The 57,671-nt window shown below is 66.0% G+C and carries 40 protein-coding genes and 2 tRNA genes (2 of these 42 cut by a window edge); 19 read left to right on the plus strand and 23 right to left on the minus strand.

Annotated features, from left to right (window positions below; translation table 11 throughout):
* Both H8S61_RS10690 and H8S61_RS10695 read right to left on the minus strand, forming a co-directional pair.
* On the minus strand, positions 1–796 hold the 5' portion of the coding sequence (locus H8S61_RS10690) for a DMT family transporter (RefSeq protein WP_186938974.1). The gene continues 161 nt to the left of window position 1, outside the view; 796 of the gene's 957 nt are visible here — the first part of the coding sequence; its start codon is at positions 794–796; its stop codon lies beyond the left edge, outside the window.
* 50 nt (positions 797–846) lie between these two features.
* Positions 847–2,304 (minus strand): helix-turn-helix transcriptional regulator, encoded by a 1,458-nt coding sequence (locus H8S61_RS10695; RefSeq protein WP_186938975.1) that lies wholly within the window; start codon positions 2,302–2,304, stop codon positions 847–849.
* Between the two features lie 191 nt (positions 2,305–2,495).
* Between H8S61_RS10695 and H8S61_RS10700 the strand changes: the two genes are divergently transcribed.
* Both H8S61_RS10700 and H8S61_RS10705 read left to right on the plus strand, forming a co-directional pair.
* Entirely contained in the window at positions 2,496–4,151 is a 1,656-nt protein-coding gene (locus H8S61_RS10700) for an FAD-dependent oxidoreductase (RefSeq protein WP_255466566.1), read from the plus strand.
* Positions 4,152–4,637: 486 nt separating this feature from the next.
* The gene (locus H8S61_RS10705; RefSeq protein WP_186938976.1) at positions 4,638–6,365 is read left to right on the plus strand and encodes an ABC1 kinase family protein; all 1,728 of its coding nucleotides are present in this window, start codon (positions 4,638–4,640) and stop codon (positions 6,363–6,365) included.
* Between the two features lie 80 nt (positions 6,366–6,445).
* Here the strand turns inward: H8S61_RS10705 and H8S61_RS10710 are convergent, their stop codons facing one another.
* The 7 genes from H8S61_RS10710 to H8S61_RS10740 form a co-directional block, all read right to left on the minus strand.
* Positions 6,446–7,258 (minus strand): family 1 encapsulin nanocompartment shell protein, encoded by an 813-nt coding sequence (locus H8S61_RS10710; RefSeq protein WP_154332525.1) that lies wholly within the window; start codon positions 7,256–7,258, stop codon positions 6,446–6,448.
* An 85-nt stretch (positions 7,259–7,343) separates the two neighbouring features.
* A complete protein-coding gene (locus tag H8S61_RS10715) occupies positions 7,344–7,736 on the minus strand; it encodes a demethoxyubiquinone hydroxylase family protein (protein ID WP_244977613.1) in 393 nt (130 codons plus the stop codon).
* A gap of 138 nt (positions 7,737–7,874) precedes the next feature.
* Entirely contained in the window at positions 7,875–9,137 is a 1,263-nt protein-coding gene (uvsE, locus tag H8S61_RS10720; protein WP_186938977.1) for a UV DNA damage repair endonuclease UvsE, read from the minus strand.
* Between the two features lie 100 nt (positions 9,138–9,237).
* Positions 9,238–10,038 carry a TVP38/TMEM64 family protein gene (locus tag H8S61_RS10725; RefSeq protein ID WP_186938978.1) on the minus strand — a complete coding sequence of 267 codons (801 nt, stop codon included), beginning with the start codon at positions 10,036–10,038 and terminating at the stop codon, positions 9,238–9,240.
* A 71-nt stretch (positions 10,039–10,109) separates the two neighbouring features.
* A complete protein-coding gene (locus tag H8S61_RS10730) occupies positions 10,110–11,735 on the minus strand; it encodes a sensor histidine kinase (RefSeq protein ID WP_186938979.1) in 1,626 nt (541 codons plus the stop codon).
* Positions 11,723–12,436, minus strand: coding sequence for a response regulator transcription factor (locus H8S61_RS10735; protein ID WP_436231606.1), 714 nt, complete (start codon positions 12,434–12,436; stop codon positions 11,723–11,725). The genes H8S61_RS10730 and H8S61_RS10735 overlap by 13 nt, the downstream gene beginning before the upstream one ends.
* A gap of 145 nt (positions 12,437–12,581) precedes the next feature.
* On the minus strand, positions 12,582–13,067 hold the full coding sequence (locus H8S61_RS10740; RefSeq protein WP_154332522.1) for a universal stress protein: 486 nt from the start codon (positions 13,065–13,067) through the stop codon (positions 12,582–12,584).
* A gap of 298 nt (positions 13,068–13,365) precedes the next feature.
* On the opposite strand from H8S61_RS10740, the gene H8S61_RS10745 reads away from it, so the two are divergent.
* Both H8S61_RS10745 and H8S61_RS10750 read left to right on the plus strand, forming a co-directional pair.
* On the plus strand, positions 13,366–14,727 hold the full coding sequence (locus tag H8S61_RS10745; protein ID WP_186938981.1) for a GGDEF domain-containing protein: 1,362 nt from the start codon (positions 13,366–13,368) through the stop codon (positions 14,725–14,727).
* The gene (locus H8S61_RS10750) at positions 14,724–16,568 is read left to right on the plus strand and encodes a putative bifunctional diguanylate cyclase/phosphodiesterase (RefSeq protein WP_186938982.1); all 1,845 of its coding nucleotides are present in this window, start codon (positions 14,724–14,726) and stop codon (positions 16,566–16,568) included. The genes H8S61_RS10745 and H8S61_RS10750 overlap by 4 nt, the downstream gene beginning before the upstream one ends.
* Here H8S61_RS10750 and H8S61_RS10755 read toward each other — a convergent pair.
* The 4 genes from H8S61_RS10755 to H8S61_RS10770 all read right to left on the minus strand — a co-directional run bounded on the left by H8S61_RS10755 (position 16,538) and on the right by H8S61_RS10770 (position 20,484).
* The gene (locus H8S61_RS10755; protein WP_186938983.1) at positions 16,538–17,380 is read right to left on the minus strand and encodes a stress response protein nst1; all 843 of its coding nucleotides are present in this window, start codon (positions 17,378–17,380) and stop codon (positions 16,538–16,540) included. The two genes, H8S61_RS10750 and H8S61_RS10755, sit on opposite strands and share 31 nt — an antisense overlap.
* A gap of 136 nt (positions 17,381–17,516) precedes the next feature.
* Positions 17,517–17,592: transfer RNA gene (locus H8S61_RS10760), tRNA-Thr, on the minus strand.
* A gap of 81 nt (positions 17,593–17,673) precedes the next feature.
* Positions 17,674–18,948: an ArsB/NhaD family transporter gene (locus H8S61_RS10765; protein ID WP_160940908.1), complete on the minus strand. Its 1,275-nt coding sequence runs from the start codon at positions 18,946–18,948 to the stop codon at positions 17,674–17,676.
* Between the two features lie 186 nt (positions 18,949–19,134).
* The gene (locus tag H8S61_RS10770; protein ID WP_255466567.1) at positions 19,135–20,484 is read right to left on the minus strand and encodes a polysaccharide deacetylase family protein; all 1,350 of its coding nucleotides are present in this window, start codon (positions 20,482–20,484) and stop codon (positions 19,135–19,137) included.
* Positions 20,485–20,776: 292 nt separating this feature from the next.
* Between H8S61_RS10770 and H8S61_RS10775 the strand changes: the two genes are divergently transcribed.
* A complete protein-coding gene (locus H8S61_RS10775) occupies positions 20,777–22,972 on the plus strand; it encodes a MurT ligase domain-containing protein (RefSeq protein WP_186938984.1) in 2,196 nt (731 codons plus the stop codon).
* 538 nt (positions 22,973–23,510) lie between these two features.
* Complete coding sequence (locus tag H8S61_RS10780) at positions 23,511–24,860, plus strand: LCP family protein (protein WP_186938985.1); 1,350 nt, start codon at positions 23,511–23,513, stop codon at positions 24,858–24,860.
* Here the strand turns inward: H8S61_RS10780 and H8S61_RS10785 are convergent, their stop codons facing one another.
* Complete coding sequence (locus tag H8S61_RS10785) at positions 24,861–25,613, minus strand: TraX family protein (RefSeq protein ID WP_186938986.1); 753 nt, start codon at positions 25,611–25,613, stop codon at positions 24,861–24,863.
* Positions 25,614–25,671: 58 nt separating this feature from the next.
* On the opposite strand from H8S61_RS10785, the gene H8S61_RS10790 reads away from it, so the two are divergent.
* Complete coding sequence (locus tag H8S61_RS10790; protein ID WP_186938987.1) at positions 25,672–26,493, plus strand: CPBP family intramembrane glutamic endopeptidase; 822 nt, start codon at positions 25,672–25,674, stop codon at positions 26,491–26,493.
* Here H8S61_RS10790 and H8S61_RS10795 read toward each other — a convergent pair.
* Positions 26,480–27,928, minus strand: a complete 1,449-nt coding sequence (locus H8S61_RS10795; protein ID WP_186938988.1) for a radical SAM/SPASM domain-containing protein — start codon at positions 27,926–27,928, stop codon at positions 26,480–26,482. The genes H8S61_RS10790 and H8S61_RS10795 overlap by 14 nt on opposite strands.
* Before the next feature lie 433 nt (positions 27,929–28,361).
* Here H8S61_RS10795 and H8S61_RS10800 point away from each other — a divergent pair, with 433 nt between their 5' ends.
* On the plus strand, positions 28,362–34,610 hold the full coding sequence (locus tag H8S61_RS10800; RefSeq protein WP_186938989.1) for a YDG domain-containing protein: 6,249 nt from the start codon (positions 28,362–28,364) through the stop codon (positions 34,608–34,610).
* 89 nt (positions 34,611–34,699) lie between these two features.
* Here the strand turns inward: H8S61_RS10800 and H8S61_RS10805 are convergent, their stop codons facing one another.
* The 4 genes from H8S61_RS10805 to H8S61_RS10820 form a co-directional block, all read right to left on the minus strand.
* Positions 34,700–35,578: a sensor histidine kinase gene (locus tag H8S61_RS10805; protein WP_186938990.1), complete on the minus strand. Its 879-nt coding sequence runs from the start codon at positions 35,576–35,578 to the stop codon at positions 34,700–34,702.
* A gap of 3 nt (positions 35,579–35,581) precedes the next feature.
* A complete protein-coding gene (locus H8S61_RS10810) occupies positions 35,582–36,469 on the minus strand; it encodes an ABC transporter permease (protein ID WP_186938991.1) in 888 nt (295 codons plus the stop codon).
* Complete coding sequence (locus tag H8S61_RS10815; RefSeq protein ID WP_366458266.1) at positions 36,462–37,376, minus strand: ATP-binding cassette domain-containing protein; 915 nt, start codon at positions 37,374–37,376, stop codon at positions 36,462–36,464. The genes H8S61_RS10810 and H8S61_RS10815 overlap by 8 nt, the downstream gene beginning before the upstream one ends.
* Positions 37,377–37,516: 140 nt before the next feature.
* Positions 37,517–38,221, minus strand: a complete 705-nt coding sequence (locus tag H8S61_RS10820; RefSeq protein WP_186938992.1) for a response regulator transcription factor — start codon at positions 38,219–38,221, stop codon at positions 37,517–37,519.
* Between the two features lie 182 nt (positions 38,222–38,403).
* On the opposite strand from H8S61_RS10820, the gene H8S61_RS10825 reads away from it, so the two are divergent.
* Positions 38,404–38,490: transfer RNA gene (locus H8S61_RS10825), tRNA-Leu, on the plus strand.
* 123 nt (positions 38,491–38,613) lie between these two features.
* Here the strand turns inward: H8S61_RS10825 and H8S61_RS10830 are convergent.
* Complete coding sequence (locus H8S61_RS10830; RefSeq protein WP_186938993.1) at positions 38,614–41,088, minus strand: diguanylate cyclase; 2,475 nt, start codon at positions 41,086–41,088, stop codon at positions 38,614–38,616.
* A gap of 389 nt (positions 41,089–41,477) precedes the next feature.
* Between H8S61_RS10830 and H8S61_RS17725 the strand changes: the two genes are divergently transcribed.
* The 5 genes from H8S61_RS17725 (at position 41,478) to H8S61_RS10855 (ending at position 48,059) form a co-directional block, all read left to right on the plus strand.
* On the plus strand, positions 41,478–42,983 hold the full coding sequence (locus H8S61_RS17725) for a response regulator transcription factor (protein ID WP_186938994.1): 1,506 nt from the start codon (positions 41,478–41,480) through the stop codon (positions 42,981–42,983).
* A gap of 196 nt (positions 42,984–43,179) precedes the next feature.
* Positions 43,180–43,653, plus strand: coding sequence for a hypothetical protein (locus H8S61_RS10840; protein ID WP_186938995.1), 474 nt, complete (start codon positions 43,180–43,182; stop codon positions 43,651–43,653).
* Positions 43,654–43,735: 82 nt separating this feature from the next.
* Positions 43,736–45,313: an FAD-dependent oxidoreductase gene (locus tag H8S61_RS10845; protein ID WP_186938996.1), complete on the plus strand. Its 1,578-nt coding sequence runs from the start codon at positions 43,736–43,738 to the stop codon at positions 45,311–45,313.
* A 105-nt stretch (positions 45,314–45,418) separates the two neighbouring features.
* Entirely contained in the window at positions 45,419–46,054 is a 636-nt protein-coding gene (locus tag H8S61_RS10850) for an IMPACT family protein (protein ID WP_186938997.1), read from the plus strand.
* Positions 46,055–46,121: 67 nt separating this feature from the next.
* On the plus strand, positions 46,122–48,059 hold the full coding sequence (locus H8S61_RS10855) for a serine/threonine-protein kinase (RefSeq protein ID WP_255466568.1): 1,938 nt from the start codon (positions 46,122–46,124) through the stop codon (positions 48,057–48,059).
* Between the two features lie 366 nt (positions 48,060–48,425).
* Here H8S61_RS10855 and H8S61_RS10860 read toward each other — a convergent pair whose 3' ends face one another.
* Positions 48,426–50,297 carry an FAD-binding protein gene (locus tag H8S61_RS10860; RefSeq protein ID WP_186938999.1) on the minus strand — a complete coding sequence of 624 codons (1,872 nt, stop codon included), beginning with the start codon at positions 50,295–50,297 and terminating at the stop codon, positions 48,426–48,428.
* A 222-nt stretch (positions 50,298–50,519) separates the two neighbouring features.
* Here H8S61_RS10860 and H8S61_RS17730 point away from each other — a divergent pair, with 222 nt between their 5' ends.
* From H8S61_RS17730 to H8S61_RS10880, 4 genes are all read left to right on the plus strand, one after another.
* Positions 50,520–52,031 (plus strand): LuxR C-terminal-related transcriptional regulator, encoded by a 1,512-nt coding sequence (locus H8S61_RS17730; protein ID WP_366458270.1) that lies wholly within the window; start codon positions 50,520–50,522, stop codon positions 52,029–52,031.
* 164 nt (positions 52,032–52,195) lie between these two features.
* Positions 52,196–53,092 carry an acetamidase/formamidase family protein gene (locus H8S61_RS10870; RefSeq protein WP_186939000.1) on the plus strand — a complete coding sequence of 299 codons (897 nt, stop codon included), beginning with the start codon at positions 52,196–52,198 and terminating at the stop codon, positions 53,090–53,092.
* Between the two features lie 156 nt (positions 53,093–53,248).
* A complete protein-coding gene (locus tag H8S61_RS10875; RefSeq protein ID WP_255466569.1) occupies positions 53,249–54,274 on the plus strand; it encodes an NADPH:quinone reductase in 1,026 nt (341 codons plus the stop codon).
* Entirely contained in the window at positions 54,271–54,960 is a 690-nt protein-coding gene (locus H8S61_RS10880; RefSeq protein WP_160940925.1) for a metallophosphoesterase, read from the plus strand. Before H8S61_RS10875 ends, H8S61_RS10880 begins: the two co-directional genes overlap by 4 nt.
* Positions 54,961–55,030: 70 nt before the next feature.
* Here the strand turns inward: H8S61_RS10880 and H8S61_RS10885 are convergent, their stop codons facing one another.
* Both H8S61_RS10885 and H8S61_RS10890 read right to left on the minus strand, forming a co-directional pair.
* Positions 55,031–55,912, minus strand: coding sequence for a PfkB family carbohydrate kinase (locus tag H8S61_RS10885; protein WP_186939001.1), 882 nt, complete (start codon positions 55,910–55,912; stop codon positions 55,031–55,033).
* 210 nt (positions 55,913–56,122) lie between these two features.
* The gene (locus tag H8S61_RS10890) at positions 56,123–56,314 is read right to left on the minus strand and encodes a DUF6724 family protein (RefSeq protein WP_154332498.1); all 192 of its coding nucleotides are present in this window, start codon (positions 56,312–56,314) and stop codon (positions 56,123–56,125) included.
* Between the two features lie 233 nt (positions 56,315–56,547).
* Between H8S61_RS10890 and H8S61_RS10895 the strand changes: the two genes are divergently transcribed.
* Positions 56,548–57,671, plus strand: the 5' portion of a protein-coding gene (locus H8S61_RS10895; RefSeq protein WP_366458274.1) for a PAS domain-containing hybrid sensor histidine kinase/response regulator. The gene runs 1,522 nt beyond the window's last position; 1,124 of the gene's 2,646 nt are visible here — the first part of the coding sequence; it begins with the start codon at positions 56,548–56,550; its stop codon lies beyond the right edge, outside the window.

Raw genomic sequence — 57,671 nt, forward strand, 5'->3', positions numbered from 1 at the left:
CGGAGAACGTCACGCCGAACACCGACTCGGTGGCCAGGAACAGCGACGCGGGCGCGGGGTCGACATGGGCCACCGCGAAGTTCTGCAGCAGCAGCGCGATGCACGAGGCGAACACGGCCAGGTATCCCAGGCTCATCCAGGTGTCCAGTCCCAAGCTGGCGAACGCGGGCATCGGCTCGAACGCGAGTCCGGCCGCGAAGCCCAGCACGCCGGCCACCAGGAACTGCACGACGGTGAGCAGCGTCATGTCGCGGCCGCGCGCGTACTTCGCCGTGTACAGCACGTGCAGGCTGAGGAAGAACGCCGACAGCAGCGTGATCAGGTCGCCGAAGCGCAGCGAGAATCCCGACAGCCCCGCGAACGACACGCAGCCCACGCCGGCCACGCACACGAGCGCGGCGGCGATGTTGAAGCGCGTCGGGCGCGGCCCGCGCAGCGCCCATCCCAAGAACGGGATGATCACGCAGTACAGCGACGTGAGAAACGAGCTGTTCGAGGCGGTGGTGTCGGTGAGCCCCGTCGAGTTCGCCCAGTACGACAGGAACAGGAACACGCCCAGGATGGCGCCTTTTTTCAGGTGGTCGACGTCGAGCGCGCGCCTGAACCGCGGCAGCATGACGACGCCCAGGATGATCCCGGCCGCCGTGAAGCGCACGCCCACGAGCCATGCGGGCGGGAACTCGTCCACCGTCGATTTGATCACGACGGTGCCCAGCCCCCAAATGGCAGCTGCCACCAGGAGGAACGCCTTGTACGTCCAAAGCGAGCGAGGGGTATGTTTCACGATGCGAGCCATAGCGCAGCATCATAGCACGCGCACAGCCGCCCCGCCCCTGCGATGTGCGCTTACTCCTCGAACAGCGCGATGACGTCGGTTTTGGAATGCGCGCCCAGCTTCGCGTACAGGTGCCGCACGTGCGTCTTCACCGTGTTCTGCGACAGGAACAGCTCCTGCTCGATCTCGGCGCGGCTCTTTCGCTGCGCGATCAACCCCATGATCTCGGCTTCGCGCGCGGTCAGCTCGTGGCGGGCGGCCAGGTCGTCACAGCGCGTCATGAACCGCTCGCGCGGTCCCGGCACGTGCAGCCGGTCGGCCAGCGACAACCCCGACGCGCCCCAGTCGCCATTCACGGACTTCTCGCTCATCCAGATGACCACGCACACCAGCACCAACACGATGCCCGCCAGCGCGAATCCCACGAGCGACATCGGGTCGGCCAGCAGGTCGGTCTGCCACAGGGCGCGGCGCGCCATGATGCCCGCGAACAGCGCGGCCTCGCTCGACGCGCGCGCGATGGCGAACAGTCGCAGGCTGGGAACTTCGAAACGGTAGCATATGTTCGCCAGCATGAGCAGCACGAAGAACGTGAACCACACGTAGGCGAACCGCATGAGCACCGACACGACGTAGCCCTGCATGGGGGCGACGAAGGGGATGATGGCGAACGCGACGATGGAAACCGGCAGTCCCACCTTCGCCAGGAAGCGCGCGTCGAAGCGGTCGCGCTTCGCGACCGCCATCACGAGGATGACGACGCCCACGATGCCGGTGGCCGCAACGCGATGGATGGCCCCGACGTACTCCGTTGCCGAGAGGAACGCGCCCGAGAAGCTGGATAGCAGGCCGGCGATGGCCATGATGACGATGAGCTTCCAGGGGATGGGGTAGCGCACACCTTTCGCCACGGCGCGCTCGGCTGGCAGCAGGCGAAAGCTCAGGTGCGCGCACGCGAGCGACGCGAGGGGCAGGAGCGCGGTTGCGATCACGCCGAACGGCGTCTCCATCGTGGAGATGACGAACGACACCGCGGCCGCCGCGATGCAGGACAACGCGCCGTATATGAGCGTGCGCGTGGCTCCCATCTGGCTGTACGCCTCGGCCCACAGGCAGAACAGCACCGCGCCGCCCACGGCGGCAACGATGCTGACGGGGACGATGAGCGCTTCGCTCGCCTCGCCGGGGATGAGCACGAGGCCCACGGCCGCCGTGCCGATCGCCGTGAGCGCAACCGCCGTCCACGAAAACGCCTTGTGCCGGCTCAGCCGACCGATGCGTGGCGCGAGCAGCGCGAACACGAGGAACGTGCCGATGTCGCCGATGCGCATGCCCGTGTCGAATGCCGTGCGCAGCGCGGGGACGAACGCGTCTCCCGGGAAGATGGTCGCGACGTGCGTGCAGCACAGCCAGGCGATGAGCAAGCCCATCCCCAGGAACCGCAGCGGATACATCAGCGCGGCCAACGGCTCGTCGTCGCCGGCTTGATCCGAGGGCGCCAGCGCACGCACCACATCGCTTGATTTCATCGAAACCTCCTGTTCGTCGTGCCATTGTACCAGGGGTGAATGCAGGGGTGAATGCGGATTCACCCCTGCTCGCGGCAGTTCACCCGCGACAAACCGCCTGATGCGGGGCATGCTTGCCTCAGCGCCTCGGGAGGGCGCCTCGCCGGTTCGAAGCGAACGGGCGCAGAAGATTTCTCTAGGAGGGAACGCACATGAGCATGTTGAAGAGCGCGAACAACGGATTGTCCCGTCGCAGCTTTCTGACCCTGGGCGGCATCGCGGCGTTGGGCGGCGCGGCAGCCCTCGCCGGCTGCGCCCCGCAGGCGGCGAACAGCGCGAACGCCGACGCGAAGAGCGACGATGCGGCAGCTTCCACGATGCAGACCGCCGACCAGACGAAGGAATGTGACATCGCCATCGTAGGCGCGGGCGGCGCGGGCCTGTGGGCCGCGGTCGAGGCCGTGCGCGCGGGCAAGAGCGTCGTCGTCATCGAGAAGGGCGGCAACGTAGGCGTGGCGAACGGCTCGCTGGCGGGCGGCCCCTTCATGGTGGGTTCGAAGCTGCAGCAGGAAGCCGGCGTCGAGTTCACGGTGGAAGAGGCGTTCAACCATATCATGGAGTACGCCCACTGGTCCACGAACGCTGCGGCTGTCAAAGCTGCCGTCGCCATCTCGGGCGAGACGGTCGACCAGTTCACCGACGACTTCGGCGTGCCCACGGGCATGCGCCCCGACAACTACGGCGCGGGCCACGCCTCCGTGCGTGCGAATTTCCAGGGCGACACCGACGCGCAGGTGCGCGGCGAGGAGCGCATGAAACCGCTGCAGGAGTTCGTGGAAAGCAAGGGCGGCGAGTTCCTGTTCAACACGGCGGGCAAGCGTCTCATCATGGAGGACGGCACGTGCACGGGCGTGCAGTGCGAGGGCGACGGCGTGACCGACGTGAAGGCGAAGGCGGTCATCGTTGCCACAGGCGGCTTCCTGGGCAACGTCGACATGATGCGCGAGAAGTTCGGCACCTTCGTGAACCCGCTGGGCAACGTGCTGTCCGTGGGCGAGGGCATCGACATGGTGCAGGCCGCGGGCGGCCAGCTGTCCACGCAGTGGGGCATCGCGGGCAACGAGTTCACCGGATCCAACCAGAAGGCCGACGGTCTGTACGACCGCAAGAGTGCTGCGTTTACCATCGGCATCTACGGCACGCTGCTCGTGAACAACCAGGGCCGCCGCTTCTCGAACGAGGGCAAGTTCGCGAACCTGCCGCTGGCGCTGGGCGGAGCGATCTCGCTTGTGGGCGGCACGTATTACGCGGTGGTCGACCAGGCGTACGTCGACGGCCTGAACGCGGGCACCGACGCGTGGACGTTGTGCGGCGCCGACGAGGTGAACTGGCGCACGGGCATGATGACGCTCAAGGACAAGCCGCTGGAGAACGTGCAGGGCAGCATCGACGAGGCCGTGGACGCGGGCTGGGCCTTCAAGGCCGACAGCATCGAGGCATTGGCCGAGGCCATCGACGCGCCCGAGCTGGTGGAGACGCTCGAGGAGTACAACGGCTACTGCGCCGACGGCAAGGACGAGCAGTTCTACAAGCCGGCCTGCTTCCTGCAGCCGGTGACCACCGGGCCGTTCTACGCCTTCCAGTACGAGCCCAGCGCGTGGGTCACCATCGGCGGCATCCGCACGAACGACCGCTTGCAGGCCATCGACGGCGAGGGCGCGGCCATCCCCGGCCTGTACGTGGCCGGCGCCGACAACGGCACGCTCATGAGCGCCCCGTACTGCGACTACGAAGGATACTCGCTCATGTGCGCCTACTGCGGCGGCCGCCTGGCCGGCCAGTACGCCGTCGAGACGATCGACGCGTAAGGCGCGCTTGCGGCACCGCGCTCCGTGCGGGCGCGGCGCCGATCGATCAGCCAACTCGCTGGGACGCGAGCGCTTCCCCTCCCTCCGCTGCGCGTCCCCTTCATTTCGCCGCCCCGGCTTGCGCAAGCCGGGGCGGCCGCTATTCGCGACGCAGGTTGGCCCGAGGTGCGAAACTTGGCAAAAATTTCGAGGTAGGTAAATCAATTGCGCTGGAAAACGATTATCACGCTAGAGCGTATTCGCATAATGCCTGGTCAAATTTTTCGCAGGGCTCTTTTCTTGGAGTAAACCTCGACTAATATTTACCTACCTCAATATTTTTGCCACAATTGGCGCCTCGGAGCGACCGGTTGTCGCGTGCTCAGCCCCTGTTCCCTCGGCGTGTCGATTCGCCATCTGCTCGGTGACCGCTCGGCGACTGTGGCGCGCATGCGGCGACAGCGTGGTACGCTGGGCCGTCGAAGACGGTGATCGAGGAGGTGCGGCATGCCCACGCTCAAAGAGGTGGCGCAGGTGGCCGTGGAAGCGCGGCGCGACAAGGGTTCGGGCTCGGGAAAGCGGCTGCGCGAGATCGAGCGCATCCTGCGGCACCATCGCGTGCTGTCGGGCCTCACGCCGCAGGAGGCCACCAGCTTGCTGGAGGACCTCGGCCCCACGTTCGTGAAGATGGGGCAGATCGCGGCGAATCGCAGCGACGTCATTCCTCCCGCGTACGCCGACGCGTTCAAGCGCCTGCGCGCCGACGTGCCGCCCATGCCGTTCTCCACGGTCGTCTCCACCATCGAAGCGTCGCTCGGGCATCCGTGGCAGGAGACGTTCTCGTGCATCGAGGAGCAGCCGCTGGGATCGGCCTCCATCGCGCAGGTGCACAAGGCGTGCATCGCGCCGCACGCGGTGGGCGATGCGGAGGCGGGTTCCGGCACCTCGGCTGCGCCGCTGCCGCCCGACGCCCCGTCCCCGGGGTCGTACGTGGCCATCAAGGTGCGCCGTCCGAACGTGGTCGAGCAGATGACGCAAGACCTGGCGCTCATCCGCCAGGCCGTCGCGCTCGTGGGCCTGACGCGCGCGACCGACGGCATCAAGCTCTCCCTCGACGACCTGGTCGCCGAGCTCGAGCGCACCACGCACCAGGAACTCGATTTCTGCATCGAGCAGCACAACCTCGTGCGGTTCCGCCAGTTCCTCAGCGACCAGCCCGGCGTGGAAAGCCCGCGACCGTACCCGCACATGAGCTCGGACGACGTGCTGGTCATGGACTTCGTCGAAGGCCCCATGATCAACGACGTTCGCGCCCTGCGGCAGCGGGGGATCGATCCGGCGAAGCTGGGCCAGCGCCTCGCCGAAAGCTACGTGACGCAGATCGTGGACAACGGCTTCTTCCACGCCGACCCACATCCCGGCAACATCCTCGTGCGCGGCGACGACATCGTGTGGATCGACCTCGGCATGGTGGGCGAGCTGTCGGCGCTCGAGCGCGCGCTCATCGGGCGCATGTTTCGCGCGGTGGCCGAGAACGACGCCTACGCGCTCATGGAAGCGCTGCTGGGCGCCGCGCGCGCGGAAGGGTCCGTCGACCACGGGCGCCTGCTCAGCCAGCTGGGCAACCTGCTGGTGTCGTACACCACGGTGAACCTGGCCGACATCAACGTGGGATCGGCGCTCATGGACGTGTTCGGCGTGCTGCGGTCGCAGAACCTGGCCCTGCCGCCGTCGTTCACGCTGCTGGCGCGCGGCATGGTCACCATCGAAGGCGTGCTCGTGGACATCGCACCCGACACGAGCGTCATCGACATAATCAGCGACCACGTGAAAAAACGTGCGCGCACGTGGGCGTCGTTCGAGACGAAGGCGCGCGAACTTGCCTCGAGCGCCCTATCGTCGGCCGAAGCCGCGGTGCACCTGCCCACTCAAACGTCTCACACCCTCGACATGGTGAATCGCGGTCAGATCCGCGTCGGGGCCGACCTCGGCATCCCCAACGACGCCATCGCCGCGCTCTACTCCGTCAGCGGCACCGTGGCCATGGCGCTCATCTCCGCCGGCCTCTTCATCGGCTCAAGCCTGCTGGCCACCACGAACATGCATCCCCAGCTGCTGGGCGTCCCCTTGCTCGGCGTGCTGGGCTACCTGGGCGCCTTCGTCCTGGGAGCCTACGTGGTCTGGCGCAACCTCCTCATCCGCCACCGCCAAAAGAACGAGGAGAAGGTGGGCTAGGGCGATCCCTTCTCTATATAATCGTGGAGCCGGCGCGATGCCGGCTCCTGGGGTGCTTGGTGCTTGGAACGCTGGGGCGCTTACGCGAACACCACGATGGAGGCGGGGTCCTTGATGCGCAGGGCGGCCGTTTCCATGATGCGGAACGTGTGGTTAAAGTTCGCGAGCTCCAGGTAGCCCACCGACAGGTCCAGGCCGATGGCGAGGTCGAGGTACTCGGGCTCGGCGCACACGAGCACGGCCTTGCCGGGGCCCATGACGCTGGTCATGTAGACGTTGTCGCCGATGAGCTTCTTGATGCGGTCGATTTCCAGCAGGCCGGTGTTCGGCTGCAGGCGCTGCAGGTCGAGGAACAGGTCGGGCGACACCACGAGCGCGTAGCGGCCGAGGTAGCCGGTCTTGGCCAGCTGCGCCACGCCGGAGGTGACGTCGGCGAAGCTGTTCTCGCCTTGGGACCAGTCGCCCTTCTTGATCTTGGTCGAGCCCTTCACGGTGAGCAGGCCGTCGGCGCCGAGGGTCTTGCTGCCGTTGAGGATGAGGTCGTCTTCGCGGCGCGACGCCTTCTTCGCGGCGGCGATGGCCACGGACAGGTCGAGCGGGTAGCCGGTCTGGGCGGCGTACTCCATGTCGCGGCTGAGCAGGGTGAAGTCCTCGTAGAACAGCGGCAGCTCAAGCTGCGTGCGGCCGACGATGCGGCCGATGCCGTCCTCGAGCACCTCTTCCTTGTTCACGCCGTCGACGGCCACGGTGGTCACGCCGGCGCCCAGCGGGCCGAACACCTTGAGGAAGCGGCGGCAAGTCAGCTGATTGCGGGCCGTGCCCACCACGGTGCTGTCAATGCGGTTCCACAGCTCGACCGAAAGGTCGGCTGATTCGCGAGCGAGGTAGTCCATGCGGGACTCCTTTCTGAGGAAGATGGCACATGCGATGCGTACGAATGTTTCACGTGAAACATTCGTACGTCATCAGCGGAAACGGTTAGGACAGGTCGCCCACGGTGGGGGCGGGGGCGGGCTCGGACGGTGCAGGGGCGATCTCGCCGTCGGTCTTGATGCCGAGCTCGGCCAGCTTCTCCTGCACTTCGCCTTCGCCCTCGAGGAAGAATTCCGTCTCCGTGGGGTCGAGGTGGCGCATCAGCGTGATGAGCTCGCCCATGTGGGCCTTCTCCTCGTCGCGGATGTCGGCGAGCACGGCCTTGGCGGCCGGGTCGTCGGTGGCCTGGTAGTGGGCGTCGTACAGGAAGATGGCTTCAAGCTCGCCGGCGATGTCGATGCGAAGCGCCTGCATGAGCTCGGCGTTCGTCATCTTGCGATCGACGTTGCCTGCAAAGGGGTTGGGGAAACTGGGCATGGGGTCCCTCTCTTTCATCATGATGGTCGATGCTCTTCTCCTGCCCGATATGATACTCCGTTTATCAGGTTTGCGGTGTAACGATAGGGTTATTATTGATAATAGTTCTCAATAACTACACGTTAGGGAAGGGGCCGAACAGGGCGCGCGAGCCGGGGTTCACCGCGTGAAATAGTAAGATTCCAGCAGGTATTCCCGATCGTATTTCTCGGCGAGGACGCGGAGTTTGCGCTTCGCGGCCCGCCGATCGTCGCGTTCCAGCAGGCGCTCGAACGACGCCCGCTCGCGCGGGGTGGCGTGGTCGGACACGTAGCCCCACACGTGCTGCGCGGCGTTGCGGAACGACCCGGGGTCCACGGGCGTGGCGAGCGCGCGTTCGACGGTTTCGTAGAACGGGATGGCCGGCCACGTGCGCTTGTCCTTGAGCAGCGCGCGCAAGGCCAGGTAAGCGGCCTGGTCGTGCTCGAGCACGGCGTACTTGTAGCGCGCCCACTCGCGCTCGAGTTCGGCGAAGCGGCCGCGTTCGCTCGTGCACAGGATGCACTTGAGGGCCGAGAGGTTCTTGTCCTTCACCTCCAGCATGATGTCGGGCATGCCGATGCCTGCGGCGCCGCGATGTTCCGCCAGCTCCCGGTAGAATGCGAGGAAGGGTTCGAGCGCGATCGTGTCGGTGTGGCTTCCCAGCCTGCGGCCGGGAGCTTGCTGCGCGTAGTGCATCTTCTGCACGCCGTCCTCGGGGCCCCAGGTGGCGGCCGCCTCGTCCAGCAGCGTACGCCAATCCGGCGCACCGGGCTCGTGATTCAGCTCGTGGTGGAGGATGTCGAACACCACGGGCGCCCCGGTGGCGCGGCTGAGCGCGAGCGCGTCCTGGGCGGTGAACAGCCGATCGTCGTTCTCGATGACGAGCCGTCGGCGCACCGCGGAGGGAAGCGTGCCGTACGCGTTGGCGAACCGTTCGAGCGCGCGCGGCTTGTCGCCGTACGCGCCGCCCACGTGCAGGACGATCTTGGCGGTCGCGTCCAGCTCAAGCGCGTCGAGGAACGCCGCGTGATACGCCAGGTCGAGCTTCGCGCGCTCAACCACGTCGGCATCGGGCGAGTTCAGCACCGTGTACTGCCCGGGATGCATGCTCAGCCGGATGCGATGGCGCCGCGCCTTGCGCCCGAGCGCCGCCAGCTGCGGCTCGAAATCGTGCACCCAGTCGAGCGCGTTCACGGGGCTCGATCCGAAAGGGATCACGTCCGAGCTGATGCGGAACAGGCGGATGCCGTTCTTCGCCTGGTAGTCCAGCGCGGCGTCGAGCGCGTGCAGGTTGCCGTCGATGACCTGGGCCAGGCGCTCGGGCGTGGCGAGCCGCTGCACCACCGACTGCATGCGCGCCGCAGGCACCGCCAGCGTCTTCGATGCGTAGCCGATGCTCACGATGCCTCCTTTCCCGTCCGATCCGTCCGTTCCATCATACGCGAGCGTCGGAAGAGGCGGGATGCGCGCAGGCCACCGTCGAAGCACGATCCCGTGACGGCTACGCCGCCTCGCCCGAGCCGGCCGCCTCGTCCGCGTCTTCGGCGCTGCGCTTCGCCAGCTTCCGATACGCCACCACGCCCACCGCGGCCAGCACCGCGGTCAGCACGGCCACGAGCGCCGCGCCCAGGTAGTTGCCGTCGCCGAACGCGTCGGCCGCCAGCGTGGACGAGACGATGGAGGGGATGCGCCCCACCGTGGTCAGCGCGACGATGCGTCCGATGGAGCTCGAACCCAGGCCCGCCACGTAGGTGAGCAGGTCTTTTGGCGTGCCAGGAATGAGGAAGCACAGGAACAGCAACAGCTCGAAGCGGCGCGAGTCGCGCAGCCAGCGCATCGAGGTGATCTTCTCGGGCGAGAAGAACAGGCCGACGATGCGCGCACCGAACGAGCGCACGAGCACCATGACCACCGCCGTTCCCAGCGCGCTGGCAACGAGGCACCACAGCGTGCCTTCGAGCGCGCCGAACGCGTAGCCCGCGCCCAGCTCGAGCGGCTCGCCGGGCAGGAACGCGAACACCACCTGCGCCATGTTGGCTAGCACGAAGACGACGCGGCTCAGCCACCCCGTCTCGTCCACCCACGCGCGGAAGCGCGGCGCGTCGGCGACGAACGCCAGCAGCTCGGGGCCGTAGGCGATGCAGAGCGCGCCCAGCCCCGCCGTCAGCGCCAGCAGCCCGACGATCACGGCGACGCGCTTCTTGACGAGCGATCGCCGCTCCCCGTCGGCGGGGGCGTGGCGCTGCTCGGCGGCCTCGCCGAGGGGTGCGTGTTGGCCGCGCAGGGAGGCGACGTCTTCCATGGGATGCTCCGTTTCTCGGGTGCGTTTTCTCGGGTGCGTTCGGTACGCTTCCGATGGTACGGAGCAAATGTCTATCGGCTGTCTACGCTCTCGCACAAACCCAAGGAGAACCGCGCGACCACCCGCGCGCCGCCCTTCTCGCGGTTCTGCAACGCAAGGTCGCCGCCGTGCTTCTCGCACATGAGCGACGCGATGTTCAGCCCCAACCCGAAATGCTCGGCCGAGGGAACCTCGCTGAAGAAGGGCGCGCATCCGCGCTCGAGCGCCGTGGGCGTGAAGCCCGGCCCGTCGTCCTCCACGATGAGCACGAGCGCGCCGTCCCGCACGTCGATACGGGCGTCCACCTGCGACGATGCGTAGCGCATGGCGTTGTTCAACAGGTTTTCGGCCACTTCCCCGACGATGCTCTGATCCACGCACAGCGCGGGCCGCTCGCAGTCGCAGCGCACGCTGACCGACAGCGCGAACGCGCGGTCGGCGCACGCGGCAAGTCCTGCGCCCGCATCGTCGATCATGCCGGCCACCTCGTCGAACGCAGCCGGGCGCGCGACGACGGCGCGATCCTCCAGCTTCTGCAGCCCGCTCATGGCCTGGACGTAGCGCTCGAGGCGCTCCACCTGCGCGGCCAGCGAGGCGACGGAGGCCGCCAGGCGCTCGGCGGGCGCGTCGCCGGCCTGCACGTGCGCCTCGAGCAGCTCGATCTTGCCCTTGAGGATGGTGAGCGGCGTGCGCAGGTCGTGGGCGAACGCCGCGTTCAAGCGCTTGCGCTCTTCGGCCGTGCGCCATAGCGCGCGCTGCGACTCGGCCAGTGACGCCCGCATGGCCTCGAACGACGTGGCAAGGTGCCCCAGCTCGTCGTCGCGGTCGTACGATACCGAGAACTCGAGGTTCTGCTCGGCGATGTTCTTCGCCGCCCGGTCGAGCACGGCGAATCCGGGTTCGAGGCGCTTGCCGAAGAAGCGCCGCGCCGCCGCGAAGATGCACAGGCCGAACCACAGGGGGAACATGAGGAACGTCAGCAGCCCGAACAGGGTGGACAGCGCTTGCGCCCCCTCGGAAGGGGGCGTGTTCAAGTAGTAGCCCACCGCGGACGTGAGCAGCCCGACGGTGTCGCCGTCCTGGCCGTCGCCGCCGAAGAACGACGCGTAGGGGCTGTCGGGGTTGGCGACCAGCCAGGCGTCGAAGCGCTCGCGCGCCAGCGCGTCGTAGGCGGGCAGCTCGGCGGGCGTGAGCTCGGCGTCTTCGGGCAGCTCGGGCAATCCCGACGTTTCGGGCGTCTCGATGCTGAGGGCGCCGTCCTCGTCGCTGGCCGAGCCGTAGAGGTACGTGCCCGCCGTGTACTGGTAGTCGCTCGCATCGGTGATCTCGACGAGCGACGACAGGTCCACGAGCGGCATCTCGCTCACGTCGCCGCGCACGGTTTGGACGAACACGCTGCTGCCGTTCTCGTCGATGTCCACGGCGCGTGCGGGAACGAGCACCTCGTTCTGCGCGTCGTAGAGGTACAGCCCCGACACCTCGTACGCGTCCTCGGTCGCGCTGTGCTGCAACGCGCTGAACATGCCGGCCGTCACGGTCGACATCACCAGCGCCAGCAGCAGGAACCCCAGCATGTACACCATGAACGAGGTTTTGAGCGACACGTTGTGCCACCGTGCGCGCAGCGCGTCGAGGCGCCCGCCGCTCACGCGCGCCACCGGTACCCCATGCCCCACACGGTTTCGACCGGGTCGGGCGCGGCGCCTGCCGCGGCCAGCTTCTTGCGGATGCGCCGGATGTGCTCGGTCACCACCTGCGAGTCGCTCTCGTTCTCCCAGCCGCCCACGCGCTCGTGGATGCGGTCGCGTTCGAACACCTGGCCGGGATGCTTCGACAGGAACGCGACGATGTCGAACTCGCGGCGCGTGAGGTCCACGGGCTGCCCCGCTACCGTCACGGTGCGGGAGCGGTAGTCGATGGCGATGTCGCCGTCGAAGCGCACCTCGGCGCGCACGTGGTGGCGGTTGTCGCGGGCGAGGTGCGCTTTCACGCGCGCGCCCAGCACGGCCAGCGAGAACGGTTTCAGCACGTAGTCGTCGGCGCCGGCCTCGAAGCCCTCCAGCGCGTCGACGTCTTCGACGCGCGCCGTGAGAAACAGGATGGGGCAGGTGAGGTGCTCGCGCAGGCGGCGGCATACGGCGTAGCCGTCCATGAGCGGCATGCCCACGTCCAGCACGATGAGGTCGGGGTTCTGCTCGGCGCGTTTGAGCGCGGACGCGCCGTCCCCGGCGGTGAGCACGCGATAGCCCAGCCCCGTGAAGTACTCGTCCAGCAGCGCGACGATCTCGGGTTCGTCGTCGACCACGAGCAGCGTGGCTTCGCCGCCCCGCTCGATCGCTGCAGCTTCCTGTCCGCTCACGTTCGCTTCGCTCCTTCGCATTCGACTTGTCGCACACGGGGCGAAGCATAGCATGAGAATGTCAAGAAACCATCAACGCGCCCGAGCGGGGTCGGCATGCCGTCCGTCCTGCCGCCGCCTTCAAGCGGCTGCCTTCAAGCGGCCGCTACTCGTTCGTGCCTTCCTTGACGATGAGCACCGGCACGTCGGCGTTGCGCAGCACGTAGCTGCTGACGCTTCCCAGGATGCCGCGCAGCGCACCCAGCCCGCGCGAGCCCATGACGATGAGGTCGCACAGGTTGTCGATGGCGTACGTCACGATCTGCCCGCCCGGCTGCGTCTCCTGCAAAAGCTCGATGTACACCTTGTTCATGAGCCCGGTCAGCAGCGGATCGATTTCGCGATGCAGGGCTTTGCTCGCTTCCTCGGTGACTTCCTCGTAGGTTTTCTGGAGCGTCGCCGACGACGCCACGGTCTGCTCGTCGCGGCCTTCGGCTTCCAGCTTGTCGATGGCAAGCTGGTCGGTGTCGATGATCTGCACGATGCGCAGCGTCAGGCCGGGGTCGTCCTTCGCGAACCGCACCGCTTCGGAAAGCGCTGCCCGGGCGGAAGCCGATCCGTCGTAGGGAATCATGATGTTGTCGTACAGCATGGTGCATCCTCTCTCGCGAAGGCCGCTCGATGCGTCCAGTATACCAGCCGCGCGCGAAACGGGGCCGCCGCGCGGTGCGCTCGCGGGCGACTGGCACCGGGTTGTCATCTTTTCAGGGGACATAGAAATACGTGAAAGTCAAGCCAATTCCGATTGCATTTACCCTGATGGGCGCATTGAAGAACCGGCGTTTGACTGGTATGATCAAACGCGTATGTTCTCCTACGAGACTGGGCTGCCGATGCGTCCCCCGGACGCGTCGAGGACGCCGGGGGAGACGAACAGATACGAGGACACGATGGACGATCGTGATATTGCGGCACTCTTTTGCGAGGAAAGCCAGAGCGCGATTTACGCGTGCGACCCCGATTCGTACGAGCTCGTGTACCTCAACCGCGCTTCCCTCGCCCTCTACCGTCCCGAGGGCGATTACCACGGGCAGCTTTGCTTCCGCGCGCTGCACGGCCGAAGCGAGCCCTGCCCGTTCTGCACGATGCAGAAGCTCTCGTCCGAAGGCGAGTTGAGCTACGGCCGCTACGACGAGCGGCTCGACCGCCATTTCCTCTGCCGCGACAAGCTCGTCGACATCGGCGATGGCCTGGTGCGGCTGCAAATTGCGAACGATTCCACGCTTGAAGTGGAGGAACGCCGCAGCCTCGAGGCGCGTCTCGCCGTCGAGAAAACGCTCGTGCAGTGCGCTCAGATGCTCTCGAGCGACGCGAGCGGCGGCGACGGGCTGAACGACCTGCTGCGCATCATCGGCGAGTTCTACGATGCCGACCGAGCCTATCTGCTCGAGTCGTCGTTGAACGCCACGCTGGTCTCCAACACGGTGGAGTGGTGCGCCGACGGGGTGGAGCCGCAGATCGACTTCGTTCAGAACGTGCCGCTGTCCGAATTCCAGCGTTGGACCGACCTCTTCGACGAGGTGGGCATGGTGCGCATCGTCGACTTGGAGCACACGGTCGATCATGATTCGATGGAATACGAAGTCCTCGCCCCGCAGGGCATCACCGACCTGCTGGTCGCGCCGCTGTACGAGGGCGGCGGCATCATGAGCGGCATGCTGGGCATCGACAACCCGCATCGCAACATCGACGAAGCGGGCCTGCTGCGCTCGCTCACCTACTTCGTGCAGAACGATCTGGAGAAGCGCCGGCTGCTCAGCCGGTTGGGCGAGCTGTCGCACACCGACGGGCTCACCGGGGTGGGCAATCGCAACAGCTACATCGAACGCCTGGTGAGCTTGGTGGACCAGCGTCCCCAGACGTTCGGCGTCGTGTTCGCCGACATCAACGATCTCAAGCTGGAGAACGACACGCGCGGCCACTCCTTCGGCGACGCGATGATCCGGCGCGCGGGCCAGCTGGTGCGCGACCTGTTCCCCCGCGATGCGTACCGCATCGGCGGCGACGAGTTCGTGGCGTTCTGCGTGGATGCGACGAAGGAGGAGTTCGACGAGCGCGTGCGCCGGCTGAGCGAACTGGCCGAATCCGACGGGTCGCTGACCATATCGGTGGGCTCGTCGTGGAGCGATGATCAGGAAGCGCCGGGCGACCTGGTGATTCGCGCCGATCGACTGATGTACGAGCAGAAGCGGTGGTATCACCGCACCGCTCGAGGACACGGCCCCGGCAGCGAAGCGGGTGGTTTCGCGTGAAGCGGAAGGTGTCGGGAAGAGGTCTGATCGTCGTCGTGCTGTGGGTGCTCGGCGCGATCATGCTCATCGCGTTCTTGATGCAGGTGCGCAGTTTCGCGGGCATCATCAACGACTCCGGCGTGGTGCGCGGCGGCACGCAGCGCGTCGTGAAGATGGAGCTGGAAGGCGAGCACGCCGACAAGACCGAAGCGCGCGTGTCGATGCTGCTGACGGAGCTCAAGCAGGGCGAAGAGGCGCGTCCCTTCAAGGGGTCGGAAACCAGCGACTACATGCTCAGCATCGAGGCGGTCGAGCGTCAGTGGGGCCTGATCCTCGACGAGATCGACCGCATCGACCAGGGAGCCGGCTCGAAGGAGACGCTGCTCGCGCTCAGCGAGACGCATTTCGAGCTGGCCGACAAGATGGTGATGGCGGCGCAGACGCGCGCCGAGCACGACTTCCTGCTCATGGGCATCATCTGCGCGGCGCTGTTCCTGCTGGCGGCCACCATCATGCTGTTCATGCGCAACGACCGTATCGCCAAGCTGCGTGCCGCCTACTTCGTCGACTCGCTGACGAACCGCAAGAACATGCTGGCGTTCGAGGAGCAGGCGGCGGAAGTGGCGGCCGGCGCCGAGGACGGCGCGTTTCTCGTGGTATACACGAACGTCTCGAACTTCCGCTACGTGAACGAGTCGTACGGCTACGATGTGGGCGATCGGCTCATCGTCACGCTGGCGCGCCTGCTCGACGGCGCGTGCGGGCGCAACGAGCTGGCCGCTCATGCGAACGCCGATCACTTCGTGCTGCTGCTGCGCGCCGAGCCGAATCGGGTGGAGCGGCTGTGCGAGGTCATCGAGGAAAAACTGCGCGAGGCCCCGGATCTGCACTTCGCGAACATGCTGTCGTTCGGATGCGGCGTGTGCGCGATGACGAAGGCGACCGGCACCATCCCCGCAGCCGTCAGCAACGCCATCGCCGTGCTGAAGGGCGCGGGCGATTCCGGCAAGGTGGCCTATTTCGACGACGCGTTTCGCGCGGGCGTGGAGCAGAAGAACCGCATCGAGCAGCGCATGGACTACGCGCTGTCCCAGCACGAGTTCCTGCTGTACCTGCAGCCGAAGAACGATCTTGCCGACGGGTCGCTCGTCGGCGCGGAGGCGCTGTGCCGCTGGGAGTCCGAGGACATGGGCTTCCTGCCGCCCGACGAGTTCATCCCTGTGTTCGAGAAGAACGGCTTCATCGTGCAGCTAGACTTCCTCATGCTCACGCGCGTGTGCCAATGCTATCCGCTCATGCCGCCCGACGGCGACGAGGCGCTCGTGGTGTCGGTGAACTTCTCGCGCGTCACCGTGCTGCGCGAGGGCTTCGAGGAGCGGCTGGTGCGCATCGTGGACGGCGCACACGTGCCGCGCGCATGCATCGAGATCGAGGTCACGGAAAGCGCGTTCGTCGTGAACGAGGACGCGGTCATCGACAAGCTCATCTCGCTCAAACGATGCGGGTTCCGCCTGGCGATGGACGACTTCGGCACGGGGTACTCGTCGCTCAACCTGCTGCGGAAGCTTCCCATCGACGTGCTGAAAATCGACCGCGGCTTCCTGTACGAGGACGCGGAGACGGGGCGCACGCGCGCGGTGCTCAAGGGCGTGGTCGATATGGCCAACGACCTGGGGCTGACGACGGTGTGCGAGGGCGTGGAAACCTGGGAGCAGGTGGCCATGCTGCACGAGCTGGGCTGCGACGTGGGCCAGGGGTACGTGTACTCGCGACCGCTGCCGCTTGATCAATTCCGCGAAAAATTCGCCACGGGGGGGGGGGCGTCTAATTCCTATGCCGAAGCTGGAGGAACGAACTCGTAGCTTGTTTGGGAGCTTGTCCCTTCCAGCAGCGTTTCGCCGCGCTTGACGAAGCTGAAATGCGCCGGCACGGCCGGGCTCTCGTGGATCGTGCGGTCCATCAGGCCCTGGGCGGGCGCTTGCAGCCCGTGCCCGCGGTCGTCGAGCACTTCCACCCGCAGGCTCATGTCGCCTTGCCGCACGTCGGCGATCATGGGCGTGTGCTCCACGATGTGCACCCCGCGATACGTGGCGAAGCGGTACTCCTTCGCGCCGAGGGTGACCACGCCGATGCAGCCGGTGAAGCGGATCGGGCCCAGCGGTATCTCGGCGATGGCCAGCATGAGCGACGCGTCGCGCTGCGCGTCGAGGCACTGCACCCAGAAGTAGCTGCTGGGGAACGTGTGGCCCCGGTCGCCCTCCATGTAGCCCAGCCCGTCGTGCAGCTCCATCGTGGCGCCGTTGAGGCAGACCGACCCCGACACCAGGTGGCGCATGCTGAACACCGTGTGCTTCGTCTCCATCGGGAGGTGCGCGAACGGGCCCATGATGTCGGAGCGCAGCGGCAGCAGGTTGTAGTAGCGTACGGTGCCCGTCAGCTCGAAGTCCGGCTCGCTGATGTGCAGGTACATGCCGTACGGCGTGAACAGGTTGGCGCCCACGCGCATGGTGTCGCCTTCGTGGTGGAACGCCTCCAGCGGGTACGGCACGAAGCGCGACCCGCGGTTCGTGACCACCTGAACGAACGCCGAATCCTGCGCGCGTCCCGGTATGACGGCCAGCACGTCGTCGCCCCGCTGCTGCTTCATGTACCAGCCCTCGTAGTACGGCTTCATGGCGCGCTCCTTCAGTCGAGTTTCGGCCGATACTAGCATCGCGCCGCGCCCAGTCGCGGAAGCGTAAAGGAGGCGGAGGGGGATGGTGAGAAAAGAAACAGGCCGCCGGGTTTCCCTGGCGGCCTGATCTTGTTCGTGGAGCCAACGAGCGGATTCGAACCGCTGACCTACGCATTACGAGTGCGTTGCTCTACCAGCTGAGCCACGTTGGCATACGGCTTCTAAGCGAAGCGCGAGTAAGCAGTATATCGGAACCCCCGCACTCCCGCAAGGGGTTCCGACGAATTTTCGGACTACGCCGGGGGGAAGCGTATGACCAGGTATACGCCGGCAATCAGGATGGTGAGCAGCATGATGGGGAAGCCGGTTTTGAAGAACTTCGCGAACGTGATCTCGTAGCCGTGCTTCTTGCTGATGTCGGACAGCACCACGTTGGCGCTGGCGCCGATGAGCGTGCCGTTGCCGCCCAGGCACGCGCCCAGCGAGACGGCCCACCACAGCGGCGTGACGTCCATGCCGGTGGACTCCATGGCCAGCAGGATGGGGATCATCGTGGCCACGAACGGGATGTTGTCCAGGAAGCTGGAGATCACAGCCGAGCCGATGAGCAGCACGAGCATGGTGATGAACACGTTGCCGCCGGTTGCGTCGATCAACCCGTTCGCCAGCATGCCGATGACGCCCGTCTCGGCCAGCGCGCCCACAATGACGAACAGGCCGGCGAAGAACGACAGCGTGGTCCACTCCACGTTCGACAGCGCCTCCTCGATGCTCTCGCCCGAGATCAGCATGATGACGCCCGCCGCGCCCAGCGCGATGATGCACGATTCCAGGCCGAGCGCGCCGTGCGCCATGAAGCCGATGACCACGATGATCGTCATGACCACGCTCTGCTTGAGCAGGCGCATGTTCTTGATCTGCTGGTGCTCGTCCAGATCCATGATGCGCTGGCGATGCTCGTCGTCCACGTGCATCTTGCGGCCGTACATCACGTAGAACACGCCCAGCACGGCGATAAGAATAAGCACCACGGCCGGCGCGTCGTACAGGATGAAGTCGAAGAACGAGAACCCGGCCGCCGATCCGATCATGATGTTGGGCGGGTCGCCGATGAGCGTGGCGGTGCCGCCGATGTTCGACGCGAGGATCTCGGTCATGAAGAACGGGATGGGGTTGATGTCGAGCAGCTTGCACACCGTCAGCGTCATGGGGCCGATGAGCAGCACGGTGGTCACGTTGTCGAGGAACGCCGAAAGCACGGCCGTGAGCAGCACGAACAGCAACATGATCTTCCACGGGTCGCCCTTGGCGACGCGCGCGCACTTGATGGCAAGGAACTCGAACACGCCTGACAGCTTCACCACCGACACGAACAGCATCATGCCCAGCAGCACGCCCAGCGTGTTGAAGTCGATGTGCTCCATCGCCGCGTCGAACGGCATGACGTGCAGCGCAAGCACGATCATCGCGCCGGTGATGGCCGCGAGCGAACGGTGCAGCTTCTCGGTCATGATGGTGAACATGACCACCACGAACACCGCGATGGCTACGATTTGATTAACGTCCATGAAGCACCGCCCGACCCCTCGTTTCGACATGGTCGCGACCATGTACGACCAACGCGCTTTACTATAGCAATGTCAGGGATGCGCAGACAGATGATTTCGGCAATGTTTGTCGCCAAAGGCGTGACGTTTTTCAGCAAACGGCTCGGAGGCCGCGTTTGCCCGGCGAGCGGTTGCGTCGCCGCCCCTTTACGACAGCGGGTAGCTGAGCAGCTCGTCCATGGTGATGAAGCGGTAGCCCTGCGACTTGAGGTAGGGGAGCGCGTCTTTGAGCGCCTCGACCGTTTGCGAGCGGTCGCCGCCGCCGTCGTGCATGAGGACGATGGCGCCCGGCCACGCGTTCTTGATCTGGTCGGCGATGGCGCCCGCGCCGGGCTTGCGCCAGTCTTGCGAGTCGATGTTCCAGCCAATCTCGGCGCTGATCAGGGGGCCGATGTTGCGCATGACGTCCTCGCCGTAGTTGCCGCCCGGCGTGCGGAACACGTGGCTGGCCTCGGCGCCGGTGGCGGCCTCGATGGCCTCGTAGCCCTTCTGCACCTCTGCCACCTGGTCTTCCGGCTTCATGTAGCCGAGGTTCACGCTTTGGCCGTCGCCGGCGGCGTGGTCGTACGAATGCGTGCATATCTGGTGGCCCTCGGCGGCGGCGCGCTTCACGAGGTCGACGCCCTCTCCGTCGATGCGATTGCCCACGGTGAAGAACGTGGCCTTGGCCCCGTTCTCGGCCAGCACGTCGAGCACGGCGGCGGTGGTTTCGGGCCAGGGGCCGTCGTCGAACGTGAGGGCCACCACCTTGTCGTCGCCCACGTCGGGCGACACGTTGCGCCGCACCACGTTGACGGGCTCCTGCGTCACCTCTTCGGTGGCGATCCCGGACATCGAGCCGGTTTTCGTGCGCTTCACGCCGTCGGCGCCTTGGCCCTCGATCAGGTGGATGGGCCCGCGGCCCTCTTCCTCGTGGGTGAAGGGAATGGCGGCCTCGACCGTTTCCGACGGCTCCTCGATGGGGCTGCCGTCGCCCAGTTCCACCACGTCTCCGCTGGCCAGCTTCGCGTTGATATCGGTGGTGGCCTCGCCGTTGATGGTGGCGTGGAACGGTTCGCCCTTGCCTTCCTCCAGCACCGAGCCGTCCACGGCCACGAGGTCGCCCGGCTTCGGCTTGATGCCGCTGGCGTGCAGCGCGTCGCTCAGCGTTTTGCTGCCGCCCACGTCGATGCTCGATCCGTTCAACGTGATGGAGGCGGGCAGGCTTTGCACGACGAAGTACGCCCCGATGCCGAAGGCGACCAGCACCAGCAGGCTGGCCACGATGCCGAGGGCGCGGCGCCCCGTGCGTTTCGGCCGCGCCTGCACGCGACGATAGCGATCGAAGTCTTGGTAGGGGGAGGCGGCGTCGCGCGCCGTCGTCGACGTCCGGGGACGAGGATACGTCGAAGCGGGTCGGCGGTAGGCTTCGTCAGGGCGCGCGAAATCGGAGCGGCGAGGCTCGTGGCCACCGCTCTCGCGCGTTGGAAACAAGTCGTCGAAACTGCGCTCGGTCATACCCTATCCCTCAAGAGGCGCATCGCCTTCATGTGCGTGCCGCATCGCGCGGCCGTCCCATTAACATACCGTACCAGTATGCTTCTATCAAATAACCGTTGGGTAAAGAATTCCGTGTCTCTACTCTTAATTGAAGAGGGCGACCGACTGATGAGGGGCTATTCCGCATGTCGGCCTGCGTGCGACCGTCCTGAAATTTGTATGGAGGGCAGGTGTCAGTGCGGGCAGGGGCGACGTGCGGGGCGCGGTGGAACCACTATACTGAACGCAACGTGATCGAAAGGAATGACCTATGGGTTTGCAGTTCGCCGGCGCCCGCGCCGTCAGCGCCGTCTCAACGTGGGGCCTCAAGAACGTGTTCCGCCGTCCCGCCGCGAACTTTCCGGGCAAAATCGCGCTGTACCTCGACCCGCGCCTCATCGCCGATCTCGCGCCGAAGCTGGCGAAGGGCTCGGTGTGCGTGGTGGGCACGAACGGCAAGACCACGGTGACGAACCTGCTGGCCGACGCGCTCGAGCTGGCGGGCGAGCGCGTGGTGTGCAACCGCACCGGCGCGAACCTCGACTCGGGCGTGGCCACGTCGCTGCTGCACGCGGGCCCGTCGGACTGGGGCGTGTTCGAGAGCGACGAGCTGTGGCTGGCGAAGATCCTGCCCCAGCTGCAGGCCACGTACGTGGTGCTGCTCAACCTGTTCCGCGACCAGCTGGACCGCGTGGGCGAGATCGACCGCATCCAGGACAGCATCGTGGGCGCGCTGGAGAAGTCGCCGAACACCGTGCTGGTTTTCAACGCCGACGACCCGCTGTGCGCGCGCATTGCCGAGCGCGCGGCGAACCGCTCCATCGCGTTCGGCGTGAACGAGGACCTGGGGCTGCCGCAGAACTCGGTGGCCGACGCGCAGATGTGCCAGCGCTGCTCCTCCATGCTGGAGTACGCGTACCGCCAGTACGGGCAGCTGGGCGCGTTCTCGTGTCCCACCTGCGGGTTCGCGCGTCCTGCTTTGGATTACGCCGCCGAGTGCGTGCGGTTGGGGCTCGACGGGCTGTCGTTCGACGTGCGTCGGGGCGGCGAAGGCGAGGCTGCGGGTACGATCGGCGCGCCGTACACGGGTGCGTACATGGTGTACAACCTGTTGGCCACGGCGGCGGCGGCCGACCTCGCGGGCTGCCCGCTGCCCTCGTTGCAGCAGGCCATCGACGCTTTCGACCCCCAGAACGGGCGCCTGCAGACGTTCGACATCGCGGGCCGGCGCGTGTTGCTGAACCTCGCGAAGAACCCCACCGGGTTCAATCAGAATCTCAAGATCGTCGCGCAGGACCCCCACGACAAGGTGGTGGCCTTCTTCGTGAACGACAAGGAAGGCGACGGTCGCGACGTGTCGTGGCTGTGGGACATCGACTTCGAGGAGCTGGCGGACGATCCGGCCAAGCTCACCGTGTTCGCGGGCGGCATGCGCGCGAACGACATGCAGGTGCGTTTGAAGTACGCCGGCATAAACGCCCAGGTGGTTGCCGATGCGGACGACCTGCTGGAGCGCATCGCGAGCCTGCCGGCCGCGGAGAACGCCTACCTGATAGCGAACTACACCGCGCTGCCCCCGGTGCACGCGGTGCTGACCGCTCGCGCCAATGGGGATGTCGTCGCCCGTGGCGCGGCGGGCGATGCGGGGAGCGATGAACCGGTATCCGCGCCGATTGGCGCTCCTGCAGGTTCATCGGCTGGAAAGCCAGCGGAACTTGTGATCGCGCACCTCTTCCCCGACCTGCTCAACCTGTACGGCGACGGCGGCAACGTGCGCATCCTCGAGCAGCGTCTTCGCTGGCGCGGCATCCCCGTGGAGGTCAAGCGCGTCAACCACGGCGAGACCGTCGACCTTTCCGGCGTCGACCTCGTCATGCTGGGCGGCGGCCCCGACCGCGAGCAGCGGCTCGCGTCGGCCGAGCTCATGGGCATGCGCGAGCAGCTGCACGCCTACGTGGAGGACGGAGGCGTGCTGTTGGCCATCTGCGGCGGCTACCAGATTCTCGGCCACGAGTGGCTGCTGGGCGACGAGGTGGTGAAGGGCCTCGGCATCGTCGACATGACCACCGAGCGCGCGGTTGGCGGTTCCGGCGACCGCCTCATCGACAACATCGTGCTGACGTCGCCGCTGGCGAAGCGCCCCGTCGTCGGCTACGAGAACCACGCGGGCCGCACGCACCTTGGCGCGGGCGTCGAGCCGTTCGGCGCCGTGGCGTCCGCAACGGGCCACGGCAACAACGACGCCGACAAGCAGGACGGCGTGCGCTACAAGAACGTGGTGGGCACGTACCTGCACGGGCCGCTGCTGGCGAAGAACCCCGAGGTTGCGGACGATTTGCTCGCGCGCGCCCTGAACCGCCTTGCCGCGCGGACGGGCCAGCCGGCCATGCGCCTCGAGCCGCTCGACGACGGGGTCGAGCAGGATGCGAACGACGCGATGACCAAGAAGCTGGGCGTGCGCGCGTAGCGCGAAGTCTGTGCATGCTGCGATGCGAATTCGCGTGCCGGATGAAGTCCCGGCATGCGAATCGGCCCGAAGCATGCAATTTTTTCGTTTTGCGAACCCCGGCCTCTCGAAAACGACTTTTGCGAGGGGCCTATGTGCGAAAACCCCAGGTCGTGAAAATGGGCGAATGCGTTTGAGGCTTTAAAAGGGGCTGAAGCGTTCGCAAAACGAAAAAATTGCCTAGAAGTCGGCATTTTGCGTGTCGCGGCGGGTCGTCCTGGACGAGCGCAGCGACCAGCCGCCGTCCTGAGCGCGGCGCCCGGCGCGCGGCGCGCGGCGTGCGGTCGAGTTCTCGCATCTTCTTGCCCTGTGGGCTTTTCCTAGGAAACGAGTGGAGGCGGTTGCGCGCGTAGAATGCTGCCGCCAGAATAGCGCCATGGACAATAAACGCAGCCCTCAATCGCGCCCCGCGCGCCCCTCTTCCCGATCCCGTTCTCGCCAGGCTGAACCGGGCCGTCGCCCTAGCGTTCAGGGCGAGCCCGCTCCCACGCCGCGCCGCGTGTCGCGCGGCGACTACGAGCGCACGCGCGCCCGCAAGCGCCGCCGCACCCTCGTCGTCGCGCTCGCCGTGGTGGGCGTGCTGGTGCTGGGCGGAGCCGGAGCCGCGTTTGCGTACTACAACATCCTCTCGGGCAACCTGCACGACGGCGTCAGCGCCGAGCTGCGCGAGGCGCTCGTGGAGACGGACCTGGCCAACGAGCCGTTCTACATCCTGCTGATGGGCACCGACGGCTCGAACGACCGCGAGGCTTCCCAGGAGTTCGCCGGCGACCAGTTCCGCAGCGACAGCATCATCCTTACGCGCATCGACCCGGTGAACAAGAAGGCCACGCTCGTCTCCATCCACCGCGATACGCTGGTTGACATGGGAGAATACGGCCAGAACAAGCTCAACGCCGCGCATGCCATCGGCGGCGCGGCGCTCACGGTGAACACGGTGTCGAAGCTGGCCGGCGTTCCCATCTCGCACTATGCGGAAATCAACTTCGACGGCTTCAAGGACATCGTGGACGCGCTCGGCGGCGTCGAGGTGGACGTGCCCATGGAGATCGACGACGAGGACGCCGGCGGTCATCTGGACGCCGGGCTGCAAACCCTCAACGGCGACCAGGCGCTCATCCTGTGCCGCTCGCGCCACGCCTACGACGAATACGGCGACGGCGACTCGTACCGCGCCGCGAACCAGCGCCTCGTGCTGTCCGCCATCGCGAAGAAGATCCTCGCGGCCGACGTGGCCACGATGGCGTCCACCGTGCAAGCGTTGTCCCAGTACGTGACCACCGATCTCGAGATCACCGACATCATCGGCCTCGCGCAGACGATGCAGGGCCTCGATCCCTCCACCGACATCTACTCGGCCATGGAGCCCACGACGTCCGAATACATCAACGACATCTGGTACGAGATCAACAACGTCGAAGAGTGGAAGAAGATGATGACCCGCGTCGACCAGGGTCTTCCGCCCACCGACGAGGATATCGTCGACGAGCTGTCCAACACCGTGCTGGCCACCACCGGCAGCGGCGAGACGCACACGAGCACGAACGAGGACGGCACGCAGAAGAAGGCGAAACGCACGGGCAACGTGGCCGTGCGCAACGGCAACGGCATCACCGGCGCAGGCACCGAGGCGTCCGAGCGCATCGAGGAGCTGGGTTACACCGTGGAGTCGGGCAACGCCGACAGCTTCGACTACACGAGCACGCTCGTCGTCTACGACGACAGCAGCAAGGCGTCCCAGGCGGAGGAGATCGCGGAGGCCCTCGGCGTGGGCAAAGCGATGGCGAACGACGGATCGTACCTGTTCGAAAGTGATTTCCTCGTCGTGCTGGGAAGCGACTGGAAGTAGCTAGAACCCCAGCGTCCAATCGTTCAGCAGCAACCCTTTCGCCAAGCCCAGCACCAGGATGTGCGCGGGGTAGTACGCGTAGAACAGCCACTTCATCGGGCGGCCGCGCGAGCCGTTGTAGGCGAGCAGCAGCGGGATGGTGGCGGTGCATCCCAGCAGCGGGTACAGCACGGGGGGCAGCAGCTCCAGGTCGAAGGCGGCCAGGTAGTTGGAGAGCGCCGGCAGCCCGTCGCCCAGAATGGGCAGGAGCAGCGGCAGGATCACGCGCTGGCGCCGGTCGGGGATCACGCGCATCATGAGGATCATGAGCGGCCCGAGGATGCCCCAATCGCAGAGCGCGCTGAGGGCCGTCAGCGACGCCGCGACCAGCCAGAACCCCGCGCGGCTTTCCATGGTGTCGTACAGGTACAGTATGCCCAGCCCGATGAGCAGCGTGAACAGCACGTTCAGCGTGGTAGGTGCCAGGAACAGCCCGTACGGCACCTGCGACACGAGGGCGAACACGAACAGCCGCGATGCGTAGCGCTTGATGTTGGAGGTGTGATGGTAGCCTTCCACCAGCAGAAACGCCATGATGGGGAAGGTGAGCCCGCCGAATCCGAACAGCACGCACAGAGCTTCGGTTGGCAGGTAGGGAAAGAATATGTAGCAGAAGTGGTTGAACGTCATGCCGACGATGGCCACCACTTTGAGCGTGAACGACGAGACGCCCCGATTCGGCGTGGCTGTTGATATGCTCGGCGGTGTGCTCATGGCGTTCCAGTATACTGCCTGGATACGATGTACTCGAGGGCGAAGGGCGATGAGGCGCGTGGCGCGCACGAATTCCACGGTGGGGCTTGAGGCGGACGGAGGGCTTGCGCGGAATCATCGCGCTGCCGTGTTCGTCGCGGCTCTCGTGGCGTCGGCGGCGTGCTTCTCGCTGGTGCCGGGCGACACGCTCGGCGGATCGCTCATGCAAGGGGCCGCGCTGGCCGCGCTCGCGCTCGCAGCCGTAGGCGCATCGAACCCGCGGGCGTTGCGCGCGCCCCGCCTCGGCAGCGCGGGAGGCTTGGGGCCGTGGGCGGGGTACGTGGCGGCCATCGGCCTGGCGGCGGGCGTCGCGTCCTTCTTCGCGCTGCCACAGGGCGCCGTGCTGGACGTCGCGCCGCTGCACGTGGCGCAGGTGGTGGCGCTCTGCCTGGTTACCGGCGTGTTCGAGGAGGGCGTGTTCCGCGTGCTGGCGCTCGATGCGCTCGTGCCGGCGCTGGGCGGCAGCCGCCGCGGCATGTTGCGCGCGGCGCTCGTCTCGGCCGTGCTGTTCGGTGCGTTGCATGTTTCGTTGGGCGAAGCCGTTGTTGCCATCGATGTCGTTTCCGGCTTGCAGGCGGTGCTGAAGCCTGTGCAGGCGGGCCTGTTCGGCCTGTTCATGGCTATGGTGTACTTCAAGACGCGCAACCTGTGGACGCTCGTCGGCGTGCACGCCGCGTTCAACCTCTTCTACAGCGCCCCGCTGCTGCTGGCCGGCGACGTGCAGCAAACCTACGTCACCGGAAACCCGTTCGACCTCGTGCTCCTGGCGGCAACAACGCTGCTGCTGGTTCCGCCAGCGCTAGCCGCCGTCAGGAGTGTCCGAGATTCTACGACGCCCTAGCTTCCTGCGTGCGCCCTGCGGACGCAATGGTGTCCTCGGTTGCATGCGCTTCGTCCATGGTGGAGCGCGGGTTCGCCTCCCACAGCTTGTCGGCCAAAGGTGCCCAGCATTGCGCCGCATGCGCGCACTTGCCCGTGAGCGCATGCACGTCCTCCGGGCTTTCGAGGTCGGTCGAATGGGCGCCCGACTCGTCTACCAGCGAAGCCAGCGCGCCTTCGTTGTCGAGCAGGGGGCACGGCCTCAGATGATTGCAGTTGAACGGCTGAGCCGCCCGGTATCCCTTGAACAGCGGGGATTGGTAGGCTTCGAGCAGCGTTTTGTCGCGGATGTTGGAATCCGAATAATGGATGAACGCGCACGGTTCCACGTCGCCCGCCGCGTTGATGTGGCAATAGACGCGTCCGCCCGCGATGCAGCCGCCCACGAACTCGCCGTCGTTCCAAAAATCCATGGTGAACAGCGGCTTCGTCTCGCGGTAGGCTCGGATGCGCTCGTACATGAACGCGCGCTGCCCGGCGTTTGCGATCAGCTCGGGCACCGCCTCGTTGCCCACGGGCATATAGGTGAAGAACCAGGCGAACTTCGCGCCGCAATCGATAAGGTGGTCGATGAACGCTTCGCTGCCGATGACCTCGGTGTTTGCGCTGGTATAGCAGCATGAGGCGCCGAAGAACAGCTGCTTGCGCTTGAGGATTTCCATGGCACGCACGGTGGCGTCGTAGGTGCCGGAGCCCCGTCGCGCGTCGGTGGCCTCTTCGAATCCTTCGATGCTGATGGCCGGGGCGAAGTTGCCCACCCGCAGCATCTCGTCGGCGAATTCCTCGTCGATGAGCGTGCCGTTCGTGAAGGCGAGAAAGGCGCAATCGGAGTGCGCTTCGCACAGGCGGATGATGTCGCGCTTGCGCACGAGCGGCTCGCCGCCGGTGAACAGGTACACGTAGGTGCCCAGCTGTTTGCCCTGGCGCACGATGCCGTCCATTTCCTCGTAGCTCAGGTTCAGCTTGTTCCCGTACTCGGCTGCCCAGCAACCGGTGCAATGCAGATTGCAGGCGCTGGTCGGATCCATGAGGATGGCCCACGGCACGTTGCAGTCGTGCTTCTCGCTTGCCGCCTGCTGGCGCGGGTAGCCCACGAGCGAGGCGTTCACGATGAGGTTCTCGAACACCTTTTTGCGCACGTGGGAGTCGATGTCGGTCCACATGCTTTTGGCGAAGCGCCACCAGTTTCCCTCGGGATCGTTCACCACGTTGCGCATGGCCTGGCAATGCGGTGCGAGCGAGCCCTTGAAATCGAACGACTCCACCCAATCGAGCAGCTTGGGAATGTTCTCGTCGGGATTTTTGTCCAGGTATCCCAAGGCCCGCTTCACGGCGAACGCCTTGACGTTCTCGGACAGGGTTCGATCTCCTTTGAGTATGTTCGCGATGGCATCCATCTACTTCCTTTCCAGAGCATTTCAGGAGGGGTGCGTGCTTCGGGGGACGGACGCCGCGTTCGCCGCCGTCCGCCCGCCCGAACGAGATACAGTATGCAGGTGCCACATGAACCCAAAATTAACGGGAATCTTGGAGTTGGCGCGCACGAACCGTATGTGGGTGTGCCTACCCGGCAAACTCCAGCGAGATGGACAGCACGTCCCTTTCGAGGCGCGCGGCCAGCTTGATGTCGAGCGCGTTGGCAAGCTGGGCGACTGCGGCGGCCATGGATTAGATATCCTTCTTTTTATCAGGCCCGATGGGAGAAGGCGCTGACCGAAAAGCGGGGTCTCCGTTCGAGCGTGCCCCTTGCTGCGGGGCCTCGCATGCTATACTCGGAGATACTTCACACGATGGCGCGATAAGACAGCGCTGTCGGGAACGGGGATCGCCATGGGCAACGCGACGCGAATAGCGGCACGACAGACGATCAACGGGGATGGGGCTCTTGCAGAGTACCGTTCCCCCGCGCATAGCGCGGAAAAACGCGCACGGGGGGGGGGTCGGTTCTTTTTAAGCCTGACGCTTGCCCTTGTGCTGGCGGCAGTTGCGATTCTCGCGCTGCCGCGTGATGCGCATGCGGTCGAAGTTGGCGACTTCAAGGTCGTCCTGACCGAAACCAGCACAGACCCTGAGATAGGTACGCACTACGAGTACAACTCCGGTGTTCTCACCATCAAGACCTCCACGCCCCTGACCATCTCCATGGGGGGCGGCGTGACTGAGACGACGACCGACACCATCGTGACCGAAGCCGAAGGCGCGACGGTCACCCTCAAGGACGTCAGGATCGACGTGAGCGGGGTGGCCAGTACAGCCGCGATGAGCGTCGCATCCGGCTCCCTCAACCTCACGCTGGCAGGCGACACCGATAGCTTCCTGAAGTCCGGCTACGACCGAGCGGGTCTGGAGAACGGAGTCAACACACTTGTTATTGGCGGGGAGGGCACCCTCGAGGCCGTGGGCGGCCACGGCGCCGCCGGCATCGGCTCCCGCTTTAGAGGCCTTGGCCGCTCGGACATCACAATCACCGGGGACGTGAAGGTGATGGCCGTGGGCGGTCCGGATGAAGTATCCCACGGTGGTGCCGGCATCGGCTGCGGCAGCGACAGCCCTTCAAGCTCGAACATCACCATCTCGGGAAGCGCGACGGTGGAAGCCGAAGGCGGAGCGGGTGCAGCCGGCATCGGCGGCAGCTACGCAGCTGTCGTCGGGAACATCTCGATCTCGGGGGGCTACGTAAGGGCGACGGCTGGGGATGGCGCCGATCCCATCGGCAACGGCAACCGCGCCGTCGACGATGCCGACGTCTCTATCACCGGTGGTGCGTTCCCGGGAGATGCAGTTTCCGAAGGGAAGGTCTACGGCGTCGGGCTGACCTCGGGCTACGTGCTGGGTGCCAACGAGGACGACCACAAGGAAGACTTCCCTCATCGCGTCTACTCGACGGGCGATTTCTCCGTCGAGGGCGGCGCCTACGGCACGGACTACGAGTACGCTAGTAACGTCCTCACCGTCACGTCCTCCACGTCCCTGACGATCTCCATGAAGGAAAGCGTGGACGAGACGAAGACCGACACCATCGTGACCGCTGCAGCAGACGCGACGGTCACCCTCAAGGACGTCAGGATCGACGTGAGCGGGGTGGCTGGCGCAGCCGCGATGAGCGTCGTGTCCGGCTCCCTCAGCCTCGTGCTCGAAGACGGGACGGCCAACTCGCTGAAGTCGGGGAACAACTGTGCCGGCCTTCAGAACGGCGCGTACCCGCTGACCATTTCCGGCTCGGGCTCCCTCGAGGCGGCGGGCGGTTCCCTCGGCGCCGGTATCGGTGGGGGCAGCATGCGCTCCGGCTCGAACATCGCCATCTTGGGCTCCGTCGCGGTCACGGCGACCGGTGGCGTCTCCTCCGGCGCCGGTATCGGCGGGGGCTACGCGGGCGGCGGCTCGAACATCAAGATCTTGGACTCCGCCGAGGTCACGGCGACCGGCGGCTTGAGCGCTGCCGGCATCGGCGGGGGCAACTCGGGCGGCGGCTTGAACATCGCCATCTCGGGCGGCTACGTGAAGGCGGTCGCGGAGAGCCCCGGGGCCGAACCCATAGGCAATGGCTCGGGCAAGCAGGGCACCTCCGGGGTCTCCATCACCGGTGGCGCTTTCCCGGAAGACGCCGTGGCTGGCATCGAGGTCTACGGCGTCGGGCTGACCTCGGGATACGTGCTGGGCGCCAACGAGGATGACCGTGTGGACGAGTATCCCCATCGCGTCTACTCGACGGGCGATTTCTCCGTCAAGGGCGGCGCCTACGGCACGGACTACGAATACGACTCCAACGTCCTCGCCATCAAGTCTTCCACGCCCCTGACGATCTCCATGAAAGAGGGCGTGACTAACCCGACAACCGACACCATCGTGACCGAAGCCGAAGGCGCGAAGGTCACCCTCGCGGGCGTCAATATCGACGTGAGCAAGATTTACGACGCAGCCGCGATATACATCGCGTCCGGCACCCTCGATCTCGTGCTTGCCGAGGGGACGAAGAGCTCCTTGAAGTCGGGATTCAGGCGCGCCGGCTTGGAGAACGGCGAGCTCCCGCTCACCATCTTCGGCTCGGGCTCCCTCGAGGCGCAGGGCGGCCTCCTCGGTGCCGGTATCGGCGGCGGAAGCGAAGGCGACGGCTCGAACATCACGATCTCCGGGAACGCGCAGGTGACCGCAACGGGCATCAACGGCGGTGCCGGCATCGGCGGCGGCGACGGCAGCGGCGGCAAAGGCGGCGACGGCTCGAACATCACGATCTCCGAAAGCGCTCAGGTGAAAGCAACGGGTGGCGACGGCAGCGGCGCCGCTGCCGGCATCGGTGGCGGCGCCCACCGCGAAGGCTCGAACATCGCGATCTCGGGCGGCTACGTGGAGGCGGTCGCGGGGACGGGCATCTCCAGTAAAGCCGATCCCATCGGCGGCGGCACGAGCGCGCAGGGCACCTCCGGGGTCTCCATCACCGGTGGCGCGTTCGCGGATTCGGCTTGGGCCGACGGGAAGGTCTACGGCATCGAGCCGGCCTCGGGCTTCGCCCTGGGGGCCAATACCGATGCCCTTGCTGACGAGTATCCCGTGCGCGCCTACTCCACCGGCGACTTCCATGTGACCGGCGGCGAATATGGGAAGGACTACGAGTACGGCTTCACCGATGGCTTGCTGCAGACTTTAGGCAAGCTTACCGTCAAGGACGGCGCGGAGCTGACGATCTCCATGAGGGAGGGCGCGGACGACCCGACGGGCGATGTCATCGAGGTCCCTGGGGGTAAAGCGCACGTCATCCTGGCGGGCGTCAACATCGACGCGTCCGGTCAGGACGGCGTGGCCGCGCTCAGCGTCACGGGGGAATCCCTCGACCTCGTGCTCGCCCCCGAGACGGCCAACTCCCTGAAATCGGCGGCAAACCGCGCCGGTTTGCAGAAGAGCAGAGATAACTCGCTGTCCATTTCCGGTTCGGGCTCTCTCGAGGCGCGCGGGAGCGGAGGCGGCGCCGGCATCGGCGGAGGCCAGGGAGGTCACGCCTCGAACATCTCCATCTCCGGGAGCGTCCAGGTGACCGCGATGGGCGGCGCTCTAGCAGCCGGCATCGGGGGCGGCTACCAGGGCTCCGGCACGAGCATCTCCATCTCGGGCGGCTACGTGAAGGCTGTCTCGGGTTCTAACGCCGATCCCATCGGCGGCGGCCCCGATGCGCGGGGTACTTCCGGCGTTACCATCACCGGTGGCGCATTCCCGGGAGACGCCGTTTCCGACAGCAAGGTCTACGGCGTGACGTTGTCCGAGGACTACCTCGCAGCGGAGAACAACGACACGGACGAAAGCCTGCGCGCGAGCTACCCCGTGCGCGTCTATACAATTCAGGACCCCACCCTCGCGTTCAAGGACGAGCCTCAGGACTTCGAGTACGACGGCTCACCCATCAACCCCACAGCACTTATCGAAACCGCTAAGCGCGGGGACACGGACGCCTCCGCTGACGTGACATGGTCCTACAGCATTGTCGACTCAACCGACAAGACGGACATCGCGCCAACCAACGCTGGAACCTACAACGTGGTCGCGATCTTGCCTGCGGCAATTGTGGGCGGCGTACCGTATAGGGAGGCGACCGTCGAAGGCGAGATGACCATCTCACCCAAGCCTCTGACAGCGACAGTGAACTCCACCGACGACTCGGCTGAAAGAACCTACGACGGTACTACTGCGTTCACGGGCGTCGACCTCGAACTGGAGGGCGTCGTCTCGAACGACGATGTAAGCGCCACAGCAGAAGGCACCGCAGCCTCCAAGGATGCTGGCGAGTATGCTTTCACGGTGTCTTCCACAACCCTCTCCGGCACCGCCAAGGGCAACTATTCCCTCGCAACCTCTGACGTGTCCGGCAACGTGATCATCACGAAGAGGGACATAACCGCGACTTCGGTAGAGGTTGCGGACAAGACCTACGACAAGACGACGGACGCGACGATCGGGAACATCGAGTTTGAGAACCTCGTCGAGGGCGAGTCGCTCGCACTGGGCACAGACTACACGGCCTCCGCGTCGTTTGAGAGCGCGGACGTCGGCGAGGGCAAGAAGGTCAACGTAACGAGCATCGCGCTCGTTACGGACGGTCCTGTCGCCAAGAACTACTTCTACAGAGGTCCCTCGCAGCTCACAACCCCCGCAAACATCACGCAGGCCGAAGCCACTATCGAACTCACCGTCGACAACAGCAGCCCAGCCTATGGTGAGACGGTGACGTTCACCGCGACACAAAGTCTCGCGACCACGACGTTCTCAACCCGCGAGGCAATAGAGCCCACATTCGAGTTCTACGTGGTCGATGCCAACAAAGTGGAGCGCACCCTGGGCACGAAGACGGGTATGACCGAAGAGGGGGACGTGACGTTCACCTACGACACCCGGGGTCAAGGCCTCGCGATTGGCCCCAACACGGTCTACGCTCGCTCCTCGGGCTTCGGCAACCTGGTTGATGCAATTTCCGATCCCATCACCGTAACGCTTGCTCCCAAGACGGTGGAGCCGACTGTGGCCGTGACGGGCACCACCACCAAGCCCTACGACGGCACGACCGATCTTCCCGAGGACGCTGTATCGACCGTGGGGCTCAGTGGCCTTGTTGGGGGCGACAACGTGTCCGCTACGGCTTCCTTCGCGTTCGCGTCGGCTGACGCGCACACGACGCAGGTGAACGCAACGGACATCACGCTTTCCGGTCCCGACGCCGGCTTCTACCTGCTCTCCGAGGACGCGGCGAGCGTTGATGCGCCTGGCGGCATCACTCGGGCCGACGCGCTCAACCTGTCTGCTTCAGCCACCATGCCCAATTACCTGTCGGACTACGAGGCGCGCATCGACCTGGCGGAGCTTCTTCCCAACGGCGCGACCGACGCCGCGTTCTCCGTTGCTCCGGATGCTTCCTACAGCGGCCTGGTGTCCGCCCATGTGGAGGGCAACGAGCTGGTTCTCGTCGCCGACGACGCTGGCAACACCACCTCTGATGAGGTGGCTGTCGCGGTGACCAGCATGAACAACTACGAGAATTCGACCATTACGGTAGCCGTGTCCTACACCGCCAAGCCGATGGCCTACTTCGCCATCCAGTCCGTGGACGGAACCTACACGGGCGCCCCCCAAGCGGGCTTCGACGCTTCAGCTGGCGCGACCTATATCGCACCGGACGGCACGACTCAGGTCTACGCCGGTCCCTTCGAGGCTTCCTACAAAGCCGCGTCCCCCGGGCCCAGCCCATCGACTCCCGCGCCTCCGACTGCGGTCGGAACCTATGAGGTCACGGTCTCGCTTCCTGACGATGCGCCTTGCGCTGGTAGCGCTACGGTGACCTTCGAGATAGCGAAGGCGCCTCTGACGGTAACGGCGCTCGACGCCGCGGCCGTGTACGGTGACGCGGCCCCGCCGTTCGAGGTCTCTTTCGACGGCTTCGTCGCAGCGGAGGGGGCGGGCGCACTTGCGGGTGAGCTCGCCTTTGCGTGCGCTTACGACGCGGGCGACCCGGTGGGCTCCTATGCGATAACGGCTTCCGGGCTCTCGTCGGACAACTACGCGATATCCTACAAGCCCGGTATGCTGGCGATCTCGCCCAAAGCGCTGAGCGCGACGGTGGATGCGGCCGATCCGTCGGCTTCCAAGAACCACGACGGCACGGCCGGCTTCCAGGACGTGAAGCTGGTGCTGGCGGGCGCGCTCGACGGCGACGACGTTTCCGGCGTCGCCGACGGCGCCGCGGCCGATGCCGCGGCCGGTGAGGGCAAGCCCTTCGCGGCCTCGACCGTGCGCCTCTCCGGCGACGACATGCGCAACTACGTGCTCGACCCGGCCGACGTGGTCGGCACGGTGACGATCGTGGCCGCGCCGACCCCCGACCCCGAGCCGACGCCCGACCCTGATCCCGAGCCGCTACCGGCCCCCAACGGAGGTTCTGGTTCCGGGTCGGGCGAGAAGCCCACGCCGCTGCCGGGCGCCGCGGCCGCCCTCGCGCCCACCGGCGACGCGACCGCCGCCCTGGCCTTCGCGGCCCTCGCGCTCGCGGCGCTTTCGACGGCCGTTCTCGTTGCAGCGCGCTTGCGCCGCCGCACCGACTAGCCCCGTTCCGCCCGAGGGGAGCGCGTTCCTGCTCCCCTCGGGCGCAAGGAAGTGCGCCTGACGGCGGGGCATTGGCCTAGGGCATGGGCCTACCCGGCAAACTCCAGCGAGATGGACAGCACGTCCACCTCGAGGCGCGCGGCCAGCTTGATGTCGAGCGCTTTGGCAAGCTGGGCGACGATGGCCAGCCCCAGGCCGCTTCCTTCGCCTGCACGTGCGGCGTCGCCTTGGTAGAAGCGCTCGAACAGCCGCTCGGCGTCGATGGCCTCGGGGTTTGCCACGCGGTTCGAGAACGTGATGGCCGTCCCTTCCTGCACGATGCGCGGCGCCTCGCTGCCATAGCGCAGCGCGTTCACGACGAGGTTGCGGAAGATGCGCCCCAGCGAATCCCCGTCGGAAAGGGCGATCAGCGGCTCGTCCGCGAGTTGGATATCGGGCGTCCACCCCCGCTCCTTGAACGGGGCGTACAGCGATGCGAGCGATTCCACCAACACCTGGCTCACATCGACGCGCTCCCGTTCGATGCGGTAGTCCGGATCCTGCACCTGCGCGTAAGCGTACAGCTGATCGAGCAGCCCGCTCACGTCGTCCAGCCTGCGCTCCACCACGTCGAGGTAGCGGGCGCGCTCCGTCTCGTCCTGCTCGTCGGCCAGAAGCTGGGCGTAGCCCTGCGCTCCGGACAAGGGCGTGCGGATGTCGTGCGAGAGGTACGTGAGCCCGCGGCGCAGGTCGCGCTTGTTCTCCTCCGCGGCGATCCGCTCGCCCTGGTGGCGGTCGATCTGGCGGTTGATGGCCTGCCCCAGCCGCACGAACCCGCGCGTGTGGACCGATACCGTGACGCGGGTGTTGCTCAGCGTATCCCGATCGACCAGGAACCGCGCGATGGAGCGCAGCTCCCGTTCCGAGCGTGCGAGCTGAACGGCCAGCACGACGACGGCAAGCGCAAGCAGTGCGACTGCGGCGGCCATAATCTAGATGTCCTTCTTCTTGAGGGTGACCGCGGAGAGGGCTGCGTAGACGATTACGAAAGCTAACCCCACGCCGGCGATATGGGCTACACTGAGCCCGCCATCCACGTACAGACCACGACCGAGCGCACTCATGCAGGCGTACAGCGTGAAATCGCTCAGATGCGAGAGGGCGGGGAACAGCGAAAGCAGAGCTTGCACCATCATCACCAGCATGCCTGTGACCAGCACCACGGCTCCGATGATGCCGGCGGCAACTTTCCGCGTCAGCCAGATGATGAGCGCGATCGCCATGCCGAAGCCGGACAGCACGAGCGTGACGAGCGCGCCCCACAAGAGCAGGTCGGCTGCGCTCGTCGGGGCGAAGCTCAGTCCTGCGATCGCGCCGACGAGCGCGACTGAGGCCAGGCTGACGGCAGTGAACAACGCGGCGGTCAGGACGATCTCGACAAGCCGCGCACCGAGGAACGCGAAACGGTTCGGCTGCACGGTGAACACGTTCTTGCTGTAGCCGCTTTCAAATTCGGAAGCGAGGAAAATCGAGAGGAATATCGTGAACATGATTGCGAGCGCGTTGCCATTGACCAGCGTTGTTCCGGTCATGGTGAGCAAGGACGAACTCGAAATCGCTTCCTGCGCCTGCACGATACTCTGCGTGATTTCCTCGGTGCTCATCGTCGAGTTGCCGTTGACGCCTATGTTGACAACGCTGTTCGATGCGCTCGATACGGTTGCACCGGACGATTGCGCCCACTGCATGAAATCCGCGTTGGTAAGGAGCCCGAGCACGCCGATGGTCATGGCGGCGAGCGCCACCGTTATGCCGAGGCATATCCATAGCGACTTGCTGCGCAGAAGCCGGTACAGATCCATTCTCAAGATATTAACCACGGTACTCAGCCCCCATCATCTCAACGAAGAACTCTTCCAGATCGCGCTTGTGGGCGTACAGGCCCTGAACGGCGATGCCCTTCTCGTTCAGAACCGCACCCACCGCCCCTGCATCCACGGTGCCGAACACGCGGATGGACGCGTCGGGCATGGACTGGAAGCGCAGCTCGGGGAAGCGTTCTTGCAGCACCGCCAGGGCGAGCGTCGGGTTGGCGGCGTCGAGCCGCAGGAAGTCGCTGCACTCCTGCTCCACGTCGGCGGCGGTCATCTCGCGCACCATGCGGCCTTCGCGGATGACGCCGTAGCGCGTCGCCATCTTTCCCAGCTGCTCCAAAACGTGCGAGCTCACCACCACGGTGATGCCGCGCTCGACGTTCAAGCGCATGATGAGCTGGCGAATCTCGCGCGCGCCCTCGGGGTCGAGGCCGTTGAGCGGCTCGTCCAGCAACAGCAGGTCGGGGTCGCCCAGCAGCGCGAGCGCCAAACCCAAACGCTGTTTCATGCCCATGGAAAAGTTCTTGGTCTTCTTCGAGCCCACCGTGCCCAGGCCCGTGAACGCGAGCAGGTCGCGGACGCGCTCCTTCGGATTCACGAGTCCCAGCACCAGCGCCTTGAGCATCATGTTGTCATAGGCGCTCATGGTGCCGTACAGGCCGGGCGACTCGATGAGCACGCCGATACGCCGAGAAGCTCCCGCTTCCTGCGGCGCGGCGCCGAATACGCGCGCTTCGCCGCCGGTGGGGGCGGCAAGCCCTGCCAGCATCCTCATCACCGTTGTCTTGCCTGCTCCGTTGCGCCCGACGAATCCGTAGATGTCGCCCTGATGGACGTGCATGTCGAAATGGTCGACGGCTGTCTTGCTGCCGAAGGTTTTCATGAGCCCGTGCGTCTCGACTACGTTGTTCACGTTCCGCTCCTTTCAGTATCGCTTGGTTGGTTCCTTCACGTCTTCCACGATACGGAAAAGGTGTTCAGCGAATCGCCTTGAAATGGTTAAGAAATAGTTAAGTTGCCCCGCGTCGTCTGCGTCGCGTGCTGCGGGTCGGTTCAGTCGGCCAGCTTGAATCCGATGCCCCATACCGTTTCCAGGTAGCCGTCGGTGCCGGACGCTTTCAGCTTGCTACGGATGTTGCTCACATGCACGGTCGCGGCCTTCTCTTCGACGAAGCACTCGTCGTTCCACGCCGATCGCAGCAGTTCCTGCTTGGTGAACACCTTCTTGGGACGGCGCACCAGGGTTTCCACGATGCCGTATTCCAGCCGCGTGAGTTTCACGGGCGCGCCGGCGGCCGTGAGGGTGCGGGCCTCGGTGTCCAGCACCCAGTCTTTGAAGCGCAGCGTTGCCGAGCTGCGAGCGGTGCCGCGGGCGGCGTGGCGCAGTTGGACGATGATGCGGGCATGCAGTTCGTCCAGGTTGAAGGGTTTCGCCAGGTAGTCGTCGGCGCCCAGCTTCAACAGCTCCACCTTGTCGCCCGCGCCCGAGCGGGCCGACACCACGATGATGGGCGCGTCGCTGCGCAGGCGGATCTCGCGCACGAGGTCCTCGCCGGATGCGCCCGGCAGCATGAGGTCGGTGATCACCAGGTCGAACGGCGCGTCGCCGTTCGCGGCGGCCGCCTGCAACAAGAGGCGCGCCTCGCTTCCCGAGAACGCTTGGTCGCACGTGTAGCCCGCCTTGCGCAGCGAAGTGGCCACCATCTCGTTGATGTCGATGTCGTCTTCGATGACGAGTATGCGCGTGGTATCTTCCATGCCCCCATTGTAGCCGAACGGAGGGGCGGTGAAACGACGGGAAGCGGGGAAGCGCCTCCCGTCGTTCCGGACGACGGCCTCGGCTCGAAATAAACTGCGGGAAGCTTGATTTCCCCCCTTGCGCCAGCGGCAATCGTCCTGTATCATCTATTCTTGCTTTCGGCCAAGGTCGGAAAGCGAATGCGGGTGTGGCGGAATTGGCAGACGCGTACGGTTCAGGTCCGTATGGGGGCAACCCCATGAAGGTTCAAGTCCTTTCACCCGCACCATTTGAATTGAAAAACCCGCTTCGGCGGGTTTTTTGTTGTCTTCGACGGGTTTTTGCTGTTTCGGGCCTCCCACGCGGCCAACGCGGCCGGCGCCGCCCAACGCCGCCCGCGGCCGAGCTCGGCCTAGCCTACGCGCAGCCGGTTCTTGCCGGAGCGCTTCGCGCGGTACAGCGCCTCGTCGGCGCGCGCGAAGGCGTCGCTGTAATCCGCATCTTCCGCACGCGTCGCGGTGGCGCCGATGCTGACGCTGGGGACGAGGGGCTCGGACGATTCGGACGCGTGCTTGGGCTGCAGGGTCAGCTTCGACACGGCGCTCCTCATGGCCGCGAGCTTCCGCAGCGCCGTTTCCAGGTTGATGCCCTTGAGGAACACGACGAACTCGTCGCCTCCCACGCGGCCGGCGATATCCGATTCGCGGCAGTTGCCCCTCAGGGTGTCGCCCACCTGCCGAAGCAGCCAATCGCCCTGCAGGTGCCCGCAGTTGTCGTTCACGGCTTTGAAGTCGTCGAGGTCGATGACGGCGCACACGCTGTGGGCGCGCACGTGCGGGTCGGCAAGGGCGTCGTTCACCAAATCGCGCGTCGACGCGTAGTTGGACAGCCCGGTGACGGCGTCGTACTCGGCGCGTTGGCGCAGCTCGCGCTCCGTCTGGATGTCGTCGATCAGCCCGACGAGGTGCCACGCGTCGCTTCCGTCCTGGGCGATGAACAGGTTCGCGCGGTACCACTGGTACCCCGTGCCGTAGTAGTCGGCTCGGTATTCCACCACCTCGTTGCTGGCGCCTTCGCACACGCGCTCGAACATGGAGCGGACCGTCTCGATGCTGCCGGGATGTACGATGCCCACGCGCTCCTCGTCGAGCGTTTCCAGGTAGTTGGTGATGAGCTGGGCCTCCACGCCCTCTCCGTCGCGGTCGATGTACAGGAGCACCTCGTCGCGGCGCGAGTCGTAGTCGAAGCTGATCGCGTGGGTAAGCTCGTTGAGGATGCGGTAGCGCTCGTTCTGCCAGGCGCGCTCCTTCCGCTCGCGCACCTCGTCGGCCACGTCGGTGATCACCACGTGCACGCGCACGGTGTCGTCGTCGATGCGGGTGGCGCGGCCCTGCACGCGCGCGGTGAACCGCGCGCCCCGTCGGAGGACTTCCCGCTCGGTGGAGAAGTCGAACCAGTCCTGCTGCTCGTGCTCTGCGAGGAACGCGCGCGTCTCCCTGCCCGACGCGGACGGCCGGCGGGCGGCGATGATACGGTCGAAGTCCTGTCGGGTGGATCCCGTCATCGCGCACACCGCGTCGCTCACGTACAGCGGGTACGCGCCCGTCTTGTCCACGTCGTACACCCCGATGCCCACGGGAAGGTTCGCCACCACGTCGTTCACCTGCTGCGACAGGTGCTCGTCCTCCGCCAGCTTGCGCTGCGTCACGTCGCTGTTGCAGCACAGCACGGTGGCGTCGGACATGCGCAGGAACGTCGTCTCGAACCACACGGTGCGCTCTTCCGTGACGCACAGGCAGGTGACGGTCGTGGTGCTTTCGGCGATGCCGTTGCGGTAGCTTTCGAGGGCGGCGAGGATGGCGGCGCGGTCTTCCTCGCGCGGCAGGTTCCTGAACCAGCGGTTGATCGCGGCGTCGAGCGGCACCTCCTCGATGTCTCCTATAGCCTCCTGCGACGTGAACCAGAGCGTGAACGTGTCGTGCTCCAGATTGAACTCGAAGATCTCGTCGTACACGCTGCACAGCACCGACGTGAAGCGCTGCAGCTCGCGCTTGTGGGACTCTTGCCGCTCCCGCGTGACGTCGTTGAACGCGCTCTGCACGACGGCGGTTCCGTCGGACGTCGTGGTCAGCGAGATGACGCCTTCGATCCATCCGACGGTTCCGTCGGCCCGCTTGATTTGGGTGTCGAACGGGACCGCTTGCGCGCCCGCGCGCAGGCTGGCGACGGCGTCTTTCACGGCCATGCGGCCGCTTCCCACCATCACGCCGAACACGTCGGCCGACAGGGTGTTCAACAGGTCGGCGTACGTGTCGAATCCCAGGATGCGGCACGCGGCACGATTCGCCGACTCGACGCGGGGCGACTCTTCCAGCGTGTGCCTCACGATGCCGCAGGGCACGGCCTCGTACAGCTGCTGCTGTTGCTCGGCTTGCTGCCGATAGCGAAGGTCCTTCTCCTTGTCCTCCGTCGTGTCGACGGCGGTGACCACCGCGTACGCGACGTCGGGCTCGAGGTGCGCGAGCGAGGCGGACAGCGAGAGCCAGCGCTGGGCGCCGTCCTCGCCCGTGGTGCGGATGCTACCCTCGGCGCGCGACGACCCGGCGAGAAGCTGGTCGGAGGCGGCCTCCACGATCCAGCGGTCGTCCGACAGGACGTGCGTCATGGGATCGCGCCTGCATCGGCGGCCGTATTCGTCGGCGGCCATCCCGAACAGGCGGGCGTAGGCGTTGTTGAAGTCGAGCAGCTCGATGGAGTCCGCTTCGATGCGGTACAGCCCCAGGCCGCAGGGAAGCTCTTTGACGGCGCTGACGAACCCGCGTCGATCCGCAAGATTCGAGAGCGGTTCGCGCTCGGTGCTGTTCGGGCGCAGGCTGCCGCTTCCCACGCGTTTTCGCATGCGAGCTAGCAGGTTTCCCGCGTTATGTCGTCGTGTCGCGCTCGCCATTATCGCCTCTTCCTCAGTTCATTTCGACTGCGAGCGTGCCCTATGGCGTCTTGAGGAGCTTCGATCACGAATCTATCCGGAAAACTGCCCCCCCCCCGCTCAAAGCGCACCGTGGTTCCGTGTGCTCGCTGTGGGAGGATGCGTCGGGGGTTGGAGGGTCCGAATTCCCTGGATGGGATGTGTGCCACGGTTCTCTCCTCAAATATGGTGCATGCGTCGCCGTTCAGGCTGAGCGTGCCGATCAATAGAATGCTAACGTAAAACCGAAGGGAAAGAAATCGTGCAACGAAAAGTAGAAGCGACGTGCGTGTCGAGGTGTTGGTGCGCGAGTGCCGTTTGCTATACTCGCACCCATGAACGAGATACTCGACAGATTCACGGGCAATATCTCTCCGGTGGCGCTGCTCGTGTCGTCGTTCTTCTGGTCGTGGTTCGACGTCGTCCCGTTCAGCCCGGCGCTGTTCTCGGCGGCGGGCAAGCCCGTCGATGCGCTCCCGTTCGTCGTTTCGTTCGCCGCGAGCGCGCTGCTGCTGGTCGTGTTGGCGGCAAGCGCCTCGGTTCGCTCGCGGGTGCTCGACCCCAAAGTGTTCGCCGGCTGCTCCTTCTTGTGCGGCAGCCTGGGCTCGCTGCTTATTTACGTCGGCATCCACACCGATCCCGTGCTGCTTGTGATCGGCGGCATCCTCGTGGGGCTGTACCAGAGCGTCGGGGCCGTGCTGGCCGGCGGCATCGCCACGTGCCAGGGAACCACGAACGCGCTCGTGCACCTTGCGGCCGCGCTGCCGCTGAACATCGTCGCCATCCTGCTGGTGATGTTCCTGCGCCCGACGGCGTCGGTGGTGTTCGCCGTGTCGTTGCCGCTGTTCTCGGCGCTGTGCTACGCCGTCCACCTCGTGCGTGGGCAGAACCGCGCGACGCTCGAGGCCATCGCCCGCGTGCGCGAAAAATGCGCCGACGGCGTGCGTCGCGCGGGGCGGCTGTTCGGCTGCGACCGCTACTTCCTGCTCATGGTGCTGGCCATCAGCGCGTCGTTCGGCTTCGCGAACTACCAGGCCATGTTCATGCCGAGCATGCAGGGCGCATACGTGGAGTACATCACGGTGGCGCTGCGCGCGTTCACCAGCCTCGCGGTGCTGGCGGGCTACCTGTTCTATTCGTGGCGGCCGTACCTCATGCTGCGCGCGGCGCTCGTGGCCATGTCGGTGGGCCTCATCGCCAGCGGCGTGCTCGCGGTGATGGGTGCGCCGGGCTCGTTGGTGTCCGGCTGCCTGTTCTTCACGGGATACGCGTGCTTCGACCTGCTCATCTGGACGATCATCGTCATGCTCAGCTACAAGTCGGGCACGTCGCTGCTGCGCATCATCTGCGTGGTGTACGCGGTGGACCAGCTGGGCATCCTGCTGGGCACGGTGCTGGGGCTGTTCGTGGACAGGGACGGCGGCACCATCGTGTCGTACATCGTGTTCGGCAGCGCGTTGCTGCTGCTGACGGTGGGGCTTTCCGGCGGCAAGGGCAGCGTGTGGGACAGCCTCAGCAAGTACGAGATCGACTTCAATCGGCCCGACGACGCGTCGCTGCGCGCGGCGGGCGACGACGGCGCGGCTCCCGGCCTGCCGCCGCAGCGCATCGTCGAGCTGTCGTCGAGGTTCTTCCTCACCTCGCGCGAAACCGACGTGCTGTCGCTGCTGGTTGCCGGGCGCAACGGCCCCTACATCTCCGAGCACCTGCACGTGTCGGAGAACACGGTGAAGAGCCACATACGCCACATCTACACCAAGGTGAACGTCCACAACCGCCAGGAGCTGCTCGACCTGGTGTTTCCGCAGCAGTCCTAAGCCTGGACGGGCCGACGCGCTCGTTCGGCGATGCCCCGGTTCCCTCGCTCGCCCGTCTCATCACAAACGGGTGATTTTCGCAAAACGCCCGCTCCTGATGAAGAAATCCCCGCCCGCTTCGCGTTCAATCGTTCTCGAGCCGCCGGCTGGCAAGGGGCCGGCTTGCAGCGGCGAATCGAATAGGAAGGGGAGAGGGATGGAGATGCGCATAAGAGGGAGCAAGGCGAAGCGCGTGTCGATGATGCTCGCGCTGGCCGTGGTCGCGGTTCTGTCGCTGGGCACGCTCGCGGCGTGCGGAGGCGGCTCGGACGGCTCCGGCAGCTCGGGAGCGAGCGGGGCCAGCGGGGCCGACGCCACGACGAAGACGCTCGTGAAGACGGCGACGAACGAGATGACCCTGGTTGATTGGGACGTGTCGGAGGCCGACAGCCCCATCACGGTTACGAGCGACGACGCCAAGTTCGCCGACTACGTGGACGACCTGCGCGAGATCACCGGGTTCGACATCGAGAGCCTCACCATGCAGGTGAAGGTCACCGAGTTCGCCGGTGCCGAGATCGCTGCCACGCATGAGAACGTGAAGGACAACACCTACGCCATCGAGAGCCTGGAAGCGGTGGTCGACGGCAAGACGATCACGTACGCCGACGGCGACTTCAAGAAGCGCTAGGCCTCGGCGGTCTGCGGATGCTTCTGCGGATGCTTCCGCAACCCCACGTTTTCATTCATCGACACGAAAGTGAGACACTCACATGACTGAATTGAGCAGAAGGAACTTCCTGCTGGGCGCCGGCATGGCGGGCGCGGCTCTGGCCATGAGCGCGACGGGCGTCGCCTACGCGGCCGACAAGAAGGGCGCGAAAGACGACGAGGACACCGACTGGGCGAGCCAGGTCACCGAGGAAATCTCGTGCGACATCCTGGTTGTCGGCGGCGGTTTCTCCGGCACGGCGGCCGCGGTGCAGGCGGGCGAGAACGGCGACAAGGTGCTGCTGATCGAGGGCCAGTCGGCGCTCGGCGGCAACGGCACGGGCGTCGAGTGCACGAACGCCTACGGCCTGCATCCCAACTCGGGCGAGGCGACGCTCGGCGAGATGGTGCGCTACGAGGCCGACGCGCAGTCCTACACGGTGAACCAGATGTTCATCCGCGACATGATCAGCCACGCCGCCGAGAACGTGCAGTGGCTCATCGACAACGGCGTGCAGTACGAGGCCATCGAGGATCTGGATCCCGCGTACCTGGAGATGTACAAGCAGGGTCGCTACCGCGCCGAGTTCAGCTTCGACTACGTGTACAAGGGCGGCGCGGCCGGCATCGGCTACTTCCCGTACATGAAGAAGAAGCTGGCCGAGTACGGCGTGAACCTGCGCCTGAACACGCGCGCCCGCGACCTCGTGCTGGACGAGAACGGCAACGTGGCCGGCGCGTACGCCACCGACACGTACGGCGACACGCTCAAGATCAACGCGAAAGCCGTCATCATCAGCACGGGCGGCTTCGGCGAGGACGCCGCGCGCATGGGCAAGCTAGGCGTGGATCTCGAGGACATCCGCATCATCGGCACGCCGGGCCACTACGGCGACGGCGTGACCATGATGATCAAGGCTGGTGGCATCGAGCACGGCGCGCCGGCGTTCGGCTGCACGAACATCATCGGGTCGGCCGGCCCGTGGGGTCCCATCTGGGACAAGCTGTGCTGGGGCGGACCGAGCCTGTGGGTGGACATCAACGGCGAGCGCTTCTCCGACGAGGCGTGCTCCACGTACACCCATAACTTCGAGCTGCAGAACGTGCCCGTGCGTCTGGCCGGCGGCACCTGCTGGAGCATCATGGACAAGGATATCTACGAGTACATGCTCGACGGCGACGAGGAATGCGCGCAGCTGTGGGACGAGATGATCGCCAAGGGCGACGACGCGTACAAGGCCGACACGCTGGAAGAGCTGGCCGACATCATGGAGGTCGACAAGGAGCTGTTCCTGAGCCAGGTCAAGCAGTACAACGCCAACGTCGAAGGGGGCGTCGACGTCGATTACGGCAAGGATCCCGAGTACCTCATGCCCATCGCCACGCCGCCGTTCTACTGCGGGCTCATCCGCGGCGCGCTCGAGGGTCTGTACTCCGGCGGCGTGAAGACCGACCGCCAGTTCCGCGTGAAGAAGCCCGGCCGCGACCAGGCGTTCGAGAACCTGTTCGCCGTGGGCGCCGACGGCGGCATGCTGTACAACAACATGTACGGCATCGACATCAACGGCTCCATGACCTGCCACGGCGTGAACAGCGCCCGCACGGCCGCGAACACCGCGCACAAGCTGATCGCCGGCTAGGCGCGTGCCGAGCGTTGCGGCGCGGGGCGTCGCAGCGAATGCCGAACCCTTGCATGAGCCCGGGCGCCTCCCTCCCTGCCCGGGCTCTTCTGCTACACTTTTCCCATGACTTCCTACACCACCATAGCGGGGTGGGCGACCGCCGAGATCGAAGAGAAGAAGAGCCGCTTCATCGCGAGCCTTGCCCACGTGGAAACCGAGGACGAGGCGCTGGCCTTCCTCGAGGAGATTCGCGCGGCCAACCGCATGGCGCGCCATAACGTGTACGCCTACGTGCTGCGCGCGGGCGGCGCGGGCGCGCAGGGGCGCGTGCGCTACTCCGACGACGGCGAGCCGCAGAAGACGGCGGGGTTGCCCACGCTGGAGGTGGTGCAGCACGCGGGGCTGACCGACGTGATCGTGGTGGTCACGCGCTACTTCGGCGGGGTGCTGCTGGGCACGGGCGGCCTCGTGCGCGCGTACACGCAGGCTACGCAGGCGGGCATCGAGGCGGCGGAGCTCGTGGTGGTGTCGCGGTGCGTGGACATCGAGGTGCGCGCGGCGTACGGGAAGTACGACCAGCTCATGCGCATTGCGGCCGACTGCGGCGCGAAGGTGCTCGATACCGTGTACGACGACGCGGTCACCCTGCGCCTGCGCATGCTCGACGGCACGCAGGAGCCCCTGCTGCTCAAGATCACCGAGCTTGAACGCGGCCAAGAGCGCGTGCGCGTCAGCGATCCTCTGGAGGCTGCGTTCTAGGTCTCGCGATTCTGCGTCTCGAATGGCCCTCATGGGCATCTTCGGCCGTCTGCCCTATAATAGGCGCATGGCACGCGATCAACAGCTCATATTGAACCGCTATCGGCCCGTCGGCGAAGCGAAGGCCGGCGGCTTCGGCACCGTGCGGGTGGCGTGGGACACGCGCATCCAGCGCAGGGTGGCCATCAAGTGCATCGAGCTTGACGAGATGGACGCCGCGCGCGCGGCGCTTCCCGGGGCGAACGCCGTGCGGCAGCAGCCGCGCGAGCCGCTTCCGTGGGAAGACGATCCCCTGTTCGGCGAGGACGACGCTGCCGACGGCGCCGGCGAAAACGGCGCAACCTCGGTGTTCGACCTGATCGGCGACGAGCCGCTCGTGCACTCGCTCGCGCATGTCCCCGGGTTGGACGAGGCGCGCACCGCCGCCATGCTGTCGGATGCGAGCATCGTCGCGGTGTACGATTTCGAGGTGCAGGATTCCACCGCCTACCTCATCATGGAATACGTCGAGGGCATGACGCTCACTGACCTGCTGCATCGCCACGCCGACCGTCTCACACTGGATGTGGCGGCGGCCGTGTTCGCGTCGGTGTCGCACGCGCTGGAGGTTGCGCACGCGAACCAGGTGCTCCACCTCGACATCAAGCCCGACAACGTGCTGATCAACCATCAGGGACAGGTGAAGGTGACCGACTTCGGCCTGGCCACGCTGGCCGACGCGTCCGGTTACGGCGCGGCGGGCGGCGGCACCATCGGCTACATGCCGCTCGAGCAGATGCGCCAGGAGAACCTCGACGTGCGCTGCGACGAGTGGGCGCTTGCGTCGCTCACCTACGAGATGCTGGCGGGCGAGAACCCGTTTCTGGCACCCGACCTCGAGCGCGCGGAGGCGGTCATCGAAGATGCGGAGCTTGTGCTGCCGTCGCTGTGTTGGGACGGGCTCGACCCCGCCATCGACGACGTGATCTTCTTCGCGCTCGACCCCGACCGGGAGGAACGCTACGCCACCGTCGCCGATTTCGCAGAGGAGCTCGAGCCGTTCCTGGGCGATCCGAAGCGCGGCGTGCGCGAGCTCTCCGTCATCGTGGGCCATGCCGACGACGAGGAAGAAGAAGCCGAGGCGGAAAAAGAGCCGCCGGCCCCGCGCGTGCCGCTGCGCGAGCGCATCACGCCGCTGCAGCGCACCGTGGCCGCGCACGCGGTGGGCGCGTTGGGCAGCGGGGCGGTCGCGTTCGTCGCGTTCACGAATCTGCCGCAGACGAGCGGGTTCGCCAACCCGCTGTTCTGGGGGCTGTTCGCGCTCGTGACGCTGGCGGGCGCGCTGAAGCCGCACCTCGGCGCGCTGTTGGCGTACTTCGCGCTGTCCGCGACGCTCATCGCCGGCAACGCTCCCGCTGCGGGCATCGTGCTGTTGGCTGCGGCGGCGACCTGGTGGTACTTCACCGGACGTCTGAGCAACGCCGACGCGAACGCGACCCTCGTGCCGCCGCTGGTCGGCGCGTTCGGCTGCAACCAGCTGACGCCGCTTGTGGCGGGGTTCTGCCTGCCGCCGGCGCGCGCGTTCGGCGCGTTGGCGTTCTCGCTGCTGGTCAGCCTGATGCTGGCTGCGTGCGGCTCGCACAGCCTACTGGGATGGGACGCGTTGGCGAACTGGCAGTTCTCCGCGGGGCTCGACATGCAGGCCGACCTCGGCAGCCTGTTGATGCAGCCCGCGCTGTGGTGCATCGTGATCAGCTGGATTGCGGCGACGGGCGCGCTGTCGGCCTTCCGCCTGCGTCCGACGCGCGCGTTCGCCGTGCTGGGGACGCTCGTGGCCGGCGCCCTGCTGCTGGCGGGCGTCGCGCTGGCCGCCTGGGTCGCCTCGGGGCAAGCCACCTGGATGCCGTCGCTCAACAACCTCGTGTTCACTATCATTCCCATCGTGGTGATGCTTCTCATGTGCGTCCTCGTCCCCGAGCCGTACTACTACGACGAGGACTACGAGGGCTACGCAGAAGAAGCGTAGCGGATTCGCGGAGCGGATCGCCCCTGGTCTTGCGCACCGCTTCTCCGCGCGTATAACAGGACGAGCCGCAGGGAGTTGTGAGCTCCCCGCGGCTCTCGGATCGCTTCGGCGGTTTGGGTTTAGTCTTGGCGCTCCTTTCCTCTACGGGTTAGGAGCGTGTCTTTTGCGCTTCGAACGCGCAGCCCACGCTCATCCAACGTGAATTCGACGCATGCAAACCTACGCGCTTCTACCTCCGGCCCTTGCGCCGGCGTCATGCCTGCGAACGCAAAAGAAGGGAGGCCGCGGGAGGGAGTGCGGCCTCCCTTGCAGGGAGGGGTCGGATATGTTCGGGGCCGGCCACGCTCGAGGCCGACGGCGCGGGCGCTACTTCACGGTGCCGCCCGCGGCGATCTTGCCGGCGACGTAGCCGTGGGTGAGCGCCATGCCGATGGAGCTGCCGGCAGCCGGCGTGGAATAGGCGTTGCCGAAGCGCTGGCCCAGGCAGTTACCGACGGCGTACAGGCCCTTGATCGGCGTTTTCAGATCGGACGAGAGCACCTGCAGATCGTCATCGGTCACGAGGCCGCACAGGCTGACCAGGCCCACGTAGCCGCGCCCGGTGTTCGGCTGCGCCGATCCGAAGAAGGGCGGGTTCTCGATGGCGCTCATGAACACGTCGTCCTTGCCGAAATCGGAGTCTTCGCCCGCCCGGCACAGCTCGTTGTAGTGCTCGATGGTGGCCGCCGCTTCCTTCTTCGCGTCGCCCTCGTAGCCCAGGTAGCCGAGCAGTTCGTCGATGGTGTCGGCGGCGTACACCTGATCGGGCATCGTGTTGTCGTATTCGATGACGTACACGCCGTCGACGCTGACGCCTTCCGCTCCCTTTCCCACGGCCGACTGCATCTGCTCGTCCATGCGATCCATGATCTTGATGATGTCGACGCCCGCCGCGCCCCAGTTGGGGGAGAAGTGGTCGGTCGAGCACTGCTTCATGACGTCCATGTACTTGGAATCGCAGATGGTGGCCAGGATGCCGCGCGGCTGCTTGAGCGTGGTGGGCTTGATGTACGGCGTCATGGCTTCGTTCATGAAGCGCTTGCCGTAATCGTTCAGCCACAAAAACGGCGTGGTGCCCCACGGGCCCGCGTTGCCGCCGTTCGTGTTCATGCAGGGTCGCGGCGCCTGCTCGATGAAGCCGCCCGCCCAGCAACCCAGCTTGTGGCCGGCACCCTTGCAGTTGCTCTCGCCGGTCATCTCCTCGCGCGGGATGTCGCAGCGCAGCGATTGCTCGTTGATGTCGGTGCACAGGTTCACCACCATGTCGGGGTTCGCGCCGAAATCGCCGGTCGCGAGGATGACGCCCTTCGCCGCCTGGTAGCGCACGAGCCCGTCCTTGCCCTTCGCCACGACGCCGGTGACGTTGCCCTGCCCGTCCTGGTCGAGCACCGTCACGTCCGTCTCGAAGAAGAACTCGGCGCCCAGCTTCTCGGCGGCTTCCTTGCAGTAGAGGGCGATTTCGGTCATGCGCGACACGCCCTCGCGCCCGCAGACGGGCGTGGGGTTCTTCGTGCTGAGGTTCTGGATGGTGGTTGCCCACGATTGGAACCCGCCGCGCGTGAAGGGGTAGGAGCTTCCGTCGGGCATGTTGTACGCAACCTGGATCTGCGCCTGACCCGTTTCGAGGTCGAACAGGTTCGACGTGTCGGGAATCTGCGCGACGATGTTGTCCAGCATGTCGCCCGAGTTCGCCACGAACTTGCGGATGATCTCGGCGCTGACGCGTCCGCCCCCGCGGCGGATGAACTCGGCTACGATGTCGCCCGTCTTGTACGGACCGTACCCCTTGTCCACGAGCCACTGTGCGTTGAACGCGCAAATGTCGTTGCCGAGCTGCGTCCAGGTGGCTTCGGGCTGGATCTCGAGCACGGCGACCTTGGCGCCCTCCTGCGCCGCGGCGAGCGCTGCCTGCACGCCGGCGTTTCCGCCGCCGCACACGACGATGTCGAAGTCCTTGGTGTCGACGATGTCGCTGTCGGCCACCTCCGGTTTCGCCCCCAGCCAGTCTTCGGCGCATTCGTAACCCTTCGGCAGGGAAGAGCCGGACGTCCCGGCAGCCTGCGCTGCGGTACCGGCGCTTGCCGCGTCCTTGGGCTGTGCGGGCGAGCAGCCGGCCAGCATGGCCCCTCCCGCGGCGAGCGCGCCGGTGGCAAGCGCGCCCTTGAGGAAGTTCCTGCGATCCATCGTTTGCTGTTCCATGATGCATCCTTTCCTTGGACGGTTCGGCATCTGCCGCGCTTCTCCCGCGGAAGCTCCCCTGGCAGATGGCTCGATTCGGATGTTCGCGCAGCGCGGCTCGGCTGTCGCTATCGACGGCGGGTAGTTTCCGCCGTCCACGAGGGAAGACCTATCAAAAGTTGGTAGGTTTGCGGCATGGCGGGTATGGTAGTATCGAGCCGCAGGGTGCAGGGAGGGATGCAGGTGAAAGCCGTTTCGGGACAGATGCCGCGCGCGCATGCCGTGGCTTTCGTCGGATACGTTCTGTATTCCGTGTACGTTTGCATGACCTTCTACTCGCCTACCACCATATCCTCGGTGGTCGAGATCGGCTATCTGCCGAAGGCGCTGTACCTCTTCTACATCATTCTCGGACGCATGATCGCGCTTGCCGTGCTGGCCTTGGTGCTGGCACGTCGCAAGAAGCAGGCGCCGCTTTCGGTCATGGTGGCCGCGTCGGCCGCATGCGCGCTCGTGGGGTTCGCGGTGATGGCCATCGTGTTCCAGATGACGGCGGTCGCCGCGCTCGATGCGCTGCTGCCCTGGTTCTTCGCAAGCGGGGTGTGGATCGGGTTGGGCGACGCGTTCGCCATCGTGCTGTGGTTTACGTACGTCAGCAGGTTCGATATCCGGTTCATGTACGTGTTCCTCGTGGCATCGGCCGCAGCGGGCGCGGTGCTGTACTTCGCGACGACGTTTCTTCCCGCGCCGGTGCCGTGGATCGTGGCCGTGACGGCGTTTTTCGGGTCGCTCGCGTGCTGTGCGCAGGTGCTCAAGCGGCCGGAGGAAACGCTGCAGCCGGTCGATGCGGCCGTGGATCGCCGCTCGTTCCGCCGGCTGATCAGGCCGCTGCTCGGGGTCGCCCTCATGGCGTTCATGGCGGGGCTCATGATGAACGTGGCCGGTCAGGAGAAGATATCGCTCGGCACGTATCAATGGACGGCGTTCGTCATCATGTTCGCGCTCAACGGCATCTTGCTGCTGCCCGCGCTGCTCGCGCCGCGCGCGTTCAGCGTGCCGCGCCTGTACAAGTTCATTCTGCCATTGTCGGCGCTGGGGTTCCTCCTGCTGCCGGTGGCGTGGGACGCCAGCGGGCGCGGCATGGTGAACTCGTTCGTGCAGGTGGGGTTCACCTTCACGAACGTCATCTTCTTCTGCCTGATCGCCGAGGAGTACCGCCGCGAGAAGGGGTCGTCGATCAAGACGTTTTCCCTCATGCAGCTCGTGGTGATGGCGGCGAACTTCGCCGGGCTGTTCCTCGCGTTCTTCGGCATCGGGTACCTTGAACCGGGCGATTTGATGCTGACCATCACGGCGCTCGTGGCGGTGTACCTGATTCTCGCCGCGACGTTGGTGCTGTTCAAAGACAAGAGCCTGAGCGTCACCGAGGGTGAGAGGGAGGGTGCGGACGAGGACGCGGGGCCGGCCGAGCAACCGACGCGCGCCGACGCCGCGCGAGTCGATTCGGCGCGCACCGCGCAGCTGATGGAGCGCGCCGGCCTGTCCGTTCGGGAGCGCGAGGTGCTCGAGCATCTGCGGCAGGGCCGCGCGCCGAAGACCATCGCGAAGGTGCTGTTCGTCTCGGAGAACACGGTGCGCTTCCACATCCGCAACATCTACCAGAAGTTCGGCGTGCACTCGCGCACAGACCTCATGGAGCTGTTCGACGACGAACTCGACGCCCGGGAGACGGTTGAGCGTTCGGGCGGTTCGTAGGGGGCGCCTCGACGCGCGCACTTCTCGCGCTCGCCGGATGTTTCACGTGAAACATCCGGTTTCCTGTACCCTTCGAACGTAAATCCGGCACAAGAGATACCTCCGGGACGAGCCTCTCCGTAGTACTATTGAACCCAACACAATCTTGTAGAAAGGGTGACCTCATGCAGGAACTTGATGACGGGCGCGTGCTGTTCGCGTTCGCGCGCGATGCGGAGCCGGCGCTGACGGTGGCGTCGGGCGAGACGGTGCGCATCCGCACGCAGGATTGCTTCGGCAACCAGGTGCAGACGCCCGAGGACGAGCTGGACGAGATCAACTGGGATCGCATCAACCCGGCCACCGGCCCCGTGTTCGTCGAGGGCGCGGTGCCCGGCGGCGCGCTCAAGGTGGTTATCGAGAACATCGAGCTCGATGCGCAAACCGCGTCGTGCACGGGCAAGGACGAGGGCGTGTGCGGCGACCGCTTCGACGCGTGGAGCACGCACCTGTGCGCCATCGACGGCGACAAGCTGGTGTGGAACGACAAGCTGTCCATCCCGCTCAACCCCATGATCGGCGTGATCGGCGTGGCACCGGCTGGCGAGCCGGTGAACTGCGGAACGCCCGGCAGCCACGGCGGCAATATGGACAACACCGCCATCACCACGGGCGCGACGCTGTATTTCCCCGTGGCGGTTGAGGGCGCGCTGTTCGGCTGCGGCGACATGCATGCCGCCATGGGCGACGGCGAAGTGAGCGTGTCGGGCGCCGAGGTTGCCGGCTACGCCACGGTGACCCTGACCGCGCTGCCCGACCTGCACCTGGTCGACCCCCTCATCGAGAACGCCACGCATTTCGGCGTCATCGCGTCGGCCGAGACGCTCGACGCCGCTGCCGACCGCGCGGTGCACGAGATGGTGGACCTGCTGCACGATCGCACCGGCGTCGACGAGGCCGAGCTGGTCATGCTGCTGTCGCTCGTGGCCGACGTGCAAGTCTGCCAAATGGTCGACCCCGAGAAAACCGTCCGCTTCATGGTCCCCAAGCACGTCCTGGAAGCGCTGGAGTTCGAGCTGTAGAAGGCGGAGGCGCAGCTCCCTCCCTTTCGCCCTGCCGTCCAGCTGGTAACGGCATTGCGGCTTGTCGGGGTTCCTTTCGTAGCGCGCCTTCGGGCGCGCTACGATGGGTTTGGAGCCCGTGCCGTGCGGGCGCCGAACGAACGGAAGGAGCGCGTCATGAGCGATGCGAACATGAAGGCCATCGTCGTCGAGCAGTTCGGCGGCCCCGAGGTGCTGCGCGTGCGCGAGCGCCCGGTGCCCCAGCCTGCGGCGGGCGAGGTGCGCGTGCGGCTTGTCGCAGTGGGCGTGAACCCCGTCGAGACGTACATCCGCGCCGGCGCGTACGGCGCGCTGCCCGCGTTGCCGTACGTCCCCGGCAACGACGGCGCGGGCGTGGTGGATGCCGTGGGCGAGAACGTCGAAGGCGTGCAGGTGGGCGAGCGCGTCTTCGTGGCTGCCACGCGCGCGAAGCGGAACACGGGCACCTATGCGGACTACGTGGTGTGCGACGCCGCCGCGGTCGGGCACCTGCCGCAGGGCGTGTCGTTCGAGCAGGGCGCGGGCGTCGGCACGCCGGGGCTGGCCGCGGGCGATGCGCTGTTCGTACGCGCTCGCGTTCGACCGGGCGAAACGGTGCTCGTGCACGGCGCGAGCGGCGGCGTGGGCACGCTGGCGGTGCAGCTGGCGCAGCGCATCGGCTGCACGGTGTACGGCACGGCGGGCGACGAACGTGGCCGCGCGCTCGTCGAGCAGCTGGGCGCGGCGCGTGCGTTCGACCATCATGCGGACGGCTACCTCGACGCCATTCTCGACGCGACCGACGGCCGCGGGGTCGACGTGGTGCTCGACATGGCGGCGCACGCGAACCTCATGAAGGACGTACGCGTGACCGCGACCCGCGGTCGCATCGTGGTGGTGGGCAGCCGCGGCTCGCTTGAGTTCGACCCGCGCGGGCTCATGAGCAACGACCTGGACGTGCGCGGCATGAACGTGAACAACCTGCGTCCCGACGAGCTCAACCTGGTCATGCATGCGCTGGAAGCGGCGCTCGACGGCGGCTTGCGCGTGGCGGTGGCTCGGACGTTCCCGCTCGCCGAGGCTGCCGAGGCGCATCGTGCGGTGGGCGAGCGCGGCAAGGACGGGAAGATCGTGCTGATCGCCGGGCTGTCCGAGGAAGTCGACGAGGAAGGGCGCGGCGCATGATCTACCTCACGGGCGACACCCACGGCAGCTACCGGCACATCCGCGCGTTCGCGCGCGAGCACGATGCGGGTCCCGGCGACGTGCTCGTCTGCCTGGGCGACACGGGCTTCGACTACTACGGCGACGAGCGGGACGCGCAGGTGAAGGACAAAGCCGCGAGCATGGGCTTCACGCTGCTGTGCATCCGCGGCAATCACGATCGCAACCCGGCCTCGCTGCCCAGCTACCATCTGATCCCCTGGCGCGGCGGCGAGGTGTACTGCGACGACCGCTGGCCTAGCATCCTGTTCGCGCGCGACGGCAGCGTGTTCGACCTCGACGGCCGCGCCACCGTCGCCATCGGCGGTGCCTATAGCGTGGACAAAGCGTATCGCCTGGCCAAAGGGTACGCGTGGTTCCCCGACGAGCAGCTCACCGCCGACGAGCAGCGCGCCGTCGAAGCGGCTCTCGCCCACCGCGACTGGCGCGTCGATACCGTGCTCTCGCACACCTGCCCCGCCTCGTTCGTGCCGCAGGAGGCGCTCCTCGCCGGCGTCGACCAAAGCACGGTGGACACCGCGATGGAGGACTGGCTCCAAACCGTCGAAGATCGCCTCGACTACCGCCGCTGGTTCTGCGGCCACTTCCACATCGAGAAGCAGGAAGCCAACCTCCGCTTCGTCTACCACGACATCCTGGAGTTCTAGACCCCGAGCACGGAAAAGGCCCGGCGAACGTTGTTCGCCGGGCCCGGTTCGCACATCGTCGTGCGTGCCGTTACAGCAGCTCGCACACCTTTCCCAGCAGGGGCTCGAAGCTGACGCCGCGGTCGCGGAAGTCGGGCTGCTCGGCGCTCACCAGCATGGCGTCGTGCACGAAGTCGCCGGCGAACTGCACGGCCTCTTCCAGCGAGCGACCGGCCATGACGGCGGCCATCAGGCACGACGCGTACAGGTCGCCCGTGCCGTGCAGCATGTAGGGCAGGTACTCGTTGTGCACCTCGAACGTCTCGCAGTCGGCGCCGCCCACGAAGTTGCGGATGCACGACTCGCCCGCGCGTTGGATGCCCTTGAGCACCACGTGCTTCGCGCCCTTCGCGATGAGCGCGTCCACCAGGCGGCGCGCCTCCTCGTCGGAGATGTCGGTGCCGCCCCAGTCCTCGCCGATGGGCTCGCCCAGGATGATGGCGGCTTCGGTGAGGTTCGGCGTCAAAACATCGGCGCCGCAGGCCAGCTCGGCCATGGCGTCGCACAGCTCGGGCGTGTACGTGGGGTACACCTTGCCATGGTCGGCCATCACGGGGTCCACCACGCGCAGCGCGTTCGGGTACATCGCATACAGGTCGCGGATGCGGTCCACCTGCTCGGGCGCGCCGAGGAAGCCGGAGTACACGGCGTCGATCTCCACGCCGATGCCCTTCCACGCGTTCAGGTAGTCGGCCAGGATCTCGGTGGTGTCGTGCATGTACCAACCGGGGAAGGCGGTGTGCGACGAGAACAGGCCCGTCGGCACGGGGCACACGTCGCAGCCGGCGGCCGACAGCACGGGGATGGCAACGCCCAGCGAGCACTTGCCGTAGCCGCACAGGTCGTGCACGGCGGCGACGCGGGGGATGTACGCGCCTTCGCGCTGGTAGAGGTGCGTTTCAGCTTCGCTCATGAGGGGACTTCCTTTCGAACTTGTCAAGAGCCGATGGAGCTCAAAACTGTGGATTGGGTGTGCGGGATAATTTACGACTTGAAAACAGGAACGCGCAGCTGAAAAGCTGCGCGCGATGGGCAAGCGAGCGACGATCGTGCGCTTGTGCGAAGGGCTGTGCACCGGTCGGATCGCACCGTTTCGTCACCGTTCAGCACGCGTGCGGAGACGTTACTTGTCGTCTTCGTCGTCGTCGAAAAAAGACCAATCGTCCTCGTCAGGCTCATGGTTCGTGAATGTTTTGCGCGTACGACGCTCCATGATGACGCAGGCGATCAGGCTGATGACCAAAGCCAAACCCACCAGGCACCCGATGCCGGCGTAGGTTTCAAAAAGAAAATGGTAGATCTCACCGAAATCCATGGTTACCTCGTTACTCTAACTCGTTCCATCACCGTTACCACAGAACGCTTGCATTCCAGCGTTAGAGTATACTATGTTGAACCGATTCGGTACCGGTCGGCTTCGATATTCCTTTATTCTTACGTGCGCCGGAGAAGGGCAAGCACATGCGCGCTATGAGCAGGGATAAGCAGAAACGACGCATAGCCGCATCAATCGCAATCGTCGCCGTAGTGGCGGCGATTGTTGCTGCTGTGCTCGGACTGACATCCTACATCGACAAAAAGCTCAACCAGAGCGCCGAGCAGCAGGTGGTCACATTCACCGAGCAAGCTGCGGCGAGCGTTGCTGATCGCATGTTCATGTCGCAGAACGCCATCGGCGCCTTCACCGTGCAGACGGCCGACCCCGAGCTGATCGTGCCGGCCCTCAAGAATTTCGAGGAACGCAACGGCTTCGAGTGCGCCGGCTTCGCCGACATGGACGGCAACGGAATCCGCTCGGACGGCTCGGCGTTCTCGGTCAGCGATCTGCCGGAACCCGAAACCGCGCTCTCCGAGGGCCGCGCCTCGTACTCGGGCACGTTCGCCAACGAGGACGGCGTGCGGGTGCGCCTGGCCCAAACGCCGCTGTACATCGGCGACGAGCAGGTGGGCGCGCTGTACGTGCAGGTGCCGCTCAGCCTGTTCTCCATGGCTCGCCAGCTGGACATGTTCGACGGCCGCGGCTACTTCATGCTGTTCGAGGGCTCTACCGGCGAGGTGCTGGTCCCGCCCACGGACGAGACGAAAACGCCGGTGTCCATCGGCACGTCGCTGTACGATTTCCTCAACGAGGCGTCGCGCTACCAGGACACCACGGCCATCACCGACGCTGCCGTCTCCACCGAGGCCGCCCTCCAGCTCATGCAATCGCGCTCGCAAAGCGACCTGTCCACGCTGCGCGATGTGGTGGAGAACAGGCAGACGGGGCTGCTTACGGCCACGGTGGACGGCAAGGCCAGTTACGTGTGCGTGGCACCGGTTGGGGAAGGGTACTGGTACGTGTGCAACGTGGTGCCCGTCGAGAACGTGCGCGCCGAGGCGGCCGTGGTCACCACCACGTTCGAAGCGGTGTTCGCCATCATCTTCGCCTGCCTCGTGGCCGTGGGCCTGCTGGTGTTCGGCGCGTACCGTCGTCGGCTGCGCGAGCAGAACATCGCCATGCTCACGCAGCTGTACGAGGCGCTGTCCGACAGCATCGACATGGCGGTGAACCTGTACTCGCCCACGGACGGAACCGTCACGCCCATCGTGGCGAAGGCGGAGCGCATCATCGGCTACCGCCTGGACGCCTTCCTGAAAAACGAGCGTCTGGCGGCCACCATCGACCTTTCTCC

Source organism: Eggerthella hominis (genome assembly GCF_014287365.1).
Lineage (GTDB): Bacteria > Actinomycetota > Coriobacteriia > Coriobacteriales > Eggerthellaceae > Eggerthella > Eggerthella guodeyinii.

Bases quoted from the DNA above. Each gene is read 5' to 3' on its own strand.
- H8S61_RS10695 (WP_186938975.1), bottom strand. From the start codon at position 2,304: ATGAAATCAAGCGATGTGGTGCGTGCGCTGGCGCCCTCGGATCAAGCC.
- H8S61_RS10700 (WP_255466566.1), top strand. From the start codon at position 2,496: ATGAGCATGTTGAAGAGCGCGAACAACGGATTGTCCCGTCGCAGCTTT.
- H8S61_RS10705 (WP_186938976.1), top strand. From the start codon at position 4,638: ATGCCCACGCTCAAAGAGGTGGCGCAGGTGGCCGTGGAAGCGCGGCGC.
- H8S61_RS10710 (WP_154332525.1), bottom strand. From the start codon at position 7,258: ATGGACTACCTCGCTCGCGAATCAGCCGACCTTTCGGTCGAGCTGTGG.
- H8S61_RS10715 (WP_244977613.1), bottom strand. From the start codon at position 7,736: ATGATGAAAGAGAGGGACCCCATGCCCAGTTTCCCCAACCCCTTTGCA.
- H8S61_RS10725 (WP_186938978.1), bottom strand. From the start codon at position 10,038: ATGGAAGACGTCGCCTCCCTGCGCGGCCAACACGCACCCCTCGGCGAG.
- H8S61_RS10740 (WP_154332522.1), bottom strand. From the start codon at position 13,067: ATGCTGTACGACAACATCATGATTCCCTACGACGGATCGGCTTCCGCC.
- H8S61_RS10745 (WP_186938981.1), top strand. From the start codon at position 13,366: ATGGACGATCGTGATATTGCGGCACTCTTTTGCGAGGAAAGCCAGAGC.
- H8S61_RS10755 (WP_186938983.1), bottom strand. From the start codon at position 17,380: ATGAAGCCGTACTACGAGGGCTGGTACATGAAGCAGCAGCGGGGCGAC.
- H8S61_RS10765 (WP_160940908.1), bottom strand. From the start codon at position 18,948: ATGGACGTTAATCAAATCGTAGCCATCGCGGTGTTCGTGGTGGTCATG.
- H8S61_RS10770 (WP_255466567.1), bottom strand. From the start codon at position 20,484: ATGACCGAGCGCAGTTTCGACGACTTGTTTCCAACGCGCGAGAGCGGT.
- H8S61_RS10775 (WP_186938984.1), top strand. From the start codon at position 20,777: ATGGGTTTGCAGTTCGCCGGCGCCCGCGCCGTCAGCGCCGTCTCAACG.
- H8S61_RS10785 (WP_186938986.1), bottom strand. From the start codon at position 25,613: ATGAGCACACCGCCGAGCATATCAACAGCCACGCCGAATCGGGGCGTC.
- H8S61_RS10795 (WP_186938988.1), bottom strand. From the start codon at position 27,928: ATGGATGCCATCGCGAACATACTCAAAGGAGATCGAACCCTGTCCGAG.
- H8S61_RS10800 (WP_186938989.1), top strand. From the start codon at position 28,362: ATGGGCAACGCGACGCGAATAGCGGCACGACAGACGATCAACGGGGAT.
- H8S61_RS10805 (WP_186938990.1), bottom strand. From the start codon at position 35,578: ATGGCCGCCGCAGTCGCACTGCTTGCGCTTGCCGTCGTCGTGCTGGCC.
- H8S61_RS10820 (WP_186938992.1), bottom strand. From the start codon at position 38,221: ATGGAAGATACCACGCGCATACTCGTCATCGAAGACGACATCGACATC.
- H8S61_RS10840 (WP_186938995.1), top strand. From the start codon at position 43,180: ATGGAGATGCGCATAAGAGGGAGCAAGGCGAAGCGCGTGTCGATGATG.
- H8S61_RS10845 (WP_186938996.1), top strand. From the start codon at position 43,736: ATGACTGAATTGAGCAGAAGGAACTTCCTGCTGGGCGCCGGCATGGCG.
- H8S61_RS10850 (WP_186938997.1), top strand. From the start codon at position 45,419: ATGACTTCCTACACCACCATAGCGGGGTGGGCGACCGCCGAGATCGAA.
- H8S61_RS10855 (WP_255466568.1), top strand. From the start codon at position 46,122: ATGGCACGCGATCAACAGCTCATATTGAACCGCTATCGGCCCGTCGGC.
- H8S61_RS10860 (WP_186938999.1), bottom strand. From the start codon at position 50,297: ATGGAACAGCAAACGATGGATCGCAGGAACTTCCTCAAGGGCGCGCTT.
- H8S61_RS10870 (WP_186939000.1), top strand. From the start codon at position 52,196: ATGCAGGAACTTGATGACGGGCGCGTGCTGTTCGCGTTCGCGCGCGAT.
- H8S61_RS10875 (WP_255466569.1), top strand. From the start codon at position 53,249: ATGAGCGATGCGAACATGAAGGCCATCGTCGTCGAGCAGTTCGGCGGC.
- H8S61_RS10880 (WP_160940925.1), top strand. From the start codon at position 54,271: ATGATCTACCTCACGGGCGACACCCACGGCAGCTACCGGCACATCCGC.
- H8S61_RS10885 (WP_186939001.1), bottom strand. From the start codon at position 55,912: ATGAGCGAAGCTGAAACGCACCTCTACCAGCGCGAAGGCGCGTACATC.
- H8S61_RS10890 (WP_154332498.1), bottom strand. From the start codon at position 56,314: ATGGATTTCGGTGAGATCTACCATTTTCTTTTTGAAACCTACGCCGGC.